At 35.2% G+C, this 57,671-nt stretch carries 52 protein-coding genes and 1 other annotated feature (2 of these 53 only partly in view); of the genes, 19 read left to right on the plus strand and 33 right to left on the minus strand.

Annotation, left to right across the window (positions count from 1 at the left end):
- Nucleotides 1–274 carry the end of a carbohydrate-binding domain-containing protein gene (locus BR43_RS02295; RefSeq protein ID WP_034559029.1) on the plus strand. Its footprint begins 1,685 nt before the window's first position, so 274 of the gene's 1,959 nt are visible here — the last part of the coding sequence; its start codon lies off the left edge, out of view; it ends in the stop codon at nt 272–274.
- 194 nt (nt 275–468) lie between these two features.
- Nucleotides 469–1,770, plus strand: a complete 1,302-nt coding sequence (locus BR43_RS02300; RefSeq protein WP_034559031.1) for an NCS2 family permease — start codon at nt 469–471, stop codon at nt 1,768–1,770.
- Nucleotides 1,771–1,963: 193 nt separating this feature from the next.
- On the opposite strand, the gene BR43_RS02305 is transcribed toward BR43_RS02300, so the two are convergent.
- The 4 genes from BR43_RS02305 to BR43_RS02320 form a co-directional block, all read right to left on the minus strand.
- Nucleotides 1,964–2,947: a hypothetical protein gene (locus BR43_RS02305; RefSeq protein WP_034559033.1), complete on the minus strand. Its 984-nt coding sequence runs from the start codon at nt 2,945–2,947 to the stop codon at nt 1,964–1,966.
- A 127-nt stretch (nt 2,948–3,074) separates the two neighbouring features.
- Nucleotides 3,075–3,584 (minus strand): tRNA (uridine(34)/cytosine(34)/5-carboxymethylaminomethyluridine(34)-2'-O)-methyltransferase TrmL, encoded by a 510-nt coding sequence (gene trmL / locus BR43_RS02310; RefSeq protein WP_034559035.1) that lies wholly within the window; start codon nt 3,582–3,584, stop codon nt 3,075–3,077.
- 24 nt (nt 3,585–3,608) lie between these two features.
- On the minus strand, nt 3,609–4,760 hold the full coding sequence (gene queG / locus BR43_RS02315; protein ID WP_034559037.1) for a tRNA epoxyqueuosine(34) reductase QueG: 1,152 nt from the start codon (nt 4,758–4,760) through the stop codon (nt 3,609–3,611).
- A 344-nt stretch (nt 4,761–5,104) separates the two neighbouring features.
- A complete protein-coding gene (locus tag BR43_RS02320; RefSeq protein WP_034559040.1) occupies nt 5,105–5,950 on the minus strand; it encodes a methyltransferase domain-containing protein in 846 nt (281 codons plus the stop codon).
- Nucleotides 5,951–6,183: 233 nt separating this feature from the next.
- On the opposite strand from BR43_RS02320, the gene BR43_RS02325 reads away from it, so the two are divergent.
- Together BR43_RS02325 and BR43_RS02330 are read left to right on the plus strand one after the other, a co-directional pair.
- Nucleotides 6,184–7,365, plus strand: a complete 1,182-nt coding sequence (locus BR43_RS02325) for an iron-containing alcohol dehydrogenase (protein WP_034559042.1) — start codon at nt 6,184–6,186, stop codon at nt 7,363–7,365.
- 136 nt (nt 7,366–7,501) lie between these two features.
- On the plus strand, nt 7,502–7,900 hold the full coding sequence (locus tag BR43_RS02330; RefSeq protein WP_034559044.1) for a hypothetical protein: 399 nt from the start codon (nt 7,502–7,504) through the stop codon (nt 7,898–7,900).
- Nucleotides 7,901–8,103: 203 nt separating this feature from the next.
- Here BR43_RS02330 and BR43_RS02335 read toward each other — a convergent pair whose 3' ends face one another.
- Entirely contained in the window at nt 8,104–8,799 is a 696-nt protein-coding gene (locus BR43_RS02335) for a hypothetical protein (protein WP_034559046.1), read from the minus strand.
- Between the two features lie 775 nt (nt 8,800–9,574).
- Here BR43_RS02335 and BR43_RS02340 point away from each other — a divergent pair.
- The gene (locus BR43_RS02340; protein WP_034559048.1) at nt 9,575–10,045 is read left to right on the plus strand and encodes a TM2 domain-containing protein; all 471 of its coding nucleotides are present in this window, start codon (nt 9,575–9,577) and stop codon (nt 10,043–10,045) included.
- Between the two features lie 127 nt (nt 10,046–10,172).
- Here BR43_RS02340 and fucO read toward each other — a convergent pair whose 3' ends face one another.
- From fucO to rhaB, 6 genes are all read right to left on the minus strand, one after another.
- Nucleotides 10,173–11,327: a lactaldehyde reductase gene (gene fucO / locus BR43_RS02345; protein ID WP_034559050.1), complete on the minus strand. Its 1,155-nt coding sequence runs from the start codon at nt 11,325–11,327 to the stop codon at nt 10,173–10,175.
- 31 nt (nt 11,328–11,358) lie between these two features.
- Complete coding sequence (rhaM, locus tag BR43_RS02350; RefSeq protein WP_034559052.1) at nt 11,359–11,670, minus strand: L-rhamnose mutarotase; 312 nt, start codon at nt 11,668–11,670, stop codon at nt 11,359–11,361.
- Between the two features lie 76 nt (nt 11,671–11,746).
- Entirely contained in the window at nt 11,747–12,862 is a 1,116-nt protein-coding gene (gene bglB, locus BR43_RS02355) for a beta-galactosidase BglB (protein WP_034559055.1), read from the minus strand.
- Between the two features lie 25 nt (nt 12,863–12,887).
- Nucleotides 12,888–13,709 (minus strand): rhamnulose-1-phosphate aldolase, encoded by an 822-nt coding sequence (rhaD, locus tag BR43_RS02360; RefSeq protein ID WP_034559062.1) that lies wholly within the window; start codon nt 13,707–13,709, stop codon nt 12,888–12,890.
- A gap of 15 nt (nt 13,710–13,724) precedes the next feature.
- Entirely contained in the window at nt 13,725–14,981 is a 1,257-nt protein-coding gene (gene rhaA / locus BR43_RS02365; RefSeq protein ID WP_034559063.1) for an L-rhamnose isomerase, read from the minus strand.
- Nucleotides 14,978–16,438, minus strand: coding sequence for a rhamnulokinase (gene rhaB, locus BR43_RS02370; RefSeq protein WP_034559226.1), 1,461 nt, complete (start codon nt 16,436–16,438; stop codon nt 14,978–14,980). The genes rhaA and rhaB overlap by 4 nt, the downstream gene beginning before the upstream one ends.
- Before the next feature lie 262 nt (nt 16,439–16,700).
- Here rhaB and BR43_RS02375 point away from each other — a divergent pair, with 262 nt between their 5' ends.
- Nucleotides 16,701–17,561: an AraC family transcriptional regulator gene (locus BR43_RS02375; RefSeq protein ID WP_034559064.1), complete on the plus strand. Its 861-nt coding sequence runs from the start codon at nt 16,701–16,703 to the stop codon at nt 17,559–17,561.
- 54 nt (nt 17,562–17,615) lie between these two features.
- Here BR43_RS02375 and BR43_RS02380 read toward each other — a convergent pair whose 3' ends face one another.
- Nucleotides 17,616–18,464, minus strand: a complete 849-nt coding sequence (locus tag BR43_RS02380) for a sugar phosphate isomerase/epimerase family protein (protein WP_034559065.1) — start codon at nt 18,462–18,464, stop codon at nt 17,616–17,618.
- Nucleotides 18,465–18,858: 394 nt separating this feature from the next.
- Here BR43_RS02380 and BR43_RS02385 point away from each other — a divergent pair, with 394 nt between their 5' ends.
- From BR43_RS02385 to BR43_RS02410, 6 genes are all read left to right on the plus strand, one after another.
- Nucleotides 18,859–19,887 (plus strand): TRAP transporter substrate-binding protein, encoded by a 1,029-nt coding sequence (locus tag BR43_RS02385; RefSeq protein WP_034559066.1) that lies wholly within the window; start codon nt 18,859–18,861, stop codon nt 19,885–19,887.
- 82 nt (nt 19,888–19,969) lie between these two features.
- A complete protein-coding gene (locus BR43_RS02390) occupies nt 19,970–20,383 on the plus strand; it encodes a TRAP transporter small permease (protein ID WP_425393627.1) in 414 nt (137 codons plus the stop codon).
- Nucleotides 20,384–20,418: 35 nt separating this feature from the next.
- Entirely contained in the window at nt 20,419–21,714 is a 1,296-nt protein-coding gene (locus BR43_RS02395) for a TRAP transporter large permease (protein WP_034559071.1), read from the plus strand.
- Between the two features lie 615 nt (nt 21,715–22,329).
- The gene (locus BR43_RS02400) at nt 22,330–22,719 is read left to right on the plus strand and encodes a hypothetical protein (protein ID WP_034559073.1); all 390 of its coding nucleotides are present in this window, start codon (nt 22,330–22,332) and stop codon (nt 22,717–22,719) included.
- A gap of 35 nt (nt 22,720–22,754) precedes the next feature.
- On the plus strand, nt 22,755–23,336 hold the full coding sequence (locus tag BR43_RS02405) for a trypsin-like serine peptidase (RefSeq protein WP_034559075.1): 582 nt from the start codon (nt 22,755–22,757) through the stop codon (nt 23,334–23,336).
- Nucleotides 23,281–23,727: a hypothetical protein gene (locus BR43_RS02410; RefSeq protein ID WP_034559079.1), complete on the plus strand. Its 447-nt coding sequence runs from the start codon at nt 23,281–23,283 to the stop codon at nt 23,725–23,727. The genes BR43_RS02405 and BR43_RS02410 overlap by 56 nt, the downstream gene beginning before the upstream one ends.
- Before the next feature lie 460 nt (nt 23,728–24,187).
- On the opposite strand, the gene BR43_RS02420 is transcribed toward BR43_RS02410, so the two are convergent.
- Nucleotides 24,188–24,604, minus strand: coding sequence for an N-acetylmuramoyl-L-alanine amidase (locus tag BR43_RS02420; protein WP_034559084.1), 417 nt, complete (start codon nt 24,602–24,604; stop codon nt 24,188–24,190).
- A gap of 107 nt (nt 24,605–24,711) precedes the next feature.
- Between BR43_RS02420 and BR43_RS20700 the strand changes: the two genes are divergently transcribed.
- Nucleotides 24,712–25,008: a tyrosine-type recombinase/integrase gene (locus BR43_RS20700; protein ID WP_425393628.1), complete on the plus strand. Its 297-nt coding sequence runs from the start codon at nt 24,712–24,714 to the stop codon at nt 25,006–25,008.
- A 153-nt stretch (nt 25,009–25,161) separates the two neighbouring features.
- Here the strand turns inward: BR43_RS20700 and pepV are convergent, their stop codons facing one another.
- The gene (pepV, locus tag BR43_RS02425; protein WP_034559092.1) at nt 25,162–26,562 is read right to left on the minus strand and encodes a dipeptidase PepV; all 1,401 of its coding nucleotides are present in this window, start codon (nt 26,560–26,562) and stop codon (nt 25,162–25,164) included.
- A 291-nt stretch (nt 26,563–26,853) separates the two neighbouring features.
- Here pepV and BR43_RS02430 point away from each other — a divergent pair, with 291 nt between their 5' ends.
- The gene (locus BR43_RS02430; protein ID WP_034559094.1) at nt 26,854–27,690 is read left to right on the plus strand and encodes an NAD(P)H-hydrate dehydratase; all 837 of its coding nucleotides are present in this window, start codon (nt 26,854–26,856) and stop codon (nt 27,688–27,690) included.
- Nucleotides 27,691–27,906: 216 nt separating this feature from the next.
- Nucleotides 27,907–28,350 carry a carboxymuconolactone decarboxylase family protein gene (locus BR43_RS02435; protein WP_034559096.1) on the plus strand — a complete coding sequence of 148 codons (444 nt, stop codon included), beginning with the start codon at nt 27,907–27,909 and terminating at the stop codon, nt 28,348–28,350.
- Nucleotides 28,351–28,395: 45 nt separating this feature from the next.
- On the opposite strand, the gene BR43_RS02440 is transcribed toward BR43_RS02435, so the two are convergent.
- The 11 genes from BR43_RS02440 to BR43_RS02490 form a co-directional block, all read right to left on the minus strand.
- The gene (locus BR43_RS02440; RefSeq protein ID WP_034559098.1) at nt 28,396–29,118 is read right to left on the minus strand and encodes a pseudouridine synthase; all 723 of its coding nucleotides are present in this window, start codon (nt 29,116–29,118) and stop codon (nt 28,396–28,398) included.
- A 137-nt stretch (nt 29,119–29,255) separates the two neighbouring features.
- On the minus strand, nt 29,256–30,911 hold the full coding sequence (locus BR43_RS02445; protein WP_034559100.1) for a putative polysaccharide biosynthesis protein: 1,656 nt from the start codon (nt 30,909–30,911) through the stop codon (nt 29,256–29,258).
- A 198-nt stretch (nt 30,912–31,109) separates the two neighbouring features.
- The gene (locus BR43_RS02450) at nt 31,110–31,991 is read right to left on the minus strand and encodes a PhzF family phenazine biosynthesis protein (RefSeq protein WP_034559102.1); all 882 of its coding nucleotides are present in this window, start codon (nt 31,989–31,991) and stop codon (nt 31,110–31,112) included.
- A 92-nt stretch (nt 31,992–32,083) separates the two neighbouring features.
- Nucleotides 32,084–33,523, minus strand: coding sequence for an MFS transporter (locus BR43_RS02455; RefSeq protein WP_034559104.1), 1,440 nt, complete (start codon nt 33,521–33,523; stop codon nt 32,084–32,086).
- Between the two features lie 156 nt (nt 33,524–33,679).
- A complete protein-coding gene (locus BR43_RS02460) occupies nt 33,680–34,792 on the minus strand; it encodes a M42 family metallopeptidase (protein ID WP_051933785.1) in 1,113 nt (370 codons plus the stop codon).
- A 2-nt stretch (nt 34,793–34,794) separates the two neighbouring features.
- The gene (locus tag BR43_RS02465; protein WP_034559106.1) at nt 34,795–35,520 is read right to left on the minus strand and encodes a malonate decarboxylase holo-ACP synthase; all 726 of its coding nucleotides are present in this window, start codon (nt 35,518–35,520) and stop codon (nt 34,795–34,797) included.
- Nucleotides 35,511–37,202 carry a biotin-independent malonate decarboxylase subunit beta gene (mdcD, locus tag BR43_RS02470; protein ID WP_034559108.1) on the minus strand — a complete coding sequence of 564 codons (1,692 nt, stop codon included), beginning with the start codon at nt 37,200–37,202 and terminating at the stop codon, nt 35,511–35,513. Before mdcD ends, BR43_RS02465 begins: the two co-directional genes overlap by 10 nt.
- Entirely contained in the window at nt 37,192–37,491 is a 300-nt protein-coding gene (locus BR43_RS02475) for a malonate decarboxylase subunit delta (protein ID WP_034559110.1), read from the minus strand. Before BR43_RS02475 ends, mdcD begins: the two co-directional genes overlap by 11 nt.
- A 33-nt stretch (nt 37,492–37,524) precedes the next feature.
- Nucleotides 37,525–38,358: a triphosphoribosyl-dephospho-CoA synthase gene (locus tag BR43_RS02480; RefSeq protein WP_034559112.1), complete on the minus strand. Its 834-nt coding sequence runs from the start codon at nt 38,356–38,358 to the stop codon at nt 37,525–37,527.
- Nucleotides 38,358–40,013 (minus strand): malonate decarboxylase subunit alpha, encoded by a 1,656-nt coding sequence (gene mdcA / locus BR43_RS02485; protein ID WP_034559114.1) that lies wholly within the window; start codon nt 40,011–40,013, stop codon nt 38,358–38,360. The genes BR43_RS02480 and mdcA overlap by 1 nt, the downstream gene beginning before the upstream one ends.
- Nucleotides 40,006–40,929: an ACP S-malonyltransferase gene (locus tag BR43_RS02490; protein ID WP_051933786.1), complete on the minus strand. Its 924-nt coding sequence runs from the start codon at nt 40,927–40,929 to the stop codon at nt 40,006–40,008. The genes mdcA and BR43_RS02490 overlap by 8 nt, the downstream gene beginning before the upstream one ends.
- Before the next feature lie 117 nt (nt 40,930–41,046).
- On the opposite strand from BR43_RS02490, the gene BR43_RS02495 reads away from it, so the two are divergent.
- A complete protein-coding gene (locus BR43_RS02495) occupies nt 41,047–41,928 on the plus strand; it encodes a LysR family transcriptional regulator (protein WP_051933787.1) in 882 nt (293 codons plus the stop codon).
- Nucleotides 41,929–42,053: 125 nt separating this feature from the next.
- Here the strand turns inward: BR43_RS02495 and BR43_RS02500 are convergent, their stop codons facing one another.
- A complete protein-coding gene (locus BR43_RS02500; protein ID WP_034559116.1) occupies nt 42,054–44,393 on the minus strand; it encodes a cation-translocating P-type ATPase in 2,340 nt (779 codons plus the stop codon).
- Between the two features lie 342 nt (nt 44,394–44,735).
- Between BR43_RS02500 and BR43_RS02505 the strand changes: the two genes are divergently transcribed.
- The gene (locus BR43_RS02505; protein ID WP_034559119.1) at nt 44,736–45,275 is read left to right on the plus strand and encodes a DUF1269 domain-containing protein; all 540 of its coding nucleotides are present in this window, start codon (nt 44,736–44,738) and stop codon (nt 45,273–45,275) included.
- A gap of 136 nt (nt 45,276–45,411) precedes the next feature.
- Here BR43_RS02505 and leuS read toward each other — a convergent pair whose 3' ends face one another.
- Complete coding sequence (leuS, locus tag BR43_RS02510) at nt 45,412–47,829, minus strand: leucine--tRNA ligase (RefSeq protein WP_034559121.1); 2,418 nt, start codon at nt 47,827–47,829, stop codon at nt 45,412–45,414.
- A gap of 88 nt (nt 47,830–47,917) precedes the next feature.
- Nucleotides 47,918–48,166 (minus strand) — a binding site (T-box leader).
- Between the two features lie 72 nt (nt 48,167–48,238).
- A complete protein-coding gene (locus BR43_RS02515) occupies nt 48,239–48,427 on the minus strand; it encodes a hypothetical protein (protein ID WP_034559123.1) in 189 nt (62 codons plus the stop codon).
- A gap of 209 nt (nt 48,428–48,636) precedes the next feature.
- Between BR43_RS02515 and fumC the strand changes: the two genes are divergently transcribed.
- Nucleotides 48,637–50,028 carry a class II fumarate hydratase gene (gene fumC, locus BR43_RS02520; RefSeq protein ID WP_034559125.1) on the plus strand — a complete coding sequence of 464 codons (1,392 nt, stop codon included), beginning with the start codon at nt 48,637–48,639 and terminating at the stop codon, nt 50,026–50,028.
- A gap of 49 nt (nt 50,029–50,077) precedes the next feature.
- On the opposite strand, the gene BR43_RS02525 is transcribed toward fumC, so the two are convergent.
- Entirely contained in the window at nt 50,078–51,337 is a 1,260-nt protein-coding gene (locus BR43_RS02525) for a dicarboxylate/amino acid:cation symporter (protein ID WP_034559127.1), read from the minus strand.
- Nucleotides 51,338–51,569: 232 nt separating this feature from the next.
- Between BR43_RS02525 and BR43_RS02530 the strand changes: the two genes are divergently transcribed.
- The gene (locus BR43_RS02530; protein WP_034559129.1) at nt 51,570–52,049 is read left to right on the plus strand and encodes a GtrA family protein; all 480 of its coding nucleotides are present in this window, start codon (nt 51,570–51,572) and stop codon (nt 52,047–52,049) included.
- Between the two features lie 118 nt (nt 52,050–52,167).
- Here BR43_RS02530 and BR43_RS02535 read toward each other — a convergent pair whose 3' ends face one another.
- The 4 genes from BR43_RS02535 to BR43_RS02550 form a co-directional block, all read right to left on the minus strand.
- Nucleotides 52,168–53,565: a deoxyguanosinetriphosphate triphosphohydrolase gene (locus BR43_RS02535; protein WP_034559237.1), complete on the minus strand. Its 1,398-nt coding sequence runs from the start codon at nt 53,563–53,565 to the stop codon at nt 52,168–52,170.
- A 662-nt stretch (nt 53,566–54,227) separates the two neighbouring features.
- Complete coding sequence (locus tag BR43_RS02540) at nt 54,228–55,877, minus strand: glycerol-3-phosphate dehydrogenase/oxidase (RefSeq protein ID WP_034559132.1); 1,650 nt, start codon at nt 55,875–55,877, stop codon at nt 54,228–54,230.
- 45 nt (nt 55,878–55,922) lie between these two features.
- Entirely contained in the window at nt 55,923–57,419 is a 1,497-nt protein-coding gene (gene glpK, locus BR43_RS02545; RefSeq protein WP_034559134.1) for a glycerol kinase GlpK, read from the minus strand.
- A gap of 14 nt (nt 57,420–57,433) precedes the next feature.
- On the minus strand, nt 57,434–57,671 hold the final stretch of the coding sequence (locus BR43_RS02550) for an MIP/aquaporin family protein (RefSeq protein ID WP_034559137.1). It continues 548 nt past the right edge of the window; the window shows 238 of its 786 coding nt (coding positions 549–786); its start codon lies beyond the right edge, outside the window — the gene reads right to left on this strand; it ends in the stop codon at nt 57,434–57,436.

Consider the following 57,671-nt stretch of genomic DNA (forward strand, 5'->3'; position numbering starts at 1 on the left):
TTCTCCAACAAAAGATTTTCAATCAATTATTGTCAGCACACCAAAACTAACTGAAAATACTAGCTATACTCTTTATTCTGGTGGTAGTCATTCAGGCAAACAAACAGGTGGTATGTATCATGATGGAACCTATACAAGTGGGACTAAATTAACCGAAGTTACCCTTTCAACAACCAATACTAGCATCTCAGAAACAGGAGAAGCTGTTACTACTGGAATGGGCGGTGGTATGGGAATGAGAAATGGCGGTGAAACACCTCCTAAGCAACCTTAAATAAATAAGCTAAGAAGTTGAGTGTTATTTCCTCAATTTCTTAGCTTATTTTAATAAAAAATAACGAAAGCGATTACTTTACGAACATTAGTCATTTTTTTAGAGATTTCTCTCAAAAAAACTTGCTTTTACTGCTAAAAACGAATATCATAATAGATGTCTTTAGTAAATATTCGTTTTTAGGAGGATTTATCATGTCAAAATTCTTTCAATTGAAAGAAAATAATACAACGATTCAAACAGAAATTATGGCAGGACTTACAACCTTTTTAACAATGGCTTACATTATTGTTGTTAATCCTGTTATTCTAAGTTCTGCTGGTGTGCCATTTAACCAAGTTTTTATGGCAACAATCTTAGCAGCAATTATTGGAACAGGTTGGATGGCTTTAGCTGCTAATTATCCAATTGGAATTGCTCCTGGTTTAGGAATGAATGCTTACTTTGTAACAGTTGTTGCTAGTGGTGTTGATTATAAAACGGCTTTCGCCTCAGTCTTTATTGCGGGAGTGCTTTTCTTACTATTATCTTTTACTAGCTTACGAGAAAAATTAATTATCGCGATTCCAGAAACATTAAAATCAGCGATTACAGCAGGAATTGGACTATTTATTGCTTTCGTTGGCTTACGTTTATCTGGTGTCATTGTTGCCGATCAAGCAAACTTAGTTAAACTTGGTGATTTGAATAGTTTAGGTGTTATTTTAACGTTAATTGGGATTATGTTAAGTGTTGTTTTAATGATTTTAAATGTACGTGGTGCATTATTTATTAGTATGATTGTGATTGCAATTATTAGTTTTTTCACTGGTCAAATCAAATTTGATGGTTTTATGGCGTTGCCTGATTTTGGTCATCAATTAATGATCACAAATCCAATCACCCCTTTTAAAGATGTGATTGAAAATGGCTTATACGGAGCTGTTCTTTCTTTCTTATTAATTACAATCTTTGATACAACTGGAACCATGATTGCTATTACTAAGAAAGCAGGTTTAATGAAAGATGGCAATTTAGAAAATGCTAAACAAGCTCTTCTTGCAGATGCAATTGGAACTACTGTTGGAGCTGTTTTTGGAACAAGCCCAACAAGTGCATATATTGAGTCTGGTACAGGAGTTGCTGCAGGTGGACGAACTGGTTTAACTGCTTTGACGATAGCTGTTATGTTCGCTATTTCAAGCTTTTTCTTCCCACTTGTTAGTGCAATTTCAAGTGTTAGTGCGATTACCTCACCTGCTCTTGTTATTGTAGGTTCAATGATGATGGCTAGTGCCGCAGAAATTCATTGGGATGATATGTCAGAAGCATTTCCAGCTTTTATTGTCATTGTAACGATGCCATTAACAAACAGTATTGCTACAGGATTGGCTTTAGGTTTTATCACTTACCCAATTACTAAAGTTGTAACTGGTCAAGCAAAAGCTGTTCATCCATTAGTTTATGTCTTTGCAGTATTATTCTTTGTTCAACTATTTTTCTTAGGCGGACATTAAAATAAACGATTAAAAAGCGTAAAAGTAGACGTCATTCTTCTACTTTTACGCTTTTTTATTGATTTAATTAAAATAATCTTTTGAAACGCGATTACCCTACTCATGAAATTCAGTCATCTTTGACTTAGAAAATTTTGCTATATTTGGCAAAATAATCTTTTGATTCCATCAAATTCTTCTTTCATTTATTTAACTAGGCTAAATTTTTTAACGCTAATTGAAATTCCATTATTACTTGTTTATCTTCTAAATCCTCTTGTATTTTTAGCCACTCATACGCTTTTGTTAAGACATCGATAGAAGCCTGATGAGTCTGGCTATGTTTTAAATATAAGGCCAATTGTTCCTCAGCCTCTGGCAATAAACTAATTCCAAGAACGGGTCCTTCATCTAATAAACAAGAGAAAATTGCTGTTATTCCATTAAATTCAGCTTCCGTAATCATTTCTTTTTGTAAATAATGATAAAGCTGACCTTTTTCAGCGCAAATTCTTCCAAGATACATAGCTAAATCGCCTGTTAAACAGCCTTGCTGAATAATCCAATCCCGGGTTTCATTATTAGTGACTTCTAAACGTGTAATAGCATGAACTTTGCCCCAACCTAAAGAACTTTTAGCATACTCAAAGCACATCTGATTGCTACTATTATTTGCTTCAAGAGTAATCAAACTAAACAAGGTAAACTCATCATAATAACCAACTTCTCTAATTTTTTGTAGCAATTCATTTTCCAACGTTAATTCAATTAAACTAGCTAACATAATTCCACATTTAACTAACTCTGTTGTCTTACTAGCCGTCACTAAGTAATCACTTAATTGATATAGCCCCTTACTATTGAATTCATCAATTCGCTCTACAATAGCTGTTAATAAGGGATCTGCTAGTGTAATGATCCGAATATCTGTTAGCCAATTCTCTAATTTTCTGATTGTCCATCTAGTTTTATGATAGCTTAACTTTTTGATTAATTCTACAATTTGATTAACAGCGTCTTCTGCATAATCGGTTCCCATGTGGTACAAATAAATTCCATCTTGAGCGCCAGCAGCAAATTGAAGTGTGCCAACTTGTTTTCTAACTAAGTCTAATTGACTCCCTTTAAGGGTATCACCATTATTTTTTAAACTTTGATGAATTTGCTGATAAATTGATGGTTTTATTTTTATTTTCATTGTCATTCCTCTTCTCTTTCACTTATTGTCTAAAGTATAAAAAAAGTTGTCTAGATTATCCTCTATAAAAAGTTGCGCAATTTATATATAGAAAAAGACACCTCATAAAAGTGTCTTTTCACTCAGATTAATCTAATTTGTCATTTTCATAATGATGAGTCAATTCCATATTTTCAAAATTTTGTTGACGCAGTGCTTCATACACTAAAATCGCAGCTGTATTAGAAAGATTTAATGAGCGGACATGTTCGTCATTCATTGGGATTCTCAAACATTCTTCTTCATATTCACGCATAAATTCTTCGGGTAACCCTGTTGTTTCCTTTCCAAAAACAAAATAATGATCTTCTGTAGAATCAGATAAATCAACATCACTATAAACTTCATGCCCAAATTTTGTAATTAAATGTAGCTGACCTGACTTTGCAACCTCTAAAAATGCTGCAAGATTTGGATGATACTGAATTGCCACATCATTCCAATAATCTAAACCTGCACGTTTTAGATGTTTATCATCTGTTGAAAAGCCTAATGGTTCAATTAAATGTAAGGTACTATTTGTGGCAGCACATGTACGTGCAATATTCCCTGTATTTGCTGGGATTTGTGGTTCAAATAAAACAATATGATTTGGCATTTCTTTTCCTCCTGAAACGAAATTTTACGCTTTCAATTTAGTAATCGCTTGTTGAAACTCAAGTTGAGCTTCCTCATCACTTTCTTTTTGAAAGGCTTCTATTAAAAAGCTTACAATCTCATCATCTTCCTGACTTGCGATTTGTCCAACTGCCCAAGCAGCTGTTCCACGAATAACAGGTCTAGGATCTTCGGCAATACATCTGAGCAACTCTGGCAAAGCAGTTTTATCACGGTAATTAGCCAATGCAATAATAGCATTCCGTTGAATAGGTTTCTTCCCACGCCACGATCCAGCCATTACACCAAAACGCTGCTTAAATTCTTTATTGCTAATGGATAATAAAGGTTGTAAAAGTGGTGCAACATCTTCAGGAATGGGTTCCATCTCCTCATGAAAATGAAAATCTTTGCCTTTATTATAAGGACAAACCATCTGACAAATATCACAACCATAAATAATATGTCCCATCTTTTTACGATACTCTAAAGGCATCATTCCTTTAGTTTGAGTTTGGAAAGATAAACAACGCTTGGCATTCATTCGTCCATCCCCCAGTAGAGCATCCGTCGGACATCCTGTGATGCATCGAGTACAATCGCCACAGCCATTAGGTACTGGTTCATCAGCGGCAAAAGCTAAATTCGTAATAATTTCACCTAAATATACATAAGAACCAAATTCTTCGGTAATCAACAAACCATTTTTACCAATAAATCCCAGCCCTGCACGTTGAGCAACAGCAACATCTATTAATTCTCCTGTATCTACCATTGGTTTAAAGGTCACTTCTTCTTGAGCTTCTTCTTTGATATAGGCAATTAAACGATCCATCTTTTCTCGCAAAATATCATGATAATCGGTTCCCCACGATGCTCTAGCAAACTGTCCGCGCCGTTGACCTTTAACACGTTCTGGTACATTTGTCATCTTAGTTGGATACGCTAAGGCAATCGAAATAATCGAGCACGGTTGATCAAAAATCAATTCTGGATAAATCCGCTCTTTAATATTAGGATGTTCAAATCCTGAATGATGTCCTACTTCTTGTTGTTTTTCTAGTTTTTCTTCTAGTTCTATAAATGGTTCTGCTGATGCAAAGCCAATTTTGTTAATCCCAATTCGCTGACTCTCAGCGATTATTCGTTCTTTTAGTGAGAGGCTTGTTCCACTCATAATTGGCAGCAACTCCCTTCCTCAACTGACTAGGATTTGTAACTCAATCTATTATCCTACATTATTTTATAGCATTATTTGGACTAATTCAAATAAAAAACAAAAAAACGTACCACTTCGGTGTCTAGCACTGCGAAATGGTACGTTAGTGAAGCTTAACATGACTCACTAACTTTTATCAAAATCTGATGGATCTCTGATAAAAACGAATGAATTAAATAGCTTATTGATAATATAACACCACTATGGAACTCTTGCAACCCATTCAATATAAAACTAACGTTGTAAGCGTTATCTGACTATTTATTGTTCACAATTCGTTCACATTGTCGTCACAATTTAGCTTAACCAATCAAAATACTAACATCAATTGTTATAAAATTCAACGGATGAGCATTCGCATATTCTTTTGCAGCGGGACTTGCACCCCAACCTAAGGGAGTCATTTTAACTAGATCTTTAAATAATTCTTCAGTTAATTGGAACTGATAGCGGCAATTAATCACCTCTGAATCTGGAAAATGTTCATTAAACTTAGCTAAAACGTCATTATTTTGATAGCTTTGTTTGTCCACTTGATCTTGATAAAAAAGTTTTCTTAATTCAACTAAATAGTCCTGATTAGGAATTACCTTGATTAATTTACCATCATGCTTCAATAAACGTTTAAACTCCTGATAATTGGAGGGTGAAAAGATGTTTAAAATTGTATCATATTGATGAGATGCAAATGGTGATTGAGCCAAGTCAGCCACACACCAAAAAGCACTAGTAAAGTGACTGCTAGCCAAATTAATGGCATCTTTAGAAATATCAAAACCAATTTTAGAACCCGTTAAGCCTAATTTAGTTAAATAGTCTAATTGTGAACCTTCTCCACAACCAACATCTAATGTCGCTCCTTGCAAAGCATTCTCGTTCATTACTTTATAAATCTGATCCAATAAAGGATTAAACAATCCTGCCTGAGCAATTGTAAACCGTGAGCTTAGCATCTCTTTATCATATTCATTTTTAGCACCACCTGCCAAAAAATATAAAGAACCTTTTTTAGCTACATCAAAAGAATGACCTTTTTCACAATAAAAACTATTGCCTCTCATTTCTTGAAAAGCATTTTTACAGACTGGACATTGAAAAAGTGCTGTATTATTTGTTAAAAAATCAATTCCTAGTTCTATTTTTTTCAAAAATGTACCTTCTCTCTATTTTGGCTAACTTTAATATACTCTATATACGGATTTTATTTACTAGAATTTTTTGCGCCATAGCTATTTTATCATTAAATGCTAGAACATTCACCTCTAGTATTAATAATAGTTGTATAAGTTAATCAAATAAAAAGGATCACAAAAGCTTTATTTCGCTTCCATTTTATAAGTTATGCTATACTGTGTATATAAAATTTAAGGGATGGTGTTTCATGAATACTGAAATTGCAAATTTTAATTATTATAATCCAACAAAAATTATTTTTGGAAAAAATCGGATTGAAGAGTTAGCTACCTTAATTCCTAAAGGTGAAAAAGTACTTATTACTTATGGTGGCGGTAGCGTTGTTCGTTTCGGTACATTGGATAAAGTAAAAGCAGCTTTATCTGAATTTGAAGTTGGTGAATTTGGTGGCATTGAAGCCAATCCAACATATGAAACGTTGATGAAAGCTATCGAATTAGTTAAAGCTGAAAATTACACGTATTTATTAGCTGTTGGCGGTGGTTCTGTTATTGATGGTACAAAATTCATCGCAGCCGGCGCTTTATTCGATCGTAATCCTATTCATATTTTTGGTGCTGGATTAGGAGATAAAGACCCTATTACAAAAGCTTTGCCATTTGCTACTGTTTTAACGTTACCTGCAACAGGTTCAGAAATGAATAGTGGTGGTGTGATTACATTTGTTGAGAAAAAAGCAAAATTAGGCTTTGGTAGTGGCGTTACTTTCCCTCAATTTTCAATTTTGGATCCTGAGCTGACTTACACATTACCTACCCGTCAACTTGCAAATGGAATCATTGATTCATTTGTTCATATTATGGAACAATATCTAACTTATCCTGTTGGAGCGATGGTTCAAGATCGTTTTGCAGAAGGTTTGTTGCAAACCTTAATTGAAATTGGCCCTAAAGTAATTGAAGAAGATAATCATGATTATAATTTACGAGCAAACTTTATGTGGACTGCTACAAATGCTTTGAATGGCACTCTTTCTCCTGGAGTTCCTACTGACTGGGCTTCCCATAGCTTAGGTCATGAAATTACTGCACTTTACCATATTGATCATGCTCGTACACTTGCTATCGTTTTGCCTTCATTAATGGAGATTCGTAAACATGAAAAATTAGGCAAATTGGTTCAATATGCAGAACGCGTTTGGCATATTCCTACTGGTACTGATGATGAAAAAGCAACTCAAGCAATTGCCAAAACTCGTGAATTCTTTGAAATTTTAGGCGCACCTACTCATTTTAGTGATTATGAGTTAGATAGTGAAGTAGTTGATTTATTAGTAGGGCAACTAGAAAAACATGACTTAACGCAACTTTCCGAACGTCACGATCAAACTTTAGACATTAGCCGTGAAATTTATCGAAATGCTCTTTAAACTTTAACGACACAAAAATCAGTTCCTTCTCTATTGTTCAAATAGAGAAGGAACTTTTTTTATTTTTATAATTATGATTCATTTAACAGTACAAAGATGATACACTTACTCTATCTTATATTTGGGGGGATAACTGATGAAAAAGAAAAATTTATTGCCAGTTTTACTATTATTTATTATGGTTGGGTTAATTGCTTGTGGAAATGGTGGTAAAACAGCTTTTACTTTTGACGATTTTGAAAAAGCATTAACAAAGGAAAAATTAGTTGTTGGGGAACGAAAAAGCAAGATGCCTGAAGTTATTGGTGCTAAAGAAGGTTTTGCCTTACCTGTAAATAATAAAAATATTGAAGTTTATCAATTTGAAAAAGGCAGTGAACAGCTTAAAGAAATTACTAAAAATAAAGCTTTTGAAATTAAAGGCATAGCTAAAATCCCAGTGGAAGTGAATGGTAATTATATTTTAATTCCTGCTGAACATCCTGATAAAGAGAAAATTATCGAAATCTTTAACAGTTTTGATGGAAGTAAATAAGGAAATATATTGCGATTAAATACTCTATTATAAAATAAAAGTATTTGAAGCAACTATTATCCTCTAAAAATCACTAAAAAATCCTGTGAATTCTTTCTTAAATGTTGAATTCACAGGATTTTTATTATTTACTGACTTTTATCTAATACTACTTCTGTAAAGATAGTTTTGTAATAATTCATTACAAGTATTCTTAGTTTCTATTAAACTCTTAAATCTTGTTGATACAATTCTTTAACTTGTGTAGCAATTAAATAGCTCGCTTTATTTCCAGCTCCATCATATTTAATATTCGCTACATAATAACTGTTGGGCGTAGTTTTACTCTGTACAATTGATCCCACTCCAACTAAATTTGATGGGGTTGAGAAATTACCAATGCTTTCCCAACGAACTCCTGTTGCTAACTTATATGCAAATTTTGATAAACCCACTACTGCATTCCGCTTGTCGACAATATAAAATGACATCCCTTTACTTTCTTTGAAACCTGTTGGGATTGCTACTCCAGAAGTATCAAGTTGCGCTCCTTCACGGATCAGAACAATATTACTTACACCAAAATCATATTGTAATTCTACTAAATCTGTTTTCTTGATTTCATAAACATTTGTAGCTAATAAATATTTTTCTTTCGTGCCACCGTGTGACTCAATCCCAATCGTATAATAACTCTTCGCTTTATCAGCTGCTGTGACAGTTGCTCCATCTAAAAATTTTGTTACAGTAGATTTGATAGTTAATATACTATTTAATAGAATTCGTTCTCTCGGTTCATTCACATCATCTTCACTCAGCCATTGCGTTCCTGTTGCTAATAAGACGTTAGCTCCTTTGTCTACTGTGTAATAGTTTTTTTCAGCAAGATATGTTGGACTTTGAGTAAATTTCTTTTGCATTTTCTGTCATATTTTCTGCCATTTCTTTTCCCCCCTAAATTTTATATTAAAAGGTTTCACTAGCACGTTGCTTTTCAATACACTTATAATAACAAATGGTTGATCTAAAAGACTTACAGATTCTTTATAAATTTCACACATTATCTGGATAAAAATTCTTAAAATCACAAAAATTCCATGAAATCTATTCGTTCAAATACTGATTTCATAAAAATTAACTTTCTGATCTAATGAACTTAAATCAATAAGCTGAACGAGTTTAGCATATACTGATAGCAATGATGAAAAAGCAACTCATGCAATTACCAAAACTCAATTCAATGATTATGGGTTATATAGTGACGTAGTTGATTCATTTGTGGGATAATTATAAAAATGCCATGATCTAACTTTAAGCATTAGACTTAAATCCTCTCTCTATTTTAATTGTTAGAGTTAGATAGCTTTTATTATTTCTATTCTTTTTTTCTGGTCAAAATATATTTAAATGTAATAAAGTATGTAAATTTTATAGCATTTATTCTTCATTAACGGAAAAAATTAACTAGCTACAGTCTCTTATAATTTCATTTTTAACAACATTTGTAATAGTCTAATGAGATACTTTTGTACAAATTAAGACAATAAAATTAGAGTAAACTAAAAAAATAAATTCTCGTATAGTGACCAAATTGTACATATGATATAATTATGTAGTTAAATAAATTATATTATGAATATTTTACGTTTTGAAGTGGTCTCATCTGTTATTTTATTCAAAAAGAAGGAGCTTATTATGGCAAAAATCATTAAAATTGACGCTGAAAATGGGATTATCACTATCGGTGAAAAAGATAGTTCTGTTATGGAAGTAAGTATTGAAAGCCTTGAGTTTGAACCAAGAATGGGACAATTCGTTGAGGTTTTTAAAACAGAAACGGACATTATTGTTCATCCAGCAGAAGAACAAAACACACAAACGAATCAATCTGGCGAAGGAATTAACATTAATATTGTTAATGACAATAACAATGCATCAAACGGATTAGTTTATGCATCTGGAAAAATTGTTAATAAAGTTGTTTATATCGTTCTAGCACTTCTACTTGGTAGTATTGGCGCTCATAAATTCTATTCTGGTAAAATTTTAGCTGGTATTATATATATTCTATTTTCATGGACAGTTATACCTGCTTTACTTGGACTTATTGAAGGAATTATAGCAGCATTTAAAACACCTGATTCAAACGGAAATATTGTTGTTTAAAAAAAGCCCACGGGCTTTTTTTTATTTAGCATCCTATTTTCTGTTTGTACATATAACAAGCAACTAAACAACTAATTTCAAAAAAAGACACAATCCTTAGATAAGATTATGCCTATACTTACTATTTTTATCCTAATAATGAGCGATACAATTCTTCAATATCAGCTAAACTAGCCGCACGAGGATTTCCTCCAGTACAAACATCTGCCAAGGCATCTTTTGCAATTGCCGCTAAATCATCAGCCTTGACTCCCAATTCAGAAATAGTTTGAGGGATACCTACATCTTGCCCTAACTGTTTAACCGCTTTAACAGCTAACTGGCGAACTTCAGTAAGTGGCAGATCAGCTGCATTTTCAATTCCCAAAGCTACCGCTATCTCACGGTATTTTTCACCAGTAAACTCTTGATTGAAGTTCAAAATAGTTGGCAATAACGTTGCACAAGCAACACCATGTGGCACGTTGTACCAAGCACTTAAAGGGTGAGCCATCCCATGAACTAACCCCAAGCCGACATTTGAAAAACCCATTCCAGCAACATATTGAGCTAGAGCCATATCTTCACGCCCCTTTTGGTTGCCAGCAACCGATTCTCGCAATGAACGTCCAATGATTTCGATAGCTTTTAGATGGAGCATATCCGTTAACTCCCAAGCTCCTTTAGTAATAAAACCTTCAATTGCATGTGTCAAGGCATCCATTCCTGTTGCTGCACACAACGCTGTTGGCATTCCCATCATCATATCGCTATCTACAAAAGCAACTTTTGGAATATCATGAGGATCCACACAAACAAATTTACGCTGTTGATTTTCGTCAGTAATCACGTAATTAATCGTTACTTCAGCAGCCGTTCCTGACGTTGTTGGAACGGCTAATATTGGCACACTAGGATTTTTCGTGCCGGGCTCACCTTCCAAACTTAGAATATCTTGATGTTCCGGATTCGCTACAATTACTCCAATAGCTTTTGCTGTGTCAATAGGTGAACCACCACCAACTGCTAAAATATAATCGGCATTCGCCACTTTAAAGGCAGCTACCCCCTTACTCACAATCTCCATTGTTGGATTAGGAACAATTTCTGCAAACACTTCATAGCTTTGCTGCTTTTGATCTAATAAATCAGTCACTTTAGTCGCAACCTTAAACGTTAGTAAATCTTCATCTGTAATTACTAAGGCTTTTTTAAAACCACGCTTCGCAATTTCTGTTGGAATCGATTGAATGGCTCCTTTGCCAAAATAAGCTGTTTCATTTAAAATCATCCGATGGACCATTTATCATTTCCTCCTTGTACATTCATTCACATTATAAATCAAAAACTTGCGTTAACTCTATTGAATTTGGACTATTGTCTAAATTCGTTTCCATAATATCAGCCATATACAGCCACCATTTTTGATTAATTTCTGTTGTAGCCGTTTGACTCCAAAGACTTTCATCTTCAATTTCCAGATAGGCAAACAAAGTACTTGTCGCTTCATCCAAGAAAATTGAGTAAGTCTGAGCCCCATACTTCACTAACATTGCTTTCATCTCAGGCCAAAGAACATCGTGTCTTTTTTGATATTCCACATGACAATCTGGATAAATCTTCATTTTAAACGCTTTTTTAATCACATTAGAAAGCCTCTCTTTCATAAAGTTAAGAGAGGCAAAATTTTGCTACCGCAACTGCCCCTCTCTTTTACCGATTTTAAATATAATGATAAAGAAACTCTGATAACGCCAAAACTGTTAAAGATTGACCATACGGCATCTCCGTAATACGAATATCTTTATAGAATTGTAAATTATCTCCCATTCCAGTACCAACTGAAACCTTTGCAACTGCACCGTTCTCATCAATTTCATTTAGCAGACCTAGAATGGCTTTAGTTGCATTCACTTCATATTTTTTATCAATATAACGTTTACGAACAGCTTTCAAAATACCATAAGCAAATGCAGCTGTACAAGAAGCTTCTTCATATGAAGTTGGATCATTTAATAACGTATGCCATAAGCCATTTTTACTTTGACAGTCAGCTAACGCTTCGATTTGATGGGTTAACGTAGCCAGCAAAAATTCCCGTAAAGCATCCCCTTTTTTTAAATCAAGAATATCAATTATTTCAGGAATTGCGATTGTAATCCATGAATTTCCACGTCCCCATAGTGCTTCTGCGTAATTATGATTTTCTTCAAATGTCCAACCATGGAACCATAATCCTGTTTTTGAATCGCACAAATATTTTGTATGGAGCATAAATTGATAACGAGCTTCTTCAAGATACTCTGGTCTGTCTAATAATTTGCCAATTTTTGCCAAAGGTAGTACTGTCATCATTAACGTATCATCCCATAATTGTTCCACATTTTCAGGTCCATACGTGATATGCTCTAAACCATTTTCTTTTGTTCGTGGCATATCGTACATAACCCATTCCGCCCAATCTTCAAGGTAAGGCAAATAGCGTTGGTCTTTTGTATCTTCATAAAGAAAGGCCATTGTTAATAACGGTGCCATCGTATTCACATTTTTAGGTGGTGCTCCAATTTCAAATTGATTTTCAAACCAATCTGTTACTACTTTTAAGGCTTTTGGATCTTTTGTCATTTGCCAGTATTTATAAATGCCATATAATCCTACTCCTTGTGGCCAATTCCATACATGCCAACTTTTATCGTCAACAATCACACCATCAAAATTCAATAAAAATTCGCCGCTATCATCTTTAATTGTTGTTAGATTTTTCATGAGTAAGTCAATTGTTGCAGTTATATCCTTCTTAGGAATAACAACGTCTTTATGCGCTAATGTTTCTGCCATTTTCAAATCCTCCTCTATCTGAGTGTTAGTTTAAATACCCTAAACGTGGTGTCACACCAAATGCTTTGGCTAAATCCGACAATTGCTCATCGTTAATCGTCTGCTTCACACCACCTTGGGCTTGAACATACGTATATATCTCGGCTGCTTTTTCTGCTGTTTCAATTAAACCAAAAACTTCATCCATATCACGTCCAGCACCATAAATACCATGATGAGGCCATAGAACTAAGCGAAATTCATTCATTTTTTCAGCAGTTGCTAATCCAATTTCATTCGTTCCAGGTACAAGCCAAGGAATAATTCCAACACCCTCTGGGAAGACAACTAAACATTCTGTACACATTTGCCATAAAGTACGAGTAAATTTTTTTTCATCTAATTCATGTGTAAACGTCATAGCTAATAAATGACTCGCATGATTATGCATCACAATTCGATTTTCAGGATCAATTTTTAAGCGGGAAATATGAGTCATAAAATGTGCGGGTAGTTCGCTAGTAGGCACTCCACCATCATCAAGTCCCCATAATAATTCAACGGCCTTGCCATCTTTTGTGACTCGGAGAATTCCAAGATTTTCGCTAGGTGCCATTGCAACATTCTTAAAATATTTACCTGATCCTGTTACGATAAAGTAACGTCCAACTAATCCACTGCCATCAAATTGCATTGGAATGGTTCGCAAACTATCCGTGACATCTAAAAAAGGCGTCACTTCTTCTTCCGTTAACAAATAAGAAATATTCCCACCATTTCGCTCATCCCAACCTAAACGGTATAAATTCGTAGTTGTTGCCATCATTTCTTTTACAAATGGCGCTTCTAAAATCGCAATTTTTTTCATCTATTTCATTTCCTCCTAACGTTTTAATAACACATCTTTTTCATATTTTTTCACTTCTTCTAACCAAGATAAACCAACCGGCACACCTTTAGATGCACAATAATAATTCCAAATCGCTGCAAAAGGATAATCTTTCAGCTCTTCAATAACGGCTAACCTTGTTGTGAAATCACCTTTTAATTCGCTCTCTTTTAATGAATCAATCGGTTCAAGCATCGCTTTTAATAACGCCTTCTGTGTATTTCTAGTCCCAATAACCCAAGCCGCAACCCGATTGATTGTCGCATCAAAGAAATCTAACCCAATATGCGTTTTCCCTAGCAAATTAGACCGAACCAATTCACGACCAATCTCCATCAACTCATCATCCATAATCACAACATGATCACTATCCCAACGAACTGGACGACTAACATGCAACAAAATCCCTTCACTAAATAATGACACAGAAGACAACTTATTTGAAATGACTTCTGTTGGGTGGAAATGTCCCGCATCCATACAAATTAGTTTATTTCGAGTTAATCCGTATCCCATATAAAACTCATGCGAACCAACTGTGTACGCTTCTGCACCAAGTCCAAATAACTTACTTTCAACAGCATCAACTGTATACGTTGAGTCTAATTCTTCACTAAAAATAGCATCCAAAGACTCCATTAAACGTTTCCGTGGTGCTAACCGATCAATAGGATTGTCTTTATATCCATCAGGAACCCAAAAATTATTCACTGAAACTTGTCCTAATTCCTTGCCAAAATAAGCAGCAACTTTACGAGCGCGTCGGCCATGCTCAATCCAATAATCACGAACAGCTTTATCTGGATGAGCTAAAGTAAAACCATCCTTAAACATTGGATGTGAGAAAAAAGTTGGATTAAAATCTAAACCTAAACCTTGTTCCTTTGCCCAGTCTACCCATTTAGTATAATGTTTTGGTTCAATCTGATTTAAATCAACGGCTTCATCTGTATCCAGATAAATCGCATGTAAATTCAACTTATGCTTTCCTGGAATCAACGAGTAAGCTTTTTCCAAATCTTGACGCAAATCAGCTGGGGTCTGAGCGGCACCAGGATAATTCCCTGTCACTGAGATACCACCTGTCAGTTCACCATTTGGGTTTAAAAAGCCTTTTACATCATCACCTTGCCAACAATGCATCGAGATTTTGACAGCATCCAATTGAGTTAATACAGCTTTTGTATCTACACCAACTTGAGCATAGGCTGCTTTTGCAACTTCATATTGTTCTTTGATTTGTTCATTCATTTAACTAAGTTCCCTTCTTGTAGAAAATCTTGATAATTACTCACGATTTCAGCTCGATTTAGTTCTGGTAAATAAGTGCTTATCTCAAAAGAATTCGCAATTAAATCACGTGCTTCAACTAGATTAATTAATGCTTTTGTCGTCATCATTTGCACGACAATATTTCCAATTGCCGTTGCTTCTGTTGGTCCTGCTTTGATAGTTAATCCTGTTACATCTGCCGTTAGTTGATTTAATAATTCTGCATTTGAACCGCCACCAACAATCTGAATCGTAGTTAGATCTCGACCGATTTGTCGTTGAAGCTGCTGAATTTCTTTTCCATAATACAAAGCTAAATTATCATAAATACAGCGAGCCAATTGACCTGGTGTTGCGGGAACTTTTTGATTTGTTCGTTGGCAGTAGTCTTGCAATGCTTCCACCATATTATTGGGCTTTAAAAATTCTGATGCATTTACATCAATAAAGGTTTGAAACCCTATTTCAGTTTTAGCCATCTCACCTAATTGGGCAAAACTAAATTGATCATCATAGTTTCTAGCAACTTCTTGAATCAACCACATTCCCATAATGTTTTTTAAAAATCGAATTGTTTGATAGCCACCTAATTCATTTGTATAATTCTGTTGCTGACTTTCATTTGTGGCAATTGGTTGGCATTCTTCGGTTCCCACTAATGACCAAGTCCCGCTACTAATGTAGGCCCAGTCCTGTCCTTTTCCAGGAGTACCAATCACCGCTGAAGCTGTATCATGACTAGCAACAGTAATAAAAGTTGCTTTAGGTAAATCAAATGCAGAGAATTTCTCAGTCGTTAACTCTCCTAAAATCGTTCCTGCATCTACTAATCGTCCCCATTGATTCAAATTAGTACCCGTCAATGCTAATAACTCTGGGTCTAATTCTTGGGTCTTTTGATTTATTAATTGAGTTGTAGAGGCATTGGTCCGTTCTAACACTGCTTCTCCCGTAAAAAAGAAACCTAAGTAATCGGGAATTAATAAAATTTTATCCGTTTTTGCTAAAAGCTTTTGATCCTCAACAAATAATTGAAATAATGTATTAAAGGGCTGTAATTGAATACCTGTTTTTTGATAAATAGCTTGAAGTGACATCTGTTTAGCGACTACATCCATAGCCTCTTTTGTTCGCTCATCACGGTAACAAATTGGATTTTGAATAAGTTGTCCTTGATCATCTACTAAACAATAATCAACCCCCCATGTATCAATTCCAACAAAACAATTTAAAATTCCCATTTTTTTAACTTTTTCTAAACCAATAAGGATTTCTTGGCTAAGCCGATGGATATCCCAATGGTACTCTTGTTCAAAATACAGAGTATTTTTAAAACGATGAACTTCTTCTAACTTTATTTTCTCATCTTCTAAACAGCCCATCATTAACCGACCACTCGAAGCACCAATATCAATTGCAATATAGGTAGCTGTCATTTTTTGTTTCACTTCCTTTATTCCTTCTAATTTTGACTATTTCTATACTTTTTTGTGAATAGAAAATTATTAAATTTCACTATTTACATTTTATCTTTCTAGCTGTTATACTCTACTTATCAACCTTACTCTTAAATTGTAATCGTTAACAAAAAAGGATACAACACATTATTTTGGCTTATTATTATACAATCTTGTTTTATTTAGTTCAGTTTTCAACATGTAGAAAAAATTAACTTATACAACTGAAAGGAAGATACATTTGTCAAAATATTGGGAAAAAGCAAGTCATTCTTGGACGAAAGATTCCATCCGTTCAATTAATACCCCTTCAAAAAAAAGTCGTGAAATGTTTTACTATGTTCAAGAAGTTGGTTATTTTAAAGCAGCAAAACCTTATTACACAGAGCGTGAAAATCTTCCATCCTATCTAATGAAGTTTACTTTATCTGGTAAAGGAACCTTAAAATATGCAGATAAAACCTATACTCTTGAAAAAGGAGATCTCTTTTTTATTGACTGTATGGATTATCAACACTACTATACCGAAAGCGATGAACCTTGGGAAATGGACTGGATTCACTTTCAAGGTCCCAACGTGGATAAATTTTATCAAGAATATTTAAAAAATGGCACGCATTGCTTTCATACAGATTCGCTAAGAATTCATGAAATCATCTTACAAATACTTTCTTTACAAACCCATACCAATGCTCGAACAGAGTATGCTATTTCAGTTAAAATCCATGAATTATTAAACGAACTAGTCATTCAAAAAAATCAATTAACCTTTGAAGAAGAAGATATTCCTGATTATATTCAGAAACTCCAAATTTTTTTAGATGAGCATTATCGTGAAAAAATCACCTTAGACTTTTTAGAGAAAAAATATATGGTGAATAAATATCAGTTAAATAAAGAATTTTCTAAGTATATTGGTGTACCTCCAAATGATTATTTGATTACCAATCGAATCAATCGTTCTAAAAATTTACTACGTTTCACCAATGCATCCATCAATGAAATTGCTTATGAAATTGGTATTGAAAATGTTCCATATTTTTGCCGTTTATTCAAAACTAAAACAGGAATGACTCCTGTAGGATTTAGGAAAAACGGCTAAAAATACTGATAAAATCACTTGTTTTAAACAATGATTTTATCAGTATTTTAGTTTCTAAAACTGTAGTTCTTGAATCATTTGTTCAACATGCTTTCTAGCAGAAATCATATATGCTTCACTGGTTTCTTCCAAAATCACGTGAATATAAGGTTTTTCCCTAAGCAAAATTTTAACAAAAGCTGCAATATTCATTATTCCTGTACCAACTGGAACGATCTTCAATTGATTGTCCTCAATGATAAAGTCCTTTAAATGAATGGCAATAATTTTATCACCAAAGCTAGCAAACGCCTCTTCAATTAATTCAATTTGTTCTAGATAGGTGTCATTTGTAATTAAATTAGTCGGATCTAAAATAATGCCTAAGTTCTTCGAGTCCACTGCTTGAATCAACTCTGCCGTTTTAGCAACTGAGTAAATTGGATGATTTAAACCCGGCTCAATTCCCACCAATAATCCATAATTAGCTGCACATTCAGTCATATATTCAACCGATTGGACTACCTCTAAAAAAGCTTGTTCAGTAAAGTTTTCCGTGGTATAACGAATATCTGGATAAACCCCACCTGTTTCTGTAGCAACAATTCCTGCACCAAAGTCTCTAGCTACTTTCAAATATCCATCGAACTTTGCTAATAATCGTTGACGCTCTGCTAAATCTGGATGAATCAGATTCACATAACAACTTAATACTCCAACTTGTACATCTTTTTCAGCTAATTTCTTGCAAAAATAATTTCCCATTCCAGGGGTAACATTCTGTTTTTCACTTGGTACATTAGGAAACGAAATTCCCAATGCCAACTGAATACTTTGAATCCCTGTTTGTTTTACTCGTTCCGCTAACTCTTCAATTGTTTTTACTGTTCCAATATCATGTCCTCTAACAGCTATATTTAACATCTTATTCCCTCCATTTTTTAAATAATCATCCTCCTAATCAGTACCATATAAAAATGCTGGATGCAATGAAACTAGTTTTTTACAATATAGGATAAAGTCCTTTTACTAAGCTGTTTTTTTAGTCAAAAAAAGCTTCATACTCTTGCTTTCCTCCTATAAAAAACTAAAGATAAGACTGCCTTTATTTAGCAAGATTGTGCAACAATTTACCAAAAATGTGTGATGCAATCCCAAATATTTAATTCTATACTTTTACTATAGTCAGTTTTGTACTCTCCATTAAATCGAAATGTGAGCGCTTTATATCTATCTCGAAATGGAACCAAAAGTTGAACTATTCTAAACCTACTCTACTTACTTATCGACTTACACTTTAACTAAAAGGAGTTTTATTATGAAAAAAAACAGATTAAAAAAATTGGGTTTTGCTCTTGGATTAAGCTCGCTTTTATTTCTCACGGCTTGTAGTACTAAGGTTGCAGAATCAACAAATTTAGATGAAAAGATCATACTGCGTTACGCCTATGCTAGTAATAGTCAGCCAATCATCGATTCAATGAATGAATTTGGACGACTTGTATCCGAAAAAACAAAAGGTCAAGTTGAAATTGCTTACTTTCCTGATGGTCAATTAGGCGGGGAAAGAGAACTGATTGAGTTAACTCAATCTGGTGCTGTTGACTTCACAAAAGTAAGCGGTTCCGCATTAGAAAGTTTCTCTAAAAAATATTCTATTTTCTCTGTTCCATATTTATTTGACAACGAAGCGCATTTTTATCGAGTGATGGACGATCAAACCGTGATGGAGCCTATTTACCAATCAACAAAAGATTTAGGATTTGTTGGATTAACGTATTATGATTCTGGGCAACGTAGCTTTTATATGGTAGATAAACCGATTACAACGCCAGCTGATTTAAAAGGTAAAAAAATCCGCGTCATGCAAAGCGAAACTGCTATCAAAATGGTAGAACTTCTTGGCGGATCTCCAATTCCAATGGGCAGTGATGAAGTCTATACATCGATGCAATCAAACCTAATTAATGGTTCTGAAAATAATGAATTTGTTCTAGTCACCGCTGGTCATGGGGCCATTGCGAAATACTATTCTTACGATGAGCATACCCGTGTACCCGATATTGTGATTATGAATGAAGAAACATTAAGTAAACTATCAAAAAAACAGAAAGAAGCGATTTATGAAGCTGCAGCTGAATCCACAAACTATGAAAAAAAAGTCTTTAAGAAGGCTGTTGAAAAGGAAAAAACTGAAGCCACTGAAAAGTACGCTGTTCAATTCAATGAAGTAGACAATCAACCTTTCCAAGAGGCCGTGAAGCCACTTCATGAACAATTTGCCAACAATCCAGACTTTTCAGAATTGTTTACAATTATTAAAAATCATCGCAATCAAACTAAATAGATAGGAGAACCCATAAATGAACACAATCAAAAAAAACTTAGATCGTTTTTTAGAAATTATCGTTAGCTCTATTTTAAGTGTGATGCTACTTGTTGTTATTTGGCAAGTAATCAGCCGAACCGTCTTGAAAAATCCCAACACCATTACAGAAGAATTTGTTCGTTTTAGCCTCGTTTGGTTTGCAATGCTGGCTTCTGCCTATGTTGTGGGCAAGAAAAGTCATCTATCAGTTACTTTGTTAAGTGACAAATTAATAGGTAAAAGCAAATGGATACTAGAAGTAATTGTTGAGCTTCTTTTTCTATTATTTGCAGCAATTATTATGATCTACGGCGGAGTAAATGCAGTTAATTTAACTATGCAACAAATCTCACCATCTCTAAGTATTCCAATGGGCTATATTTATCTATCCGTTCCAGTAGCAGGCTGTTTAATTATAGTTTATAGCGTCTTAAATTTAATTGAATTAGCTAAAGGAGCAAAGTCACAAACTTAATCATGCATTGAAAATCGAGAAAGTAGGTTAAATAAATGGAACTACAAGCAGGTTTAATTTTATTAATTGTTTTTATTATTTTATTAGTTGTTGGAATGCCGATTGCGATTAGTATTGCAGTCGCTTCAATGTCTACGTTGTTATTAGTGATTCCATTTGATGTAGCAACTTTTAGCTCCGCGCAAAAAATGGTCGGCAGTATCAATAGCTTTTCTCTAGTCGCCATCCCCTTCTTTGTTTTTTCTGGAATTATTATGAATAATGGCGGGATTGCCCAAAAGCTAGTTAACTTTGCACTGTTATTTGTTGGACGAATTCCAGGTGCCTTAGCCCATACAAACGTTATTGGAAATGCTCTTTTTGGTTCTATTTCTAGTTCCGCAATTGCTGCTTCTACTGCAATTGGCGGTGTGTTAGTTCCTCAACAAGTGAATGAAGGCTATGATCGAAAATTTGCTACAGCAGTGAATATCGCCTCAGCCCCAACAGGAATGGTGATCCCACCAAGTACTGCCTTTATCATGTTTTCCTTAGTTGGTGGCGGCGCTTCGATTTCAGGACTTTTCTTAGGTGGCTATCTAGTAGGTGCATTATGGTCAATTGGAATTATGATTGTTGCATTTGTAATTGCTAAAAAAAGAAAATACCCTACAGTGACTAGATCAGCTGATACAAGTGTGAAGAAAGTTCTAATTGAAGCTGTTCCAAGTGTCTTATTAATTTTTATTATTATTGGTGGAATTTTAACCGGTATCTTTACTGCCATTGAAGCTTCCGCGATTTCAGTAGTATATGCTTTATTTTTAGCATTATTTTACTATAAAACCGTTAAACTAAAAGATTTACCAGCTATGTTAGTTCAAGCTGTTCAAATGTCTGGAACGATTATGTTCTTACTAGCAACGTCATCCATGATGTCTTTTGCAATGGCTTTTACCGGAATTCCACAAGCAATTAGTACTGGTATTTTAGGCTTAACTGATAATCCAATCGTTATTTTACTACTGATTAATTTGGTTTTATTGTTAGTTGGAATGTTTATGGATGTCGCTCCCGCTATCTTAATATTCACACCAATCTTTTTGCCCATTGTTACCAGCGTTGGAGTTGATCCCGTTCACTATGGTCTATTTTCGATTATGAATTTATGTGTTGGTTCAATTACACCACCAGTTGGAACTGGACTTTATGTCGGAGCCAGTGTCGGCAAAGTAAAAGTAGAACAAATGTTAAAACCTATGTTGCCTTTCTATGGCGTTATATTATTTGTTCTCTTTCTCATTACGTATTTCCCAGCCATTGTTATGTGGCTACCTAATTTATTCGCATAAATAAAACGGACACTAGAGATTACTTTCTATAATCTCTAGTGTCCGTTTTTTATGGATCTGTCTTAATATGAAAAAAAGGGAGCTATTTTCTAAATCATCTGAAAACAGCTCCCTTTTATCCCCCCTGAAAAAATCAAGGACAGGACCAAAAAGGTTATTCAAATATAGAAACAGATGTCAATCCAAAGTTTTTAACTTCTTTTTTTATTAAATTAGATAGCACTATCTTTTTAGTGAATTGCGTTATAATAGCATTAAATAACACTTATCTAATATTTAGTTTGAATATATTATTTTGTTAAAAACAGCTTAATAAAGTTAATTCAGCAATTAATAACTATTCCTTCTATACCAACATTGTATTTAATTTAAAATTTCAGATACTCTTTTGCATGATAGGAGTCTTTTATCATTGTGCGAATCAGGCACAAGCGAGTGAATTCTTTTTAAAATTAATCGAGAATAATTAAAACTAATAGCTAACCACGTGCAACACTTATCATTCTATTTTAAATATTAAAATCACTATTGTATTTTATTAATTTAAAAGATACACTATTATATAGGTATAGCTATCTGAAATTGCAACTTAAAATATAATCACGGAGGTGAATTTTGAAAAAAATTATTCTATTATGTGCTACACTTTGCCTTTTAACCACAACTGGGTGTTTAAAAAAAAGCGATTACAGCATTGCAAATTCTAATAAAAAAGAAGCTAGTTCAAACAATATAGATTCAAAAAAATTTAAAATTATAGACTTAGTTGAATACGATGATTACTATTTATTACTTTTAAATAATACTTTGTCGATACAAACCGTTGATGATGAAAAAAGAATTGATTCTCAATTTTCTCTAGAAAAAAAGTTTATTAATAAACAAACTCTAAAAAAAGGAGAGTTAATTACTCTTAATTTTAAAAAAGGTAGCGTACTGGAACAAAAGATTTATCCCTCGATTATCGATGGGGAATTAGTTAACATTTCAATCTCAACGCCTTAGCTATTAAAAAAATGAAGCAACTAAAAGGAGAAAAAATGAAAACAACAAAAAATAGTTTAATGATTTTAATTATTGGGCTTAGTTTTATAATCCCAACTGTCGCATCTGCAAATTCAGAAACGCTCTTAGTAGAACCAGAAATTAATCCAGTTAGCAATACTCAAAAAAATGCTAAAAGTATTAACATCGTTGAAGCTCCCATTCGAGTAGGCGATTTAGATGCGATAGATTTTGAACTTGAACAAATCTATAAGAAATATTATGAAATGTATCCAGAATCAGAAAATTCTAATGATCCTATAACTTTTTACGATGTTGAAACTGGACAAGAAATAGATCCAATTGAGACTATTGAGCCAACAATCTCATCAAGATTAGCCATGACTGCGGTAAATGCTAAACAAACTCCGTATCTATCAACTGCTAATCTCCATATCTATTGGCTTAAACCAAATAATAAAGCTTTTGTTGCAACCGGTTCAGGTTTTTACGTTGAGGGCAATAACGTTGCAACAGCAGCGCATGCATTATACAATAAATCCGCTGGTGGATGGGCAACATATGCTTCAGTTGCTTTTGGTAGAAATTCCGCAACCGATTACTCATCGGTATACTGAAACAAATAATTTTACACTTTTACAGGAATATATCAATAATCCTGTAGTCAGTATGTTTGATATCGCAAAAATCGGTGGAACGAATTGGGCAAAATATGGCATTCCAGCAAGACCTTTAGTTGGAACTACAATTAATAAGTTCACTGCATCTAATTACGGTTATCCCGCTGAAACAGGACATACAGGATTTAAACAGTATGTCACAAGTGGTACATTTGAATATGACGCCAGCACACGTATGTATAAAACCACTAACACTTTTTCCAAAGGCGGAATGAGCGGAGGTCCACTAAATACCAACGGTGTTATCGGTCTCCTGAGTGGTGGCAACGCTACTACAGATTACTTCGTACCAATGTACCAAGCTTATATGGATTTTTTAAGAAAATAACTAACTATGTATGCCCCTCAGTCGAGGGGTCTTTTTTTATTCACAATATCCGTACTTGCGACCAAAAGTATTGTTAGGACCTGCATCCGCATAAGCAACATAACGTTGTTTACCGTCCTAGCCGGTTAATTTCAGCCATACCAATCCGTCACTCCACACAACTTTATGATATTTAATACCTTGCCCAACTGCTTGCCACTCAACAATTTTAGACGCTTTTGTAGGGCTATCTTTAACCTAATTACGTTCAGTTGCATACATAGTTCCGTTTTCATTATATGAGCGTGAAAAATTAACAGCTGGAGGCATTGAAGGACTTTGTGCAGTCGCAACACAGGCGGTTTACGACTAACCATGCTACTGTTATGCCCAAAACTCGTCACAATCGCATTACAAGCTGCACCAATTTTATTCAATACTTGATTAAGATCGTTCGCATTCGAGATGAAACCAAGCTCAATTAACAACATATGCCCTTTGTATTCTTAATAACAAATAGCCCGTCTCCCACTTTTGCCCCTCGATTAGGTATTCCAGAAATTGCTGCTAGCTTAACTGATACTTCAGCAGCTTTTGCCATACCTGCAGCATCTTTACTATAAGCAAACACTTCCACACCCGCCGCCACAGGTGTTGCTGCATTCAAATGAATTGATAAATTCCAGTCATCATTACCAGGAATAGCATTCACTTTAGCGACGATTTTATTCAAATTATCATTGACGCTAACTGCAGAATCATCTGTAGTGTTCGTTGCACCTATCAACTGAACAATTTTGTTGTTATAAAGTCGTGCTACTTCTGCCTCTTTGCGTTCGTTCCCTACTACGCCTGGATCAATTCCGCCATGACCCGCATGTGTTGTTTTAATACTCATTATTTATCATCATTTCCAATTGTGCTATTTTTTTAATCCAATTCCCAAGCAGGTTATTAGATGCTGCAATACAGGAAGCTAGAGAAATAAATGCAGACTTCGGAAGGATCCTCCATCAAGAAGATTTCATTTTTATTAATAACATCACAGGGGAATCTTACAGCATTCCTTATTTAAATGTTGTAATGAAAAAAATATCAAGCCGCTGCAATGTCGATATACATCCTCACAAATTAAGACATTATTTTGCTAGTCAAGCTGACATTTCCGGAATTTCAAAAAGAGTTACTGCAGATTTGTTAGGTCACAAAAATATAAGTACAACAGATTTGTACATTCATTCTGACGATGAGAGCAATAAAGATTCAGCTTTTCTAATGAACCGGATTCTCTCAAATCAATAAAAAAAGCAGGGGGGATAAAAAGATTTTCTCGTGAAAAATCTCGCCTTTATCCCCCCTGCTATTCTAATTTAATCGGATTATTTCGGTTTCTGATTTTGCAAATCCTTTTAAATCCAACGATTAAGTTCTAATGATTTCCAATAAATTTCAATCTTATTTAATCAATTCGTAAATAGCATCTGCATAAATAATTGCAGCGTTGACTAAATCATCAACAGCCATAAATTCATCGGTTTGGTGCATTGTGTCAATACTATGAGGGAACATTGCGCCATACGCCACGCCACGTTCTAATAAACGTCCATATGTTCCGCCACCAATTGTTTGTTCCTTACCTTTTTCACCAGTATGTTTTTCATAAACATCTAGTAATGTTTTTACCAATGGATCATCCGCTGGCACATAGTGTGGCAACTGAGCTTTTCCACGAGTTAATGTTACACCAAACTCAGAGAATTTGCTTGTTAAAGCTGTTTCAATTTTTTCAACTGTCACCCCTTGTGGGAAGCGGAAGTTTAAGGTAATTGTGCCACCTTCTTCAGGTGTAAATGTGAAGACGCCAGGATTAACGGTTAGGTCACCCATCACTTCATCCACATAGTTTAAACCTAATAAATTCCCACGAGAATCATCATGTAACGAATTAGCTGTAATTGCTAAATAATTCTTCGCATCGCCACCAAATGAATAACTATTTAAGAAAGTTGCTAAGAATGTTGCGGCATTAATTCCGCCTCTAGGCTCCATACCGTGAGCTCCTTTACCAACAACATCAAGCGTTACTTTATTGCCATCAACCGTACATGTTCCAGAAACTGGATTTTTTTCAATAAATTCAAAGAAATCTGCTTTAATTTTATCTGCTTCATCACTAATAAAGACTGCTTGAGCATCCTGAGGAACCATATTTTCACGTAAACCTGCATTAAAGCTGACTAATTCATTCGCTCCACCTTGATTATTGCCACCAAAGTTTAAATAAACAGATAAAATTCCTTTTTCACCATTGATAATCGGAAACTCTGCATCAGGTGAGAAACCAAAATCAGGTTTTTCTTCTACAGCTAGATAGTGATCCATACATTTCCAACCACTCTCTTCATCCGTACCAATAATAAAGCGAACACGTTTAGAAACAGGTAAACCTAATTCTTTAATGATTTTAAGCCCATAATATCCAGCCATTCCTGGTCCTTTATCGTCACTTGAACCACGAGCATAAATACGTCCGTCTTTGACAATTGGGTCAAATGGATCATGACTCCAACCTGTTCCAACTGGGACTACATCTACATGGGCAAAAACCCCAAGTGTTTCATCGCCAGCACCATATTCAATATGTCCAGCTAAATTACCAACATTTTTAGTTACAAAACCATCACGGTCACCAATTTCTAAAAATTTTAATAACGCTTCTTTAGGACCCGGTCCCACTGGAGCATCCTCTGTTGCCTTACTATCATCTCGCACACTATCAATGCGTAGTAATGTAAACAAGTCAGCAAACATATCGTCTTTGCGGGCTTCTACTTCTTTTTTCCAATCGATTCCCATCTAAAAACACTCCTTCATTTTATAAATCTCAACACTCTTATCATATCAATATTTCAAGAATTTTGCCAATAGAATCTCATATTTTAATTAGCTACCATAAATCGAAAAAAAATGATTTATACAATTAAAATTCCCTAATAAGACTGTCACCAAAAGTGAAAAAAATGTATAATGAAGTACTAGTTCACAAAAAACGAGTTTTATTTTCATTTTTGATAACTACTCGTGCAAATTCATAGATTTCATTCTATAATGGTAGGGAAGAATCAATTTTATCTGGAGGCGTAAAAAATGAAGCAACTCGATCAAAATATTGTTCAAGGAATTTTACCAAAACGAAAAAATGAAAGTTGTAAAACAAACTACGGACGTGTCCTCTTAATCGGTGGGAATGAAGAGATGGGTGGTGCAATTATTATCGCTGCCAGCGCTACTGTCTACAGTGGAGCCGGTCTTGTGACAGTTGCTACTCATCCAACAAATCACACCGCTCTTCATGCACGACTGCCAGAAGCAATGGTGATAGATGTTTACAACACTGAAAAACTAATTATGCAAATTCAAAAAGCAGATGTTGTCGTGATTGGTCCTGGTTTAGGCGTCAGTAAAAAATCACTAGAAATCCTAACGACTACCTTAGAAAATATCAATAAAACTCAACAATTTATTATTGATGGCTCAGCAATTACTTTAATGTCACAGGAACAATTAAAAACACCAAATACAAAAGCAATCTATACACCACATTTAAAAGAGTGGCAACGTCTAACCAAATTAAAACCGGAAGAACAAACAAAAGATTTAAACAATCATTATCGAAAACAATTAAACGCTACTGTTGTATTGAAAAAACATCACTCAGAAATTTATTTTGAAGATGAAGTTTGGCAAAATATCGCTGGTAATCCAGCAATGGCAACAGGTGGTATGGGCGATACTCTAGCTGGAATGCTAGCTGGTTTCTTGGCTCAATTTCCAAATCGTAAAACAGCTATTTTAGCAGCTGTTTTCTTGCATAGTTATATTGGCGATCAATTAGCTAAAAATCAATACGTAACACTTCCAACCCAAATTATTGAGTTAATACCTAAAACAATGAAAGACTTTGCTACTAAATTTGATTTTTAACTAAATGAACTCTAAATCAGACCAACTATTTTCTATAAATAGTTGGTCTTTTTTTTATAAATCTATACTTAACACCAATTTTAATAACGTTTAATTTTTTATTTACAAAAAGCATTTACAAACATACGTTCTCGTGATATTCTATATATATAGTTTAATAATTTTATTGTCTATTATTAGTAAAACTATAAAATCAACTAAAGTGAGGTATTTCAAATGAGTCAACGAATTGATTATTATAAGGTTGCCCCAGATGCAATCAAGATTATGATGAATATGGAAGGATACTTAGGAAAACATGTTACATTAGATAAAAAACTAATGGAGCTTGTAAAAATTCGAGTATCACAAATCAACGGTTGCGCCTTTTGTCTAATGATGCATACTGCTGAAACACGTAAATTAGGCGAAACGGAACAAAGAATTTATGGCTTAAATGCGTGGAAAGAATGTCTTTTCTATTCAGAACAAGAACGTGCTGCCTTAGCATTGGCAGAGGCCTTAACGCAAGTATCCATGCATGAAATCTCTGACAATTTATACGAAGCCACTCGCAACCATTTTGATGAAAAAGAATACACAGATTTAATCTTCCTCATTACCCAAATCAACTCTTGGAATCGAATCGCGATTTCTATGGGTGTGCAAGTCGGTAACTAAAATTTAAGAGCCTAATCAACAGTTTCTGTTGATTAGGCTCACATTCTATTTATATTCAGTCAAAAGTTCCAGTTCAGCTTCTGTCAGTGGACGATACTCTCCCAAAGCTAATTGTTCATCTAACTTTAGTGGGCCCATTGACAAACGTTTTAAGTAGATAACCTTCTGTTCGACTGCTTCAAACATCCGTTTTACTTGATGGAATTTCCCTTCATGAATCGTGATTTTAATTTCAGATTGCTGTTGTGCATCATCAACTTCAATAATTTCTAATTCTGCTGGTTGACAATTAAAGCCATCCTTTAATATAATTCCCATCTTAAATCGATCTTGCTGTTCCTTTGTCACAATTCCTGAAATTGTCGCTTGATAACATTTATCTACATGTTTTTTAGGGGACAATAAATTATGTGCTAGCGTACCATCATTCGTAATCAATAACAGGCCTTCCGTATCTTTATCCAACCGACCTACTGGGAATGGACCAACTAACTGCTCTTCAGGTTGTAACAATTCAATTACTGTTTGGCTCACATTATCAATCGTTGCACTTACAACACCTTGAGGCTTATGCATCATCAGATAAATAAATTCCTGATACTTTACAGCTTCACCTCTAACATAAACCGTATCTACATCTGGTTTTACTTGTTGTTTTCCATCTTTAGCAATTGTATCGCCAATCATTACTTGCTTACCCTTAATTAAGCCTTTGACACCCTTTCTTGTACCAAAGCCTGTATGGGCCAAAAATTTATCTAAACGCATTTTACTTAGCTCCTCCGTCACAAGTATCATTTTCTTTTTATTTATAAACTAACTACTAGTAAGATTCTATTTTGCATTTAATTCTCACTATAAAAAACTAGCAAGCGTCTTTCAAATACTCACTAGTTTATTGCTCTTTATTTAATTCGTAATCTTCTTCTTAATCCTGCCACTCTAGCTCCAATCAAACGATCCGCTAAGCGGGTTTTTAAAGCTAAATAAATATACGTATATCCGCCGAAAACTGCTGAAACAACTGTTACAACTAAAGCTAATTCACGACTTTTTGGTGGAATTACTAGATAACAGGCTTCACGAACTATAATAGTCGCTACAGCCATAATCAACGTCATTAAACTAATTAATACAATTCGTTTTAAAACAAACCTGACATTAAAGCGAGTCAACCTACGCAATGTCCATGCCAACATTAGTGACGTTACACAAAAGCCAAAAATAGTTGCATACAAGGCTCCCTGTGCTTGGAATAATTTAACTAAAGGATATTGAACAATTCCCTTTACAGCCACACCAATAACTAAAGCAAAAATAGCATAACGATTTTGATTCATTGCTTGTAAAATCGCCGATAAAACTGTAAATAATCCTAAAACAATACTCATATAGCAAGAAATTTGTAAAATCATTGTTCCTAAGTCACTGTGCTGATAGAACACGGTATAGAGAGGTTCCGCAACAGCCGCCATTCCAATCGCTGCTGGAAACATAACAAAACAAAACAACTGAATATTTGTAGATACTTGCTTACGAACATCTTTAATTAAGTTTTTTGTAAATGCTTCAGTAATTAAGGGTATCGCTGTAACAGCCATCGAAACTGCAATGGAAATCGTAATCATAATCAACTTATTCGCATTAAAAGCAAACACTGCAAATAATTCCCGTGCCATAATTTGAGTACTATTGGATGTACTCAAGACAATTTTTTCAAAAGTATATTGATCAATCAATTGAAAAAATGTAATTCCTGAACCAATAATCACAAAAGGAATCGCTTCTTTAATCATTTCTATTAGGATTTGATTCGTTGACACGTTGACTTGATCTAAGCTATTTGCAGCTAAAAGATCTAAGCGCGGTTTTTGTTTTAGCCAATAATAGCCTAACGCTAGTAAACTAAAGATAGCTCCGATAAAGGCGGCAAAGGTGGAAGCTGTTACTGCCGTTACCATTTTTCCATTAAAGACTTGCATTATCAAATACACTGCAGCTAACATAAAAATAATTCTTGCAATTTGTTCGATTAGCTGTGAAATCGCTGATGGTGCCATCTCTTGGTATCCTTGAAAGAAACCTCTAATTAAGCTCATTCCAGGAATGACTAACAATGCCCAACTCAGAGAACGTATGACTTGAATCTGATCAGCTTCACCAACACCAATAACCGGAGCAAATAAATACATAATTAAAAAGAAAATGACCCCCGTGACAATCATCAAGCCCATACCCTTTTTAAAAAGTTTCCGCCCTGTATTGTACTCACCTAAGGCATTATAATAAGAAACTTGTTTCGCAATCGCCGATGGTACACCTGCTGTAGCAATCGTTAAAAATAACGCATAAGGAGTATATCCTAATGCATACAAACCATTGGCCGCTTTAGCAGTTGCGCCGCCACCCATCCAAGCCATCCATGGAATAATATAAATAGCACCTAAAACTCTTGAAAAAATACTTCCCGCAGTCATCCATGCTGAACCACGAATCATTTTCTCTTGGGCACTCTTTTCTTCAACTACTGCTTCTTCTATGTTGATTGGAGCATTTGGCATTCTATTTAAACCTACCCTCGTTATATATTGTCTTTCTCTATTTTACTTGTTAATCGAAAGGGTTGCAATCCATTCTAGAAGATTTCATCAGACATTTAAGAAAAATTTAAAAGAGCATCTGTCTACATTTCAAAATTAACTTGAGTTTAGAATACTTTTGGCTAACTTCATCTATTTTTTCCCTCATTAGAAAGACATTTAATAGTCAATTTCTAATTCTTCCACAAAACTAGCAATTCCAGCAATCATTACTTGAGTTCCAACTGATGATTTTTCAGCTAAAACTCGTACTAAACCCGGGCGTCCCATTTCATTTCCTTGTTCAATAAATAAAGAGACCTTTGTTTCATTTTGGGCAATCTGTTCCAAATAGTAAGCCCCCATGACCCCCGAAGCCGTTCCTGTAACAGGATCTTCCGTCGTACCAGAAAAACTACTAGAAAAATGCCGACCATGTAAATCTACCTGAAAATCATACGTTTCTAATGAAAATGGATGAACTGATGCGTAAGGATTATCTACTAAAATTTCAGAAAACCGATGATTTTTGGGCTTCATTTTTTCAAAACTGCTTAACTTTTTAATTGGAACTAACAATGTCCATACACCTGTACTTCCATAAAGAATCGGATAACGTAAATCCAATTCTTCCATTGTAATTCCAATCGCTTCACACAAATCCTTCACCTCTCCAATAAAAGGTAAAAATCTTGCTGAAGCTTGTTCCATTAATAACTCTTCTGTTTTTTGCTGATAACGAACAGCCAAAACACCTGCTTTAGTTTCCAAATAAAAGAGGTCTTTCTTTTCAATTTTTTGAATAATTCCCCAAACAGCAGCCATCGTTCCATGTCCACATAAATCCATTTCATGACCTGGGGTAAAAAATCTTATACGATAGTCCGTTTCTTTTTCTTGTGGCGGCAATACAAAAGCCGTCTCATTAAATCCAACCTTTTTTGCAATAGTTTGCATCTCTTCAGTAGTTAAATTCTCACCACCAAAAACAACACCAGCTGGATTTCCTTGATTAGCCACTCGACTAAATACTTGATAATGACTTACTTTAATTTTCCCCATCGATTTCCCCCCTATCTTATTATATATCTCACTTTATTTAACAAAAAGTCATTCTACTTTTTAAGAATAGAATGACTTTCTAACAGCATTTTTTACTTGCTACCTTTCGTAAAAAGACGATAACCGGTTAACATAGTCGCAATTAAACATAATCCAAATGATACCATAAACGTAACATGCATGCCATGAACAAATAGCTCTGGCTGTTTGTCCAAATAAGTCGTAACTTTAAAACCTGCCTTAGCACTCATCGCCCAATACAAAATCGTTGTGGCAAATGAAATTCCAAACACCATTCCTAAATTTCGCGCCAAGGAATTCATACTTCCTGCAATTCCTAATTGATTTTTAGGTACCGAAGACATCACAATGGCATTATTAGGCGACTGGAATAAAGCATTAGCTAAGCCCATTAAAGCTGTAATCCCTACAAAAAGGAAAAGATTCGTTTGTCCATCAATAAAAATATACGCCAATTGAACAATTGTCGAAAGCGCCAATCCAGCAAACGTTAAAACTTCTGCGCCAATTTTATCTGACAAGCTTCCACTAATCGGTGCAGCAATAACCATCACCATCGGAAAGACCATTAATAATAATCCCGCATGACTAGGAGATAACGCCAAAGTTCTTTGTAAATAAAAAGGCATCATGACATTAAAGAAAAAATTCGTAATAAAAATCAAAAAAGCACAAAATAAACTAATTGAAAACAAACTATTTTTAAATAAGCTAAAATCTACAAGTGGCAACTTAACTCGCTTTTCAACTCGAATAAAGAAAATAAAACTAACTAAAGCCAATCCAAATAATGATAAAATTAACGGTTTTTCAAAGCCCATTTCTTGCCCCATAAAAATGCCAATAAACAACGATCCAATAAAGACTGCAAATGTGAAAAATCCTTGATAATCAATTTTTGTCTTTCTAAAATGTAAATCTGGCGGCAAAACGCGCATGCCTAAAACAATCGTGATTAACCCAACTGGAACATTGATTAAGAATATCGATGACCAACCTAAATGAGCTAATAAAACACCACCGATACCTGGTCCCGCAATACTTCCTAACGAAACAAAAGAGCCCATCAATCCAAGAGCTTTTCCTCGTTCTTTAATCGGAAAAATTTCTGTAATAATGCCATAATTGGCTGCCATCGTCATACTTGCACCTAATGCTTGAATCACTCGAGCAAATAATAAGAAAGCTAAATTAAATTCAAGACCACACAAAAGTGAACCAAGAACAAAGATAAACGTGCCCCAGCGAAAAACGCGAATTTTTCCAATTGAGTCAGCGATTTTCCCAAATAATAAAATTAAAATACAAATCGTAATTAAGTAAACTGATACAATCCATTCTGATTGATTCATCGGTACATTTAATCGCTCTGAAATAACAGGAATTGCAATATTTACAATACTTCCATCCAAAGTAGACATAAAGGTAAACAGTCCAACAGCCACTAAAATCAGCCATTTATTTTTTTGTACTTTAGGATCCATTTGATAGCTTTTTACAACTTCACCCATCTAATTCCTCCTTCTTAAAACTATTTATTATTATACCATCATTTAAATTAAAATTTACTACATTCATTCAAGAACTTCTTTTTTATTCAGGAAAAAATAAAAACAGTTTATTCTAACCAAATTTAGTTAGATAAACTGTCCTTAAATTAGAACTACTTACTCATTAATTTCCACAAATTTCAATGAATAACTGCCATTTGTTTGAATAATACTAACGACTAACTCGTACAAATCAACCGCATCATTTAAATTCATTAACTCAACTGGTGAATGAGAATAACGTCGCGGCACACACAAGGTTGCTGTCGGAATCCCACTTCCAGTAACAGCTAATTTAGCTGCATCAGTTGTATAAGCACCACTAAGAATTGTACATTTTTGTAAGGAAACATTTATTTTTTTAGCCTGTGCTTCAACCAAACGACGAACTGCCGGATGAACAAAACTAAAGAAAACTGGATGGGCACCATCTGCAATCGGGAACCCTGGTCCTTGTCCAAGACGAATAGGCAATTCTTTTTCTGTGTTGATTTCTGGAGTATCACCAGCTGGAATTGTATCTAAAACTAAAGCATAATCTGTTGGATGAGCATGTCCCGCCGTTGCTGCTCCATACAAACCCGCTTCTTCTCGAACTGAAAAAATTGCTTTTAGTGTTCCATTAAAATCAGTTTTTTTCAAATTTTTGATTAATTCAATCAAAATACCACAATTGATCCGATCATCCACTGCCTTCGTCGCAATAAAGTCAGGATCACTCATTTCCATAAATTCACTTTGCCAAATAATTTGGTCGCCAATTGTTATTCCCAGATCTTCTACTGCTTTGCGATTCGGCAAAGCTAAATCTATATAGCAATCAGTAATAGAAGGAACACGGCTAGCTTCTGCAGGTGTTTGCAAATGTCCTGGTTTCGTTCCAATAATGCCTGGAATATTTTGTTTTCCAACAGATACTTTACGACCTAACAACAAATTATCCGGTACACCACCAACTTTATCAACTAATAAAAAACCATCTTCGAGAATACTCTTGACCACTAAACCGACTTCATCCATATGAGCCATCAACATTAAACTAGGTCCAGCCTGTTCCCCAACCTTAGTTGTAATAATATTGCCATTACAGTCGATTTCGATTGAGTCTATATACGGTTTCACTTCACGATAAATAAAACGAATTAGATTTTCTTCTTGTCCCGAGCCACCATTTAATTGACTAAGTATTTTTAAATTCTCACGTAATTTTTCTTTAATTGTTACTGGCATATTTATTCCACTCCTTTTAATTTTTGCATCTCTAATTGACTAACTTTCCAAGGATTTCCAACTAAAATTGGTCCATGATTTGTCTTAAGCAGTAATTTTCTGCCTTTATTTGTTGCATATTCTTCCAAAGCAAAACTGCCATAGCTTGTTTCCACTTGAATATCGCAATGTACAGGTAACTTTTTCAATTCATTCACTAGATCTCGTGCATTTTTATATGGATATTCATGATTCAAACGTAGAACCATATCTAAGTCACTAGTTTCTTTAATAGTCACTAACCTCGTAGCTAATTCAAAACCTGTACTTCCAGTTGGTCCCCATTTTGTAAACTCCTGATTCATTCTTGGTTCTACTTGCTTTAATGCTTGGATGACTGGCAATTGTTGCCTGCTGAATGGCAAATGCTCCCAGCTACGCTGCCTAACTAAAGCTTCTGGTTGAATGATGTTTTCGTTCATTGCGGATCCCAACTGCAACCATGCACCATATCGCTGACTGCGTTCTACTCCACGAATCCCAACTGGAACCAATTTCATTAATTGTGAAGCAGATAACGTTGTTCCACAAGGTAACTCTCGTTGTCTCCTAACAACTACAAAAGGAAACTTGATTAGAGAATCATCTATCCAGTCTGGAATAGGCGTATCTAGCGAATAAATCAATTGGTTGCCAGGTTTTAGTTGAATTAAATCATGAGGCCGGGTACTTAAGCTTGCTACTCCCATTGCTTATCTACCAACTGGCGAACTTTTATGGTTGCCACTCGCCCAGTTGTTTTAGCAGCTTCTGTCTGGTACCGGTAACTTAGATCCGTTGGAGCATTTTTTGTACTTTCTATAGCCTGCAGAATAATTCCTTGCATCATTTGTTGTTCCTCAATTGTTGGCTTATCTCCATTAATGCCATCTACTAATCGATATAAGGCTCCTAACTTAGCAAAATTTTGAATATCATAAGCCATTGCTGGAACTTTGCTAGTTGCTAATTCTAATTCTTCAACGGAACGATGGGTAATTCGCGCAGCACTTGCTTTAGACATCGCTTGAACATTGATTTTCGCATCATTCAAGGCAATTAAACGGTTCGCTTGTAAACCATGAGCCAAGAATGCTCCTGAAATCGCATTACCTACGATTACACCAATCACTGGATGACCCATTTGGCGAGCTTTAGCGTAAGCAGCCGCACTTGAAGCCAAAGCCAAATGAATCCCAATTAACTCTTCCTTATACCCATAAGCTTGACTAGGTACATCAATAATAGCAACAATTGGACGTTTTTCTACTTGAGTTTGATCTTCTGTGATGATTTGATGCACAATTGTTGCTAGTCCAAAACCTTCAACTAATCCAACTTCGCCATTTCTGACACGTGGCATTGAATTGGATACATTAGGAACTACGGAAATATACGCTACTTTTTGGTTTTCAATAATGCTATTTTTATACAACAATGTTGGATACTCTTGATTAATTGGCCATTTAAGTCCAGTTAATGCAGCAAACCAACTTCCTCCTCGGCTACCTAAAGAAGTTTTTTTATTAGAATCCCCTTCTTGTGCCTCAGGAATCACTACAGCTTTTGATCGCCTATGTTCCTCAATTTGTTTTTGATAGCTTTCGGGTGTCATAGTCTGTGTAAAGTTTAGTTGAGACAATAGATTCAAATAAGTAGCTGCCTTATCTGTTCTTTTTGAGTCTTTTTCTTCATTAATTCCATTGAAGACGGCCTTTTTAATTGCTTCACAATTATCTGCAACCAACTCATCAATTAAATCTGTTGCCAATCGTTGTCTAGCGCCAATAGTACTCCAAATCATTTCTTTATCACTAGCATCAAATTCCATCACACCAGCTTCTTGTTCAATCACTTCAGGTCCATTTAAACCTATTCGGGCTTTTTTTGTTGCAATCAAATGAGACATTAAAGCCGCTGTTATTGACATTCCTCCAAAAGAACCAACTAAACCAGGAATAATTCCAATAACCGGAACATATTTTTTTAAAGCTACAATAACATTGCCAATCTCAGAAATCGACAATAATCCATAATTAGCTTCTTGCAAACGAACTCCGCCAGTATCTAAAATTAGAATCGGATAAATTCTCGTTCCACTTTGATTGTCTTTTAGAACGTTCTCTAAGGCAGCTACAATCTTAGCACCACCCACTTCTCCAATGCCACCACCTTGAAAGGTTCCTTCAATCGAAATCACCAACACTGAGTTACCAGCAAGTTTCCCTTTTAGCAAAACAATTCCATCATCACTTTCAGGAACTATATTTTGCGGTTCAAGATGTGGAGAAATCATTTCATCAAATGGACCCACTAATTCTCTCCCCGTCCCCTGATCCAACAAGGCATATCCTCGCTCTCTAGCACGTAATTCAACAAAGCTATTTTTCATGATTAAGTACCTCCAACGCTTGTGTTAATCGCAAATTCACCACTCCTGGAGTCGCACCAAAATCATTAATTTTAATAGCTGCTGAAACGGGATATCGTTGAAAAAAACGATCAAGAACATTTTGCCAAACTTCTTGGAAACCGTCACTTCCTGTTGTAACAAGTACAGTCGTCTCAGTTCCATCAATGGGGCGCATAATAATTTCTAAATCACCTGATGCCACCACTCCAATATGAATTGGCTGATGAATCTTTTGGTTCGTTTGATATGAAAATGATAATTTTTCCAAAATAGAATTCCTCCTTCTCTAAAGCTAACTCATTTACGTCCCTTCAACTAAAAATAAAATGGCTGCAAATAAATCTGCGCTACCACCAGGTGAAAGGCGGTGCTTGCGGCAATAAGTGTCTAATTGAATAAATGGAAGATTCGGTAAAGGAGCTTGTAAGGCTTGTTTAGCCAAATCTTGAATCTTTATTAAATCTTGCCAAGTTCCTCGATGCAAGATGCACGTATCCTCAACCACTGATACTACTAGTAAAAAAACCGTTAGCTTTTCTATTTCATCTAATCTATCTGCATTTTTGTGCCGTAACGCATAGGCTAAACCTTTTTTCATATGAGGGAAACCTTGCTGTGCCTCCATTAACGCCCCCATTACACCATATTCGGCACTAACTTTTTCTCCATTACTAATAATTTTTTTCATAGGTTGATATCGATCTGGATAACTGGCTAATTCACCAGCTAAACTTAAACTCACCATTGGATTTTCTCTATTTCCATTACTAGCAATAACACTCACCAATAATCCAATTATCCAAATAGCCCCTTTATGAGTATTGACTCCATTGGTAGCCGTCAACATCTTAGCTTCACCTTGACGTCCAATCATAGCAATTTTTTCTCGTAGCTCTTGATTGATAGGATGTTGATGTGATACCTGTGCAATTTCTAAAAAAGTTGAATATAAACTATCAGCAGACTTCATTAATAGCTCTAAATCCATATCTTCATGAGCGCCATTTCCTCGTCCATCCACTAAACCCGGCTTTGGAGTAAACTCAGCTTCTCTTTTTAATGCAGCAACAGCTCGTTGTGCTAATTGGTTAGCTTTTAATGAGCTATCATTTGGAGCAAAAGTCGCTAGTTCCATTACGACCAACTCCTGAATTTAGCAGGTGGCTGATACAAACCATCTGACCATTCAACTAAGTCATCGATCGTTTGGGCAGCTAATAAAGAGCGCTTCGCTTCACCACGAGCAACGCCTATATCTTCCGGTAAGGCGACAATTCCTCGACTTCTCAATGCATTTAATTGAGCTACATTGCTTCGTAATCCAATTGGAGTAACGCCTGCAATCGCTGAAATAGCTTGTTTCCGCTCCTCCATACTTGACGTCTTGTACAAATACGCAATTCCTTCTTCTGTAACAATATGCGATGTATCTTCACTGTAAATCATTACAGGTACATTAGCCAACTCAGCCTCTTGTTGAACTTTCAGCGCATCTAACGAATCAACAAAGACTGGCTTCTTATTTGAACCATACGTTTCTACCATTTGTACAACTAACTTACGTCCTTTTGCCATAGGATCCGTTTGATCTTTCAAATCCAGCCAAGCAGGCGTTGCGTGTCTGCGTCCACCTGGATTATGCCCCATGTTCGGTGCTCCGCCAAATCCTGATAAACGTCCATTCGTAACCGTAGATGAATTCCCAAACTGATCAATTTGCAAAGTAGATCCAATAAACATATCAATCGCATACTGACCTGCTACTTGGCTCAAAGCTCGATTAGAACGCATACTTCCATCTGCTCCTACAAAGAAAATATCTGGTCGAGCCGATATATAGCGCTCCATCCCAACTTCTCCACCAAAACTATGAATGCTTTCAACCCACCCACTTTCAATTGCCGGAATCATAGTAGGATGCGGATTTAATGTCCAATTTTTTGCAATCTTCCCTCTTAAACCTAACTGTTCACCATAAGTTGGTAGCAATAGTTCAATTGCTGCTGTATTATAGCCGATGCCATGATTGAGGGATTGAACTTGATGCTTTTGATAAATCCCTTTAATCGCCATCATTCCCATTAGAATTTGTAACTCAGTTATATTTTGTGGGTCCCGAGTAAATAAAGCTTCTAATTGGTAGGGTTTATCCGCTTGCACGACAACATCAACCCACGATGCTGGAATATCTACTCGTGGCAGCTCCGCTACAATCTCGTTGACCTGAACAATTACAATTCCATCTTTAAAGGCTGCTGCTTCAACAATAGTAGGTGTTTCCTCCGTATTAAAACCTGTATATAAATTCCCTTGATAATCTGCTTTATCTGCAGCAACTAGCGCAATATCAGGAATTAGATCCACAAATAAACGCCCATATAATTCCAAATACGTATGAATATCACCTATTTTTAATTGCCCATCCGCTAACATCTGAGACACACGTAAACTTTGAGAACCAGCATAAGAAAAATCAATTTTTTCAGCAATTCCCTTTTCAAATATATCTAAATGCTCTGGACGAGAGATACTAGACATAATCATATGGAGATTTGCTACTCTAGAGGGGTTAACTTGCAGTAAACTTTGCGAAAGAAAGCTAGCCTGCTTTTGATTATCTCCTTCTAAAATAACCTTTGAACCAGAATCAATTAATTCTTCTAACACTTGAATAATATCTTCGGTTGCAACAAATTTACTGCCTTTCTCTAGACGAAATTTTGCGATTTTTGCTAGCTTTTCATTTTTTTTATCTCGATTTTGTGTCCATGAACGCTGTATTTTAGTCATTTTCTTGCTCCTTCCATTTCGTTAATAAATAACTCGTTCCTTCCAATCCTAATCGATCCATCGAGATCCACCGAACATTCGATTCACTTGTTTCCCCTAACTTAGTCAAGGTCTGTCCAGGCGGCAGCTCAACTTTTACTTGTGGACCATACCCATGTTCCTTTGAAGCTTGCATCATTTCCGACCATTTTACGGGATACACAATATTTTGAACCAAATCCTCCGCTACTAAGTGCGCTTGACGGACTCCTCTGCCAGTATGATTGGCTAAATATAAACAATTTGGGTCCTTTATAGTTATTTTTTTTATCTCTTTTAATAACTCATCAGCAACCTCTTGCATTAATGGACAATGAGAGGGAACCGGAACGTTTAATCGAATGGCTTTGGCGGCCCCATTAGCTTTAGCTAACGCTAAAACCGCATCAATCGCAGGTAAATAACCTGATAAGGCAATTTGTTGTGGTGCATTCTGATTAGATAGATAAACGGGCATCTTCAATGAATGTATTTGTTGAACTAAAGGGCTTAACTCTTCTTGGAACAAGCCCGTAACGACTCCCATCCCATAATCTTGTGGGTATGCTTGTGCCATTAAAGTAGCGCGTTGATAAACAATTAAAATAGCCGCCTCTAATGAAATAGCCTCAGCTAAAACAGCTCCACTAAATGCCCCAATCGAATGTCCAGCTACTTGTTTTGGATGAAATCCTGCTGCTTTTAACTGACGCCCATAATGCGTTTCAATACTTAATAAAGCTAATTGAATTCCAACAATTGAGTGATACGTATCCTCTGTATCTTGCAGTTGAAAGCCTGTTAAATCAGCAACCAAATCAAGCTGCTGCTTCGGTAGTTGTTGAAGCATTCCTTTATACTGACTGCCTTGCCCTGGAAAGGTAAAAGTCAATTCCATCTGCTCACCTCATTTCGCTCCATTGTCTTCACTGTTTATTTTAGCCTTTTTTTGTTACAATGAACAATATAAATAAACCATTCATTCATAACTAAATGGTTATAAGGAGTTAATCCCATGAACTTACTTCAACTTACCTATTTTCAAACAGCTGCAAATTTTGAAAACATGACAAAAGCTGCTGCTGCATTGTTTATTTCTCAGCCTGCATTAAGTAAAGCAATTGCCCAATTAGAAGCTGAATTGGATGTAAAATTATTTGATCGTCAAGGACGAACCATACAATTAAATAAATTTGGCTATGTCTTTTTAAGTTATTTAAATGAAAGCCTCAACTCACTGGAACAAGGAAAACAAGCCATTTTAGAATTAAAGCAACAAGAAACCAACAGCATCTCTTTATACATGCCCGTCGGTTCTCCTGCTTTACCTAACCTTGTTCAGATTTTTAAGCAGAATCATCCTGAAGTCCGTCTTAATTTAATGCAGCACAATCATGATGGCTTATTGAACTATGATTTTGCTATTACAACCGAGCCACAACCCAATGACGAAAAGCTCTTTTTATTATCTGAAGAATTCTATTTAGGCGTTCCAATTAACCATCATCTAAGTGCAAAAAAAATTATTCAACTAAAAGAACTAACCAATGAAGAATTTATCGGTCTAACAACTGCAAAGGCATTGCGACGAACTGTCGATACCTATTTCAAGGAAAATGAGTTTAAAGGACACTATATTTATGAAAGTGATGATCCCGCAACGGTTAGAGGGCTTATCGAAGCTGGCTTAGGCATCGGAATTATTCCTTCCATTCTTTGGCAAACCTTGCATACAGACAAAATTCGTTTATTGCATTTTTCAGAAACCCCTCCTCATCGAACTATTTATTTATGTTGGCCTAAAGAGTTAGAGATGACTGGCATCAATCGAATAATTATCAATGAAATAAAAAGCTTCTTTAGTGGGTTAGAACGAACAAAACTATCTATTTATTAAAAATAGCGTGAAACATAACTATTTCCTAGTTATATTTCACGCTATTTCGATATTCCTAAGTTGAGAAAAAAATAGTTGATTCCTTTAACAATAAGTATCGCTACTTTTTCCTTCTCCTCTTTGATTTAGTTAAATTTTCCATCTGCAATTCGTGTGACTAATATACGCATACCGTGATAAATAAACGGTACTGTAACAATTAAAGGAAGTCCGAAAAGTAGAATTTGTGGATTAAAAAGACTGACTAATGAGAATAGATTTCCAAAGAAAATAAACGCGATTAAAAATAAGGTAACTAAACTACCAATCATCACCATAATTTTACGATCAAATGGTCGTGAAACATAACTTAAGGCAATAAAACAAACTGTTCCAGCTAATAAAACACTTAACGTTGAAGAAATTGAAAAATCTAAATTAAACCAACGAGCCAACCCTAAAATAATGAGTGTGTAAATCACAACCGTTAATCCTGCAGAAAAAGCCGGTTTTAGTACATTTTTCAAAAATCCACCTTTAATCTGACTATAATTCGGTCGTAAGGCTAAGAAAAAGGAAGGAATTCCAACAGTTAGTGAGCTAATTGGACTCAACTGGATTGGCTCAAATGGATAAGCAGTCTGTACAAAGATAAAGATTGCTGCCAAAATTGCTGAATAAACGGTTTTCGTTAAATACAACGAAGCTACCCGCTGAATATTATTTACTACTCTACGTCCCTCCATTACGACACCAACCATTGAATCAAAATTAGAGTCTAGTAGGACAAAATCAGATACGCCTTTAGCTGCATCACTACCCTCAGCCATAGCAATACTACAATCTGCTTCTTTTAAAGCTAAAATATCATTAACACCATCACCTGTCATGCCAACTGTATGTCCAGCTTTTTTCATAGCTTGAATTAATTCTCGTTTTTGTACTGGGCTTACTCGACCAAAAACTGTATACTTTTGTGCAATCTCTGTTAAATCTTCCCCCGCTACTAATTTACTCATGTCAATAAAGCGTTCGCCATCCTTGACGCCTGCGCGTTGAGCAATATGAGAAACTGTTTGAGGGTTATCCCCTGAGATAATTCGGACCTCGACTCCTTGTTGCGCGAAATAAGCTAATGTTGCTGGCGCCTCTGGTCGAATTGTATCCTCCATAATAACCAATCCAATGAACGTTAAATCAGCAGGAACTCCTTGACTACTAACTTCCTCACTACTTTTAGCAAATACTAAAATCCGCTCACCATCTAAACTAGCTTGATTTATTTTTTGTTGTACTTCTGATGGCAATTCTGTAAATAAATACTCTGGAGCTCCCATCATATAAGAGCCTTGATTTTCAAATGTTGCCCCACTCCATTTACGAATAGATGAAAATGGCACTGCCCGCGTCAAATTCCATTGGAAATTATTAGTTACGGCTTGTTTTAAGGCTAAACTAGTAGAATTATCATCTTGTAACCCCTCAACTAAAGCGCTAATGACTTCTTCTAACTGAGCCTTTTTTATAGCCCCATAAGGCATTATTTCCTTAACTTTTAAATTTCCATCTGTAATCGTTCCGGTTTTATCTAAACAAAGCAAATCAACACGAGCCAATGTTTCAATTGAACCCATCGTTTTCACTAAAACATTCCGCTTCGTCAAATTAATAACACCCACCGCTAACGCAATTGACGTAATTAAGATTAAACCTTCTGGAATCATCCCAATAATTGCTGCGGATGTTCCTAGAATCGTTTGTTTAAGCGTCGCTGTTCCTCCCATATAATTCGAGAAGAATAGCAATCCTCCGATTGGAATAATCGCAAAGGTTAGTCCTTTAATGATTTTTCGCAACGTTCTAACTAATTCGCTATAAATTGCTTTTCCAGTTTTCGCTTCTAAAGCAATTTTAGCTGAATAACTTTCAGTTCCAACCTTCGTTGCTTGCACATGAGCATTTCCGCTGACAACATAACTACCAGATAATACTTCTGAACCAACTGTTTTATATACTGGATCTGATTCCCCAGTTAGTTGAGATTCATCTAATTCCAAACCTTCTGTATTAATGACGATGCCATCGACGCAAAGTTGCTCACCACGACGAATCAACATTAAATCATCCTTCACTAATTCCGATTGGCCCACTTGAATTTGAACTCCATCACGAATCACTTGAACTTTTGCTTGATTTAATAAACTTAACTTATCAATATTGTGCTTTGCACGAATTTCTTGCACAATTCCAATCACTGTATTTGTAATAATCACACCTAAAAACAGCAAATTTTTGTAGCTGCCTGTATAGACGATAAATCCTGCAATAATCAAATTAATTAAATTAAACAACGTACAAATATTCTCAAAGAAAATTCGTTTAAAACTTCTAGTCATTGGTGGTAAACTTTTGTTACCCTCTCCCCGTTGACGGCGTTGTTCAACTTCACTTTGCGACAGTCCTTTATTTTTAACCTTCACTTCCATAATAATCAACTGTCCCCCTATCTGATAAATGCCTCTGATGACACTTACTTCTCTCAAAAAATCTCATTTACCTCTTTAACAATACCACTTTTTGTTTAAAGAATTCTATAATTTTTACTTATGATTCCATATACAATAATGAACAAAATTTAGTCACTACGTTTTTATAGCTAATTTTATAACCTTCAATCATTTCCCTATTCTAGCTGATTTTTCAAAAAAGAACTATCGGTCAAAAGAATGAGTTTTTTCTCAGCCTCTTAAACACTTAAAATTAGACAGAACCTTTCCCCTTCTAGTATACTTAAATGGTAATGAAATAAGCAGATGGAGCGTGAAAAAATGAGTAACAATGTAATTATTATGAATTTTGATTCCGAAAGTAAATCTTATCAAGCTTTTTCAGAGATTAAAAAGTTACATGTAGAAAAGAAAATTAAAGGCGAACAAATGGCTATTTTAGTCCATCAACCCAATCATCAATTAGAGCCAAAAGAATTTATTGACTTCAATGGTCCTGATAAAAATATGAAAGGCGGCTTAATTGGCATGTTAGTGGGAGTTTTAGCCGGTCCATTAGGTGTACTACTAGGTTGGTTCACTGGAAGTATTATTGGTTCTGTTCAAGACGCTAAAGAAGTCAAGGAAGCTATGTCTGTATTTGAAGAAACTGTAGATATGATTCACGAGGGCGATACTGGTTTGATTTTGATTGCTGATGAAGAGGATAATCGCTTTATCAATGAGTTAGTCTTCCAAAAATTAGAAGGTCGTATTACACGTCTCACTGTTGAAGATGTTGAAAAAGAAATTGAAATTGCTAAAGAAACTCAAGAAACTGTTGAAGACCATGCAAAGAAAAGCTGGTTTGATCGTAAATAAAACCAAAAACTTCAAATTAGCATACTTGGCTAATTTGACTCTGTAATAAAAAAGGGCTGATTGAATCATAAAATGATTCAACCAGCCCTTTTCACTTTAACTCATCAGACCATATTGGCAAAGAGCTTTTTCTTTATTAATTGGCAACAATATTGACTAATTTACCAGGTACTGCAATGACTTTACGAACTGTTTTGCCAGCAATTGCTTCTTTCACTGCTGCATCATTCATAGCAATATCTTCCATATCATCTTTGCTAATGTCTTTTGGTACCAAAGCTTTAGCTTTTAGTTTGCCATTTACTTGGAAAATCACTTCAACTTCATCTTCTACTAAGAAACTTTCTTCATGAGTTGGCCAGCTAACATAACTAACCCCACCTTCATGTCCTAGTTTTTCCCAGATTTCTTCTGTCATATGTGGAGCAATCGGTGCTAACAATTGAATTAGACCAGCCACATAATCTACAGGTAGTGCATCTGCTTTATAAGCTTCATTTACAAAAACCATCATTTGCGAAATAGCTGTATTAAAATGCAAACTTTGATAATCATCTGTAACTTTTTTAACCGTTTGATGATAAACACGATCTAATGAACCATCATTAATTGTTGTAATGCGATCACGTAATTTGCCATCTTCATCAACAATCAAACGCCATACACGATCTAAGAATTTACGACTGCCTTCAAGACCATTTTCGCTCCATGCAATTGCTGAATCCAAAGGTCCCATAAACATTTCATACATTCTAAGTGTATCTGCACCATATTTTTCAACAACATCATCAGGATTGACTACATTGCCTTTTGATTTAGACATTTTTTCATTGTTTTCACCAAGAATCATACCTTGATTGTACAATTTTTGGAATGGTTCTTTTGTTGGAACTACGCCGATATCATACAAGAATTTATGCCAGAAACGGGCGTACAATAAATGCAAGACCGCATGTTCTGCTCCACCGATATAGATATCAACAGGCAGCCATTTTTCTAGTTTTTCTTTGCTAGCAATTTCATTTTTGTTATGTGGATCAACAAAACGTACAAAGTACCATGAGCTACCAGCCCATTGTGGCATCGTATTTGTTTCACGACGACCTTTTAGTCCCGTTTTAGGATCAACAACGTTTACCCAATCAGCAATATTAGCCAATGGTGATTCACCTGTTCCACTTGGTTTGATTTCATCTGTTTTTGGCAACAATAATGGCAACTCAGCTTCTGGAATCGTTGTTGTAGTCCCATCTTCCCAATGAATAACAGGAATTGGTTCACCCCAATAACGCTGACGAGAGAACAACCAATCACGTAAACGGTAAGTGACTTCTTTCTTCCCAAAGCCTTTTTCTTCTAGCCATTCGTTCATCTTAGCAATCGCTGCTGTTTTTGTATCAATTCCATCTAGGAAACCAGAGTTAAAGTAAACTCCTTCACCTGTATAGACTTCTTTTGTGATATCTCCACCTTCAATGACTGGTGTAATTGGCAAATCAAATGTCTCAGCAAATTCATAATCCCGTCCATCATGAGCTGGAACAGCCATTACTGCACCCGTTCCATATGTCGAAAGAACATAATCAGCAATCCAGATGGGCATTTCTTGACCATTTACAGGATTAATTGCGTAAGCACCTGTGAAAACACCAGTCTTTGTTTTAGCCAAATCAGTTCGATCCAAATCAGTCTTCAAACTAACTTCTTGGATATAGGCATCAACTGCAGCTTTTTGTTCTGGAGTTGTAATTTCAGTCACCAATTCTAATTCTGGTGCAAGTACTGCAAAAGTCGTTCCAAATAATGTATCTGGACGTGTTGTAAAGACTGTAAACTCTTTATCTGTATCTTTAATTTTAAATGTAACATTTGCTCCAACAGATTTTCCAATCCAATTGCGTTGCATTTCTTTAATGCTTTCTGGCCAATCTACCGTTTCAAGATCATCAATCAAACGCTCAGCATAGGCTGTGATTCTTAACATCCACTGTTTCATTGGTTTACGGAAAACAGGGAATCCACCACGTTCACTTTTACCATCAATGACTTCTTCATTCGCCAAAACTGTTCCCAATGCTGGACACCAGTTTACAGCTACTTCCGCTTCATAAGCCAAATCATGCTCATATAATTTAGTGAAAATCCATTGCGTCCATTTATAATAATGTGGATCTGTTGTATTAATTTCACGATTCCAATCATAGCTAAAACCAAGTGCATTGATTTGACGACGGAAATTCTCAATATTGTGTTTAGTAAATTCAGCAGGATCGTTTCCTGTATCAAGTGCATATTGCTCAGCTGGTAAGCCAAAAGCATCCCACCCCATTGGATGAAGAACATTGTATCCTTGCGAACGTTTCATACGAGCTAAAATATCTGTTGCTGTATACCCTTCTGGATGCCCAACATGTAGACCTTGACCAGACGGATAAGGAAACATATCTAAAGCATAAAAGTTCTCCTTGTTTGGATCTTCTGTTGTGTTAAACGTATGATTTTTTGCCCAATACTTTTGCCATTTTTTTTCAATCGTCTTGTGATTATAACTCATGATGTACTTCCTCTCTTCTTTCATAATTTCAGTCAAAATAAAAAATCGTCCTATGAATACTAAATAAAACGCTAAGCATTTTTAGTATTCATAGGACGAATGAACTATTAAAATTCGTGGTACCACCTATATTTTCCATAGAAATAGCATAAAGCTGCCTTCTATAGACTCCTCATACCTTTAACGCAGGCGCTACGTTTTTGTCTATTACTAATGACTTCTTAGGTTCAACAAAACGACTATTTAGGCGAGTTCATTATTCCTCTCTATGCATTTTCACCACCCATGCACTCTCTACGAAAGATTCCTAACTACTATTCCTAATCACTGTCTTTTTCTGATAATGAATTCATTTTAACAAATATTCCAGGCTGTTGCAAGTCATGAATTCCAATACTACATAAGAACGTCAATAAAAAGAACCAACACCTTCCTTCTGATAAATATTCGTTCCAAAACATTCATTTTCTGCTGTATCATAAGCAACAACATAAATTTGGCTATCTTGAGTAAGTCCATATTTTTTTAAATTGGTAAAATCAAAATAAGCCCCTGTTAATTTGGTATCTTCAGGAATAAATTGACCCTCAATCATCATACGAACTTTTGTAACCTCTTTACAAATCTGCCTCGATACGTTTCACTAACAGCAAGGTACATCGTTGGATTGTACTACTCATTAAAGACTTTTCCAACTTGCCCAACAATCGTTAGTTTATTATTTTGCATAGGAATAAAATTCAAATCTACTTCATAACATGCTAGAATAAAAGAAAGACTACTTTAAGAAATGAGGCTATTGTAAGCATGGCAAATCGACAATCAGATTTTCGCATTGAAACAGATTCTTTAGGGGATGTTCAAGTCCCACTCGATAAATTATGGGGGGCACAAACAGAGCGAAGTCGCGTTAATTTTAAAATTGGATCTGAAAAAATTCCTACTGCAGTTATTTTGGCATTCGCTCAACTGAAACGTGCAACGGCTATTGTGAATCATAAAAATGGAAACCTTGACACCCAACGTAAAAATGCAATTGTTGCTTCCTGTGATGAAATCCTTACAGGTGAGTATGCCGAGCAATTCCCTCTTGTTACTTGGCAAACCGGTAGCGGCACCCAAAGCAACATGAATCTCAATGAAGTTATTGCACATTTGGCAAATCAAAAATTACTAGAAACCGATTTAACCGTTCATCCTAATGATCATGTGAATATGTCTCAAAGCTCAAATGATACGTTTCCCACTGCAATGAATATTGCTGCCTATGACTCGATCATAAAAAATCTACTTCCTGAATGTAAAAAAATGATTGCCACTTTAGAAGAAAAAGAAGAAAAATATCACGACTTAATTAAGATTGGTCGGACACATTTACAAGATGCAACCCCTTTAACCTTTGCCCAAGAGATTAGCGGTTGGAAGATAATGTTGCAAAAAGGCTTGAATTTCATTGAAGACAGTAGCCAGAATATCTTAGAATTAGCAATCGGTGGTACGGCTGTTGGAACTGGTCTAAACGCTCCCCTAAATTTTGGTGAAGATGTAGCCTACGAATTAAGTATAGCAACTGGACATCCTTTCATAAGTGCGCCGAATAAATTTTATGCCTTAACTAGTCATTCTGACCTAAGCTACACTCATGGAGCTATTCGTAGTCTAGCTAGTGATTTAATGAAAATAGCCAATGATATTCGCTGGTTAGCAAGCGGACCTCGTAGTGGAATTGGGGAAATTACGTTGCCAGCCAATGAACCCGGCAGTTCTATTATGCCTGGAAAAGTCAATCCTACCCAAGCTGAAGCGTTAACAATGGTAGTCGCTCAGGTGATGGGAAATGACGTGACTATCACTGTTGCTGCAAGCCAAGGAAATTTTGAATTAAACGTCTATAAACCGGTAATTATCCTGAATTTTCTACAATCAGTCACCCTTCTAAGTGATGCCATGCGTTCATTTAGAGTTCACTGCTTAGTTGGTTTAGAGGCTAACCAAGAAGCAATGTCTGAATTAGTTAAACGTTCTTTAATGTTGGTCACTGCTTTAAGCCCACATATTGGCTATGAAAAAAGTGCCACAATTGCTAAAAAAGCCTTAGCTGAAAATTTAACCTTAAAAGAAGCAGCTTTAGCATTAAAATACGTTAGTGATACTGAATTTGATTTATGGGTGGATACTAGCAAAATGGTTCATCCTTAATAAAAAGTGTCTATTTCCTCAATTCCTTAGGAAATAGACACTTTTTTAATTAGACTGTTTCATTTTTCAAATAATCTTTCAGCCAATTTTTTCCTTCAACAATTCTAGTTACTAGCATCGCTGCTGTTGTGTTTCCTGATGAATTTAATAACGTTGCAGGTATATCAATAATCGTACTAATAATAACAATAACTGGGACAGCCTCTAACGGAAATCCAAATACATTCACAATCAACATTTCTGCAATCATTCCACCACCAGGAATTGCTCCCATGACCGCACCAACTAAAAAGGCTCCTAAAATAACGCTAACCATCGCAGACGGTGTCGTTAAATCTTTTCCAAAAATACCAAATAAAAAGGCTATTTTTAGTACACCACCAACAACCGACCCATCCTTATGAGTATTCGCCCCCAAAGGAATCACCGTTTCAGCAATATCTGAAGTTACGCCCATTTTCTTAGAGTATTCTAAATTTACTGGAATACATGCCGCACTAGAGCAGGTAGCAATTGCCGTAATTGATGGTGTCGCAATATTACGCCAATAGATTTTCACTCCGTCTTTCCCACCAGCAATAAATGCATAGAGTGAAAAGAAGAAAATATAGTAAAAAATCGTAATAATAATATACAAAATCAGACTTCGAGCATAGCCCCCTAAAATCTTTGAACCTAAGGAACCAATTACGCTAGCAAAATAACATCCTAATCCAATGGGTGCATAATACATAATGATTGAAACCATTTTCATCATCACTTCATTAGCAGAAGTAAGTAATTTTGCAACTGGTGCACCAGCCTCCTTGGCCATCGATGTTGAGACACCAACTAATATAGAAAAAACAATTAGTTGCAACATATTGGATTTAGATAACAATAAATGAAAATCAGATACAGTTAAAGTATTCACAATTCGTTCTAAAAATCCCATCTTTTCTGCTGCACCTGTTTCTGGTGCCCCCATCAAAATCTTTACACTTTCGACATCAATTCCATGAATGGGATTAAAAAGAACTACACCGATATACCCGACAATGGCAGCTACTAAAGCTGTCCCAAAGAAAACAAAAAAGGTACTTCCCATAATTTTTCCTAATCGTTTCATTCCACTCATGTTGGCGATTGCAGAAGAAATACTAAAAAAAACTAATGGAACGAGCATCACAAACATCAAATTTAAAAATAAATCTCCTAAAGGTTGCACAACTGTTGCTTTTTCACCAAACACAACACCGCCAATTCCTCCCAGTACTAAGCCACCGATTAATAAAACCGAAGCTTTATATTGTTGCCATATTTTTTTCATCTGTATACTCCTTTGCTTTTTTAAAGCTATCAACTAAAAGTTTTAATTTAATAAAATGAATCTAAAATCCATCTACCTAAGTTTAAATTTTTTCTAAAGAATTACAATACTTTTTTTCAAAATTCACACTATTATTTATTAAATTCTTAAAAAGGAGTATAATACTATTGTTCCTATTAATAGATATCAAACATCCACAATTATACTATTTCATAAGCAAGGAGGTTTTCCATTGAAAATAAAAATCAACCAATTATTCCTAAGATACCAAGAATTTTTACGCTACTTTTTTGGGGGTATGATTGCCACTGCCCTTAATATTGGACTTTATAAGACTTTACTAGCCATCTTGCCACTCCATTACTTAATCATCAATTTTATCGTTTGGTTGATTACAGTTTTATTTGGTTACTATACAAATCGACGCTTCGTCTTTAAAAGACCAATCAACTCACTAATGGACACAGCTAAAGAAGCTGGAAATTTTATTGGTTTCCGAATTATCTCAGGATGTGCAGATTCTCTGACTATGTGGGTTCTTTTTTCACTTATAGGCGTTCCAGAAATTGTCACCAAACTACTAGCCAATCTAGTTGCATCATTAATCAATTATTATACAAGTAAATTAATTGTCTTTAAACATAGCTACTCTTCCACTATTGAAATTCCCTCTAACTTAAAGGAGATTTCGGAAAATCTAACAAGATTATAAAATTAAGCATTACATTTGTATTTTAGTATCAGAATCAACATTATTCCCTGGGAAATAATGTGAATCAAAAAAACCAGTAAGATAAGAATTGCTTATCTTACTGGTTTTTCCACTTTTTTTAGATTAACCCATGTAATTTTTGATACAAATCTTTAGCGTAACTATCTGTCATTCCACAAATAAAATCAGTAATTAACAACATCCGCAAATACAGTTTGATTTCATCCGATTGACCTTCTGCATTTTGATGATAACACCCAATATAATTATCTGAAATCAAAGACATTAATCGTTTGCTTTTTTGAGTTCCACGCTCTGCTAATTCACTATCATAATAAATTGCTGCTGGAACAAACATATCCAATAGTGAATCAATAATTTCACTACCAGCTAACTCAGTTTCAACCACACCTTTATCCAAATACAAATATTTCACCGATAAACCTTGTAACGTTTGAACTAATTGATCTGCTTCCGAAGCATCTAGCAATGATTCATTAAACGTTCCTGTCATAATCGCTTCATAATTTTCATAGAAAACCTCTAAAGAGCGATTAATTAATTGCCCTCTCAAACTTGAAGCAATCCACTGTTGACCCGTAAAACTATCATCATGGTTTTTATGACGTTCACTACGTTTCACTAACTCTTGATGCACTGTTGACGTTACTCGATTTGGATTTTCTACTGCTTCAAATTCCGCTAAAATCTGAGAAATGGAAACAATATCTTTTTTTATTCCATCCTCTAAATCCGCATTTAAATACGCAATATCATCTGCAACCTCTAATAAATACGTCAATGGATGACGACGATTTAATGCACCTGTAGCTTCAGTTACTTCATTAAATAAGTGTTGATCCGCATAGAAATAGCCCATTTTCTTACTTCTAATCTCTTTTTTACTAATTTCAGTTGAAGAAACAGGATATTTCATAATACTATTCAGTGTTGCATACGTTAAATTCATGCCATATTCATCAAATTGATAATGTAATTTAGACACAACTCTTAAAACCTGTGCATTCCCTTCAAAGTGAAAGAAATCTTGTAACATTTTTTGATCCAAAATTTCAGCTAAGCTCCGCTCACCATACATTAGATCTGAGCTATTATTTTGGAACCACTCACGAATTGATTCTTCACCAAAGTGACCAAAAGGCGGATTTCCCATATCATGCAACAAGCCTGCACAAGCCAAAACTTCCGGAATCTTCTCTCCATGCTCTTTTGTAAAAGATGGATCAAGTTTATTCTCTAATAGATGATAAGCAACCATCCCACCCATTGATTTTGCAATAGTTGAAACCTCAAGCGAATGTGTTAAACGCGTTCGGATAAAGTCACTTTTTTCAAGCGGAAAAACTTGTGCCTTATCTTGTAAGCGCCGAAAAGAAGCACTCATAATAATTCGTTGATAGTCATTTTCAAAAGCACTACGGACATCCCGCGACTTCGCATAATTCACCGTTGTTTTTTTACGACGTTCATCATTTAATAATTGATCCCAATTCATTTTCAACCCAATCCCTCATTTCCAATTATTCATTAGAATTATACCATAAAATCACAGGAGCAAGCATTGGGTAGCAAAAATAGGTGCCTTTAATTGAAGAATGATACTATAAAATCAAAAATACAGAAATAGAATTACCCTTTATTCCTAATTTTCCCTATTAATTCTTTTAATTGTGTTTTAATTGGAATACCTAATTCTCGTTTATTTTTAATCATGACTGCTAGATAATTCATAACTAGCTCACCAAAGAAGTAGAGGAAACATATAAGTATCGAACCCATAAGTAGATAGTTAAACATCAATCAAATCCCCCAAATATTTTATTGTGTTACCTTTGTTTCAAGAATACTTTCATTTTAAATAGTCTATGTTGTACTTGTCAATCATAAAAATAAACGTTTTTACTTTATAATTTTCTATTAACAATGGTTCCCATTTCATTATGGATATATCTATCTATATAACAATAAATGTCTCTCATTATATACAAAATTGTACTAAAAAACAGAAGTTTGATGAAGCAAGAAATTATTTTAACAGCAACTAACTTCACTGCTAATCTGACATTAAATAAAGCGTATTAACTTCCAAAATTAGACTTTTAAAATCTAATTTCAGTAAATCAATACGCTAACTTATTTTAATGATCCAACATGCATTTAATGAAAAACAGTACTTGCCGTAATCTGATGATCGATATCAGCTAAATACGCTATCTGTGTTGCTTCATCCCAGCCATAATAATCAGCCATTTCAGTCACAATTAATTCCTTCACAGCTTTTGCATGTTCAATATCAAATAACAATTGACTGCTACGACGCAATAAATAATCAATTGGTTTTAAGACCATCTCATGCTCTAATCCATAATGCAACATCATATAATCAATTGGTTCTAATTGACTATCTTTACTTGCATTTAAATAACTATAAACAGCATCAACATTTGATCCATAACGATGCACTAATGCTTTGGCCGAATCTAAATCAATGCCTAAGTGTTCGCCAACTTCAATCTTTTCAATCACAAATTTATTGAAATAATCACCACCACCAACATCACCACCAGATAACAATAGATGCTCCGTTGCTGATTTACGATAAGCCATTCCTTCCTCAATTGATAATTCTAATAACACTTGATCCACGACTTTTTCTGACATTTTACGATAGCCCGTTAATTTCCCACCAGCAATCGTAAATAAACCACTAGCTGAATGAAAAATCTCATCCTTACGAGAAATTTCTGATGGGTCCTTGCCTTCTTCATGAATCAATGGACGAACTCCTGACCAACTTGACTCCACATCCTCTACTTGAATAGGGGGAATATCAAACATTTGATTAGCTGCTGCCAAAATATATTCAACATCCGCTAAAGTTACTCCCGGTTCTTTTGGATCCCCTTTATAATTTGTATCCGTTGTTCCAATATAAGTCTTTCCTTCACGAGGAATTGCAAACATCATTCGATTGTCATTAAATGGTGTATCAAAATAAATGGCATTGCTAATTGGGAATTTGCTTTCATCAATCACTAAATGCACACCTTTAGTCAAATGCATCGTTTTGCCTTTTTTAGATTGATCCAGTTCTCGTAATTCATCCACCCATGGACCAGATGCATTCACAATTTTCTTCGCATAAATACTCCCAGTCTCACCTGTTAATTCATTGTGAAAATGAACACCTTTTACTTTGCCATCAAGATCATAAATGAACTTTTCAACCTTGACATAGTTCGCAATATAAGCGCCTTTTTCAGCTGCTTTTTTCAAGACTTCTATCGTTAAACGAGCATCATCTGTTCGATATTCGACATAAACACCTGCACCTTTTAAGCCTGTTTTTTTCAAATAAGGCTCCTTTTCCACTGCACGTTCTGGTTTTAACATATAACGACGTTCATCTTTTTTAACTTTCGCAAGATGATCATACATCTCTAGTCCAATTGCTGTTGTAAATGAACCAAATGTACCACCTTTATAAAACGGCAAAACCATCCAAAGTGGCGTTGTTACATGAGGGGCATTTTCGTAAACAATCGCTCTTTCCTGTCCTACCTCTTGTACAACTTTCACTTCAAACTGCTTCAAATAACGCAACCCACCATGAACTAATTTAGTTGAACGACTAGACGTACCAGAAGCAAAATCACGCATTTCCAAAACACCAACCTGCAAACCACGCTCTTGAGCATCTAACGTAATTCCAGCACCAGTAATTCCACCACCAATCACTAAAACATCCAATAATTCATTTTGCATTTTTTTAAGGTTTTCGATTCTTGTTTCATTTGAAAATTTCATAATTAACGAGTCCTCCACTTCTTTAATCTAAACGTATCAGCCAATTTAATTTTTAAAACTGCGTGTTGCACTAACAGCTTTTTGCCAACCTTGATACAAATCTTGACGCTCTTCTTCAGCCATTTTGGGTGTATAACTCTCATCTAATAACCAGTTAGCCTTAATATCTTCAATGCTTTCCCAGAAACCAGTTGCCAATCCGGCTAAATAAGCAGCCCCTAATGCCGTTGTTTCACTGACTTTTGGACGTTTAATTTCAATATCTAAAATATCACTTTGGAATTGCATTAAGAAATTATTTTTTGCTGCACCACCATCTACACGCATTTCCGTAATTGGAATGCCCGAATCTTTAATCATAGTTTCCATTACATCTTTCGATTGATAGGCAATTGATTCTAAAGTTGCTCGAATAAATATTTCTTTAGATGTTCCACGAGTTAATCCAAAAATGGCTCCACGAGCATCAGTATCCCAATGTGGTGCACCTAACCCAACAAAAGCCGGCACCATATAAACACCATCAGACGTACCTGCACGAAGCGCAAATTCCTCTGTTTCCCCTGCATCCGTAAACATCTTCAAGCCATCACGTAACCACTGAACCGCAGAACCTGCCACAAAAACACTACCTTCTAAGGCATAATTGACCTTACCATCAAGTCCATAGGCAATCGTTGTAATTAAACCATTATCCGAGTTCACTGCAGTTTCACCAGTGTTCATTAAAATAAAACAACCCGTACCGTAAGTGTTTTTTATCATTCCTTCTTCAAAACAATTTTGTCCAAATAAAGCAGCTTGTTGATCTCCCGCAACACCTGCAATCGGTACTCGTTGTCCAAACATATGGTACTCAATTGTTTCTCCATAAACTTCAGAAGAAGAACGCACTTCTGGTAACATCTTTTTAGGAATCGTTAAAATTTCTAATAATTCATCATCCCATTTTAACTCATGAATGTTAAACATCATCGTTCTTGATGCATTAGTATAATCTGTTACATGAACTTGATTGCCTGTTAACTTCCAAATCAACCATGTATCAATGGTACCAAATAATAAATCACCTTTTTCCGCGCGACTTCTTGCTCCCTCAACATTATCCAAAATCCAACGAACTTTCGTACCAGAGAAATAAGCATCCACTTTTAAACCAGTTTTACTTTTAACTAATTCTTCATAACCATCTTCAATAATCTGATTTGCAATCTCACTAGTTTGACGAGATTGCCAAACTAAAGCGTGGTATACTGGCATTCCAGTATTTTTATCCCATACAACCGTAGTTTCCCGTTGATTCGTAATACCAATCGAATGAATTTCAGTAGGCTTTGTGTCCGATTCAATTAAAACACCCGCAATCACAGCTAACGTTGTTACCCAGATTTCATTAGCATCATGCTCTACCCAACCCGGTTCAGGAAAATATTGTGTAAACTCACGTTGTGATGTATGCACAATCTCGCCTTTTTTATTAAATAAAATTTCCCTCGTACTTGTTGTTCCTTGATCAATTGCTAAAACATATTTCTTTTCCAAAATCCTTCACTCCCCTATTCATCTTTTTCTTTTGTAGCAATAACTAAACCTGCTAAAATGACAATAAAAATAATTAAGCCAATCATAGATGATTCAAAATAAATCATTTTATAGAAAAATGCCCCACAGATTCCGCCAACAATCGGTCCTACAACTGGAACCCACGCATAACTCCAATCAGAATCCCCTTTACCAGAAATTGGTAAAATCGCATGGGCAATCCGTGGCATCAAATCCCTCGCTGGGTTAATG

The sequence above is a fragment of the Carnobacterium gallinarum DSM 4847 genome (assembly GCF_000744375.1).
GTDB lineage: Bacteria > Bacillota > Bacilli > Lactobacillales > Carnobacteriaceae > Carnobacterium > Carnobacterium gallinarum.

Coding starts and splice junctions, on each gene's coding strand:
- BR43_RS02300 (WP_034559031.1), top strand. CDS start 469: ATGTCAAAATTCTTTCAATTGAAAGAAAATAATACAACGATTCAAACA.
- BR43_RS02305 (WP_034559033.1), bottom strand. CDS start 2,947: ATGAAAATAAAAATAAAACCATCAATTTATCAGCAAATTCATCAAAGT.
- trmL (WP_034559035.1), bottom strand. CDS start 3,584: ATGCCAAATCATATTGTTTTATTTGAACCACAAATCCCAGCAAATACA.
- queG (WP_034559037.1), bottom strand. CDS start 4,760: ATGAGTGGAACAAGCCTCTCACTAAAAGAACGAATAATCGCTGAGAGT.
- BR43_RS02325 (WP_034559042.1), top strand. CDS start 6,184: ATGAATACTGAAATTGCAAATTTTAATTATTATAATCCAACAAAAATT.
- BR43_RS02330 (WP_034559044.1), top strand. CDS start 7,502: ATGAAAAAGAAAAATTTATTGCCAGTTTTACTATTATTTATTATGGTT.
- BR43_RS02335 (WP_034559046.1), bottom strand. CDS start 8,799: ATGCAAAAGAAATTTACTCAAAGTCCAACATATCTTGCTGAAAAAAAC.
- BR43_RS02340 (WP_034559048.1), top strand. CDS start 9,575: ATGGCAAAAATCATTAAAATTGACGCTGAAAATGGGATTATCACTATC.
- fucO (WP_034559050.1), bottom strand. CDS start 11,327: ATGGTCCATCGGATGATTTTAAATGAAACAGCTTATTTTGGCAAAGGA.
- bglB (WP_034559055.1), bottom strand. CDS start 12,862: ATGGCAGAAACATTAGCGCATAAAGACGTTGTTATTCCTAAGAAGGAT.
- rhaD (WP_034559062.1), bottom strand. CDS start 13,709: ATGAAAAAAATTGCGATTTTAGAAGCGCCATTTGTAAAAGAAATGATG.
- rhaA (WP_034559063.1), bottom strand. CDS start 14,981: ATGAATGAACAAATCAAAGAACAATATGAAGTTGCAAAAGCAGCCTAT.
- rhaB (WP_034559226.1), bottom strand. CDS start 16,438: ATGACAGCTACCTATATTGCAATTGATATTGGTGCTTCGAGTGGTCGG.
- BR43_RS02380 (WP_034559065.1), bottom strand. CDS start 18,464: ATGTTAAATATAGCTGTTAGAGGACATGATATTGGAACAGTAAAAACA.
- BR43_RS02385 (WP_034559066.1), top strand. CDS start 18,859: ATGAAAAAAAACAGATTAAAAAAATTGGGTTTTGCTCTTGGATTAAGC.
- BR43_RS02390 (WP_425393627.1), top strand. CDS start 19,970: ATGCTACTTGTTGTTATTTGGCAAGTAATCAGCCGAACCGTCTTGAAA.
- BR43_RS02395 (WP_034559071.1), top strand. CDS start 20,419: ATGGAACTACAAGCAGGTTTAATTTTATTAATTGTTTTTATTATTTTA.
- BR43_RS02405 (WP_034559075.1), top strand. CDS start 22,755: ATGAAAACAACAAAAAATAGTTTAATGATTTTAATTATTGGGCTTAGT.
- BR43_RS02410 (WP_034559079.1), top strand. CDS start 23,281: ATGCTTCAGTTGCTTTTGGTAGAAATTCCGCAACCGATTACTCATCGG.
- BR43_RS02420 (WP_034559084.1), bottom strand. CDS start 24,604: ATGAGTATTAAAACAACACATGCGGGTCATGGCGGAATTGATCCAGGC.
- pepV (WP_034559092.1), bottom strand. CDS start 26,562: ATGGGAATCGATTGGAAAAAAGAAGTAGAAGCCCGCAAAGACGATATG.
- BR43_RS02430 (WP_034559094.1), top strand. CDS start 26,854: ATGAAGCAACTCGATCAAAATATTGTTCAAGGAATTTTACCAAAACGA.
- BR43_RS02435 (WP_034559096.1), top strand. CDS start 27,907: ATGAGTCAACGAATTGATTATTATAAGGTTGCCCCAGATGCAATCAAG.
- BR43_RS02440 (WP_034559098.1), bottom strand. CDS start 29,118: ATGCGTTTAGATAAATTTTTGGCCCATACAGGCTTTGGTACAAGAAAG.
- BR43_RS02445 (WP_034559100.1), bottom strand. CDS start 30,911: ATGCCAAATGCTCCAATCAACATAGAAGAAGCAGTAGTTGAAGAAAAG.
- BR43_RS02450 (WP_034559102.1), bottom strand. CDS start 31,991: ATGGGGAAAATTAAAGTAAGTCATTATCAAGTATTTAGTCGAGTGGCT.
- BR43_RS02455 (WP_034559104.1), bottom strand. CDS start 33,523: ATGGGTGAAGTTGTAAAAAGCTATCAAATGGATCCTAAAGTACAAAAA.
- BR43_RS02460 (WP_051933785.1), bottom strand. CDS start 34,792: ATGCCAGTAACAATTAAAGAAAAATTACGTGAGAATTTAAAAATACTT.
- BR43_RS02465 (WP_034559106.1), bottom strand. CDS start 35,520: ATGGGAGTAGCAAGCTTAAGTACCCGGCCTCATGATTTAATTCAACTA.
- mdcD (WP_034559108.1), bottom strand. CDS start 37,202: ATGAAAAATAGCTTTGTTGAATTACGTGCTAGAGAGCGAGGATATGCC.
- BR43_RS02480 (WP_034559112.1), bottom strand. CDS start 38,358: ATGGAACTAGCGACTTTTGCTCCAAATGATAGCTCATTAAAAGCTAAC.
- mdcA (WP_034559114.1), bottom strand. CDS start 40,013: ATGACTAAAATACAGCGTTCATGGACACAAAATCGAGATAAAAAAAAT.
- BR43_RS02490 (WP_051933786.1), bottom strand. CDS start 40,929: ATGGAATTGACTTTTACCTTTCCAGGGCAAGGCAGTCAGTATAAAGGA.
- BR43_RS02495 (WP_051933787.1), top strand. CDS start 41,047: ATGAACTTACTTCAACTTACCTATTTTCAAACAGCTGCAAATTTTGAA.
- BR43_RS02500 (WP_034559116.1), bottom strand. CDS start 44,393: ATGGAAGTGAAGGTTAAAAATAAAGGACTGTCGCAAAGTGAAGTTGAA.
- BR43_RS02505 (WP_034559119.1), top strand. CDS start 44,736: ATGAGTAACAATGTAATTATTATGAATTTTGATTCCGAAAGTAAATCT.
- leuS (WP_034559121.1), bottom strand. CDS start 47,829: ATGAGTTATAATCACAAGACGATTGAAAAAAAATGGCAAAAGTATTGG.
- BR43_RS02515 (WP_034559123.1), bottom strand. CDS start 48,427: ATGATGATTGAGGGTCAATTTATTCCTGAAGATACCAAATTAACAGGG.
- fumC (WP_034559125.1), top strand. CDS start 48,637: ATGGCAAATCGACAATCAGATTTTCGCATTGAAACAGATTCTTTAGGG.
- BR43_RS02525 (WP_034559127.1), bottom strand. CDS start 51,337: ATGAAAAAAATATGGCAACAATATAAAGCTTCGGTTTTATTAATCGGT.
- BR43_RS02535 (WP_034559237.1), bottom strand. CDS start 53,565: ATGAATTGGGATCAATTATTAAATGATGAACGTCGTAAAAAAACAACG.
- BR43_RS02540 (WP_034559132.1), bottom strand. CDS start 55,877: ATGAAATTTTCAAATGAAACAAGAATCGAAAACCTTAAAAAAATGCAA.